We start from the raw sequence: 57,671 nt of genomic DNA, 5'->3' as shown, positions 1-57,671 counted from the left end.
GCCACGTTGGGGTCATACGGCTGACCCACGACAGTGACGCGCTCGATGCCCATCCCCTGGGCCTTGGCCAGGAGCGAGTCGCGGATCATCCGCACCCCCTGGGCCAACGCGGAGGAGTCCTGCGCGCTCATGGAGAGGGCGCGGTCCAGCTCGTCGATGGCCTCCAGCAGCGACACGGCCACGTTGCCGCGCTCCACGTCCATCATCCGCTCGCGCTCGCGGGTGAGCCGCTGCTTGAACTCCTCGCGGTCCTTGTTCACCGCCTGGTAGGCGCGCGCCAGTTCGTCCACTCGACGGCGGGAGGCTTCCAGGTCCGCGCGCAGGCGCTCCTTCTCCGCGTCGGCGGCCTCGGACACGACGTCATCGGCGGGGGCCCGAGCCTCGGCTTCCTCGGAGCGGGCAGCGGCCTCCCCGGCGTCTGGGCCCGGCGGACCTCCGCCGTTGGCGTGCTGGGCTTCCTGGGATGCGTCGGTGTGGGAATTGCCGGACATGTCGAACCTGAAGTCGAGGTGTGAAGGCGCTCGTGCGCGGGTAGGCTTTCCTGGCCGCAACCTAACCGCGCGCGAGGGCGTGTCAACGCGAGGGGGAGCTAGTGCTCCTGGGGCGCGGGCGTCTCGGCCATGAACCCATGGTCGATCTGCCCCGTCACCTCGTCGATGATCTCCACCTGAGCGGCCCGCAGCGAGTAGTAGAGGAGCCAGCGCTCCGCCGCCGTCAACGTCCCGGCTGGCAGTGCCTCCTCGATTTCCTGAACCGTGAGCCGCCCTTCCTTGAGCCCCTTCGCGAAGAGAGCCTTCCGGGCCACATAGCTCTTGCCGATCCTGTTCTCCACGGCGTCGCCTCCTTTAGGTCTCAAGATAATTTCGCCCCCCGGACACCGCAGGAATGTGCGGTGGCGGGGGGCGTGGGCCAGGCCGGAGGGCAGGCGCCCGGACGTCCGTTACGAGTCCAGGGGCTTCTCCGCGTGCTGCGTGGGCGGAGCCTCCTCGTTGGTGTTCACCGGGTGCGCGGAGATGACCTGGCGGGCCTCGGGGTGCAAGAGCCCTCGCTGGGCCAGCACCTTGGGGCCGAGGATGCCCGTCATCGTGTCCTCCTCCACCACCTCGACGGCGAGCAGCCGCGCGGCCAGGGCCTCCACCTTGTCCCGGTGATGGGTGAGCACCTCTCGGGCCCGGTCCAGGGCCTCGCTCACCAGCTTGCGGACCTCCTCGTCGATCATCCGCGCCGTCTGCTCGGAGTACGTGCGCGATTCGGGGATGCCCGCGGAGCGCAGGAAGTTGGGGCCATGGTCGGCGCTCAGGGCCACGGGGCCCAGCGTGCTCATGCCGTAGTCCCGCACCATCAGCCGGGCGACCTCCGTGGCCTGACGGATGTCATTGGAGGCGCCCGTGGAAATCTCTCCGATGAAGATCTCCTCCGAGGCGCGCCCCCCCATCATCCCCGCCATCTTGTCGCGCAGTTCGTCCAGCGACATCAGGTAACGGTCTTCCAAAGGCAGCGACATCGTGTAGCCGAGCGCCGCGAGCCCCCGTGGAATGATGGAGACCTTCGTCACCCGCTCGGCGTGCGGCAGCATCCAACCCACCACCGCGTGGCCCGCCTCGTGGTGCGCGACAATCTCCTTCTCGCGCTCGTTCATCCGGCGGTTCTTCTTCTCCAGGCCCGCGACGACGCGCTCAATCGCCTCCTCGAAGTCCGCCCGCATCACCGCGTCGCGGTTGCGTCGGGCCGCGAGCAGCGCCGCCTCGTTCACCACGTTGGCCAGGTCCGCGCCGGCGAAACCCGGCGTGCGCGAGGCGATGGTCCTCAGGTCCACGTCCGGGCCCAGCTTCACGCCGCGGGCGTGAATCTCCAGCACCATCTCCCGGCCGCGCTTGTCCGGACGGTCCACCAGCACCTGCCGGTCGAACCGGCCCGGCCGCATCAGCGCGCTGTCCAGGATCTCCGGACGGTTGGTCGCCGCCAGGATGATGAGGCCCGCGCGGCTGTCGAACCCGTCCATCTCCGCGAGCAACTGGTTGAGCGTCTGCTCGCGTTCGTCATGACCGCCCGCGACGCCCGAGTTGCGGCTCTTGCCGATGGCATCCAACTCGTCGATGAAGATGATGCAGGGCGCCTTGGCCGTGGCCTGGGCGAACAAGTCACGCACGCGGGCCGCGCCCACGCCCACGAACATCTCCACGAACTCCGAGCCGGAGAGGCTGAAGAACGGCACGCCCGCTTCACCCGCGACCGCTCGCGCCAGCAGCGTCTTGCCCGTGCCCGGAGGCCCCACCAGCAACACGCCCTTGGGGATGCGCCCGCCCAGGCGGCGGAACTTCTCCGGTGTCTTGAGGAACTCGACAATCTCCTTCAGCTCCTCCACCGCCTCGTCCACGCCGGCCACATCCTTGAAGCCCACGCCGGTGTCCGCCTCGGCCTGCACCTTGGCGCGTGTCTTCCCGAAGCTCATGACGCTCTGCGGGCCCTGACCGATGCCTCCGGCCACCCGCCGCATCATGAAGCTCCAGAAGAGGAAGAACAGGCCCAGGGGCAGGAGCCAGATCCACAGCGCTTCGCCCAGCCCCGACTGAGGCACGGCCTCGAACTGGACCCCCTTCTGCTCCAACAGCGGGACGAGCGACTCGTCACCCTGGACCCGGTACGCCATCCACGGCAGCGCGCTGGGCTCGCCTCGCAGCGGGCGCTCACCCTGCGCGGGCGGCGGCGGCTGCGCGGTGTCCTTGAGGAAACCCTTCACCCACTCGTTGGAAATCTGGACCCGGCTGAAGTTGCCGGACTCCACCGCGTCGCGAAACTGGCTGTAGCTCACCCGCCGGACGCCCGCGTCCTGGAAGACGTTCCGGAAGAGTAGGAAGCCCAGGACGAGCAGCAGGATGTAGCCCAGCGGTGAGCCGAACTTGAACCCCTTGCCCGGCGACCCTGGCTTCTCGGACTTCTTTCCCCGCGGGCCCATACCCGGCGGGAGCTCCTGTGGCTTCATCGTCGGCACGCTCGCCCTCCCCCTCCCCGCGCATTCGGGCCCCGTGCCCGGATGGCGTCACACTCAGCCGGGCAAAGATGTTCACCGCCGGCTGACCGTCAACCCGCTGGCTCGGCTTCACGCCACGTACCGACTCAGGAGTCGCGAGATCAGCGACACCCCACCCGCCACAAGGGTTGACCTGTGAACTCCGTGCCCAGGAAATACCCCTGGCCGTCCGGCAGATAGGCCACCGCCTCCGCCTGGGCCTGGCTCCCGGCCGGCACCTCGACGAGAGCGCCCTTCAACAGCGACTCGACATCCGTCGCCCCCGACTGTCGCAGCTCCCACACCCGCGAGTAGGTGCGCACCAACAGGCGCTGGCCGGAGGGATGCAACGACGCGGCCGTCGAAAGCCGATCCACGCCCCCGGGGACCTCCAGCGTGCCCAGCTTCGTCGCCTGGATGACGGAGCCGGGTGACAGGCCGTCCAACGCGAAGACGTCGCCCAGCGAGCGGCGCGTCTTGGTCAGGACGACCAAGCGCCCCGAGCGCGCGTCCATCACCAGCGCCTCCGCGTCATGCGAGCCGTCCGGATAGGTGAAGGGCAGCACCTCCACCGGCACGGTGGCGTCGCCGAGCGTCTCCGGCTCTGGCACCCGGAACAGTCGCACCTGCTCCCGCAGCTCGAAGTTGTCGCCGATGTCCGCCAGGAACACGCACGTGCGGGGCTCGCCCGGCGCGCACGGCCCCACCGCCACGTCCTCCACATCCCGAGGCTCGGCGCCGGTGAGCTTCAACCGGGCCCGCACACGGCCCGCCTCGTCGATGGCGAACACCTCGAAGTCGTTGCCGGAGTCGTTGTGCGCCCAGAACACGCCGGGGTGGCGGACGCTGGCGGCCAGTCCGGACAGCTCTGGCAACTCGTCCGGAACCACGCCCGCCTGCTGGGGGATGCCGTAGGCCCCGCAACCGGGAACACCGACCGCGGGCGCCTGGGTGCCGGCGTCCTCCTGGACGGCCACCTCGGAAGGAACGGGCTTGGGACGCGAGCAGGCGACCCACCCCACGCTCAGCAGCAGGGCCCAGGTCCAGCGGGGCGCCACGTCAGGTGTCCAGGTCCAGCAGCTTCGCCAGTGTCTTCGCGTCCGCGTCGGGGAAGCGGTAGTGCGACATCTCCTCCAACGTCACCCAGCGGTGGTCATGCACGCGCAGGTGGCGGATGTGGTGCTCCGACTCCGCCAACTGGCAGCGGAACACCCGGAAGTCGATGTCATAGGTGGGATACTCGTGGCGGGTGTGCATGACCTGGTCGAGCACCTCCACGGCCACGCCCATCTCCTCCTGGATTTCCCGCGCGAGGGCCGAGGAGTCGCTTTCGCCCTCCTCCACGCGGCCGCCGGGGAACTCCCACAGCAGGGGCAGCGATGCGGTGGGGGGACGCTGGGTGATGAGGTAGCGTCCCTCCTCGTTCTCGAGCATCGCGCCGACGACTCGGACGTGGCGACGGGCCATTCGCTTCTCCTGTCTCCTGGGCAGGCCAACGGGGAGGGGCGGCCTAACACAGGCCCCCGCCCGTCGCCAATGCCACTGGCCCCCCTCCGCCAGCGTGCGCATGGCCCAGGCAGGCGCCCACCCCCACCCCGGGGAGCCCCTGCGTTGGCGGTCGGCGCCAGGTCCCATCCCTCGGGGCCCCATCCAATGTTGGAGGCCATGCTTCGGACCTGGAGCATGTGGTGAATTGGGTGACGAGCGGGCCGGATGGCGTCATGCTCGCGTCCATGAAGACGAGTCGCGCGGAAAGGGCCGAGGTGCTCGGGGCGGCACTGAAGGCCGCCCGCCAGCAGGCGGGGCTCGGCATGGAAGAAGTCGCCGAGCGCCTGGAAATGCCCGTGGAGGTCCTCGCCAGGGTGGAGCGTGGAGTCATGGTACCGACCATCTCCACCCTGACCCGGTTGTGCGTCATCCTGAAGCTGGACCCGGACACCCTGCCGGACCTCCCCGAGATGAGCGACTGAGCCTCGCTCTGGGAGCGCGCCGGGAGGAGGCCTGATGGCCCCACCGACGTCCCCGGAAGCGGTGGCCGTCCCTCTGGGGGAGGCTTCCGTCCGCGCCGCCGAGAGGCGATGCTTCGAGGGGCCCGCACGCACCTCGGACTGAACTCCCCTCGCCGCCGCCATCGATGCGCTGTCCCACCTGCCATCGCCGTGTGGTGGATTGTTGTCCCCTCCACCCCTCCTCCGCGCTTGCGCCCCGAGCGCCTCCCGCCCCTGCGCCCGACGTGCCCGGCTACCAGTTGGGCGCCGCCCTGGGCCGGGGAGGCTTTGGCCGGGTCCACGCCGCGCGCCGCGACGCGGACGGCAGGCAGGTGGCCCTCAAGGTGCTGGAGCCGCTCGCCTCGGAGCGACTGACTCGCGAGTTGGAGGCCCTGCGCCGCATCGGCCCGCCTGTCACCCCGGAGCTGCTGGGGGAAACGCGCACCTCCGCTGGTGAGCACGTCGTCGCGATGGAGCTCATCGAAGGCGTCACCCTGGCCCGCCGCCTCGCGGAGCTTCCCGGTCAAGGCGCCCTGCCGTGGGACGAGGCGCGAGGGGTGATGGTGGCGCTGGCCCGGGCCCTCTCGGGCGTGCATGCCACGTCGGTGGTGCACCGGGACCTGAAGCCCGAGAACGTGATGCTCGCCGGCGAACGGCTGGTGCTCGTCGACTTCGGACTCGCCCGCGTGGGCGCCACCCGGGATGAGGCGCCTGCTCCCAGCGTGACGAGGACGGGCCAGCGGCTGGGCACCCACGAATACATGTCGCCCGAGCAGTGTCACGACGCTCGCATCATCGACGCGCGCGCCGACCTCTACAGCCTGGGTGTCGTGTACTTCGAAATGCTGTGCGGCCGGCCGCCCTTCGTTGGAGAGACGGCCTCCGTGCTCCAGGCCCACGTCTCTCGCCGTCCCCCATCGCTCGCACGGCTTTCGCCATCGCCCGTGCCGGACGCGGTGGAAGCGCTCGTGTCGCGCCTGTTGGCGAAGGCTCCCGAGGAGCGGTGGTCCACGGCCTCGGAGGTCGTCGAGGCACTCGAACGTCTGCCGAGGGGAGCACGGCCCTCCCCTTCCGACGCGGCGCCTCCGCTCCATGATGGCAGTCCCGAGGACAGCACGACGTCCGCGCCACGGTCCGTGGCCAGCGTGGGCCCACGGGACATCGCTCTACTGGGCGTCAGGACGTCATTGGATGTTCCCTCGCTGCGCGCGCAACTCTCCGGCGTCGGCGCGGAGCTGGCTCGCGTGGAGGTCGGGCTCGCGCTCTTCGCGTTTCCCCATGCCAGTGGCGTGGACGTGGGCTTGCGCACCGCGCACAAGGCCGCGGAGGCGCTCGCGAGTGTGCTGCCTGCCGGCTCGACGCGCGCGGTGCATCGGGCGTCCCTGCGCGTGCGAGAGCGTGGTGGGCGGTGGGTGCTGGGAGGCGCGGCGCTCGAACACGTGGAGCGGTGGTGGCCACCGTCGACCGCGCCATCCGACGCCCTGCTGCTGACTCCGGAGGCGCGGGAGTCGCTCCGGGAGCCCGAGTCCGGACGCACGCCACCACCCGAGCTGCCCCCTCCGCGCGCCGTCACCCTACGGGGTCGAGAAGGTGACCTGGGCTGGCTGCGAGAAGGCGTGGCGCGAGTCCGCGAGCACCGCGCGCCCCTGCTCTTGACGCTGCTGGGCGAAGAGGGACTCGGCAAGACGCGACTGCTGGCGGAGTTCCACCGGGAGCTGCTGGGCACGGGCGCGGTTTCCAGCGTGCTGGTGGAGGCGCACCGTGACGAGGCCAGCGCCACCGAGAGCGGCCTGGGCAACCTGCTCACCACCATCCTGGGACTTCCCCCCAACACTCCCTCCGAAGAGGCCGTGAAGCTCCTGCTCCAAGACGCGGGCCTCACGTTGGAATTCGCCACCCTGCACCCGGCGGCGCGGCGGCAGCACATCGCCCGAGCCCTCGCGTCGCGACTGCGGCGGCTCTCCGAGGCACGGCCCCTCGTGCTGCTCGTGGACGACGCGGAGACGTTGGACCCCACCGCGCTCGATGCGCTGGAACTGGCCACACTCGCGGGAGTCCAGGCGCCACTGTGCATCGTCCTCGCGGGGCGCCATCGCCTGCTGGAGATGCGGCCCTACCTGGGCGAGCGCTCCGCCGACACCGCGAGCAGGGAGTTGGAGCCGCTGGAGGACGATGCGGCGCTGGAGGTGCTGCGCGAGCTGCTTCATCTGGTGGATGTGCCCGCGGAGGCGACTTTGCGGGAGCTGGCGGAGCGGTGTGGCGGCTCGCCGCTGCGACTGGTGGAGCTGGTTCGAACGCTGAGGGCCGCGGGTGCCATCCGGGCACGCGTCGGGGGTGGCGGCTATCTGGCGGCGGAGGCCCTGGACGCGCGAGCCCTGGACAGTCCGAGTCCGGATGAACGGATGGCGGTGCGTGGTCTCGCGGCGCTTCCGTCGGGACTGCGCTCGCTGCTTCAAGTGGCGGCGGTGCTGGGCGACGACGTGCGCTGGGATGAGCTGTCCGCCACGCTCGCCCGGCTGGAGCACGACGCGGCGCTGGACCTCTCACTGGACCCGGGCGTGGGCCTGGAGCGGCTGGCGCGCATGGGGATGCTGGAGTCACGAGGGCCCCGGCGTTGGCGTTTCGAGCACACCACGCTGCGCGAGGCCTTCGCCGCGCAACTCCCGGGAGCGTTGCGGCGCCGCATCTGCGGTTCCGCGTTGAGCGCCCTTCCCGAAGCTCCCATGCCACGCAGGGCCCGCTGGGCGGAGGCCGCCGGGGAGACGCTCCTGGCGTTGGAGCTCCACCATGCGATGGCGGAGTCCAGTCGCCGAGGCTACCGGCTGCTGGAAGCCGAGCGTCACTACTCGGCCGCGCTGGCGCTGCTGCCTCGCGAGTACGACGTGCTCAGGCTGGAGCTGCTCTCGGGCCGAGGCCGCGTGCGCTATCGACTCCAGCGCATCGACGACGCACTGGAAGACCTGCGCGAGGCGCGACGTGTGGCCGTCGCCCGTGGGTCCGTGGTGCGAGAGGCGGACCTGCTCCTGGAGGAAGCCACCGCGCTGGACTGGCGGGACGAGACGGAGGACGCCATCGCATTGCAGGAGCAGGCCTTGCGGTTGCTGGGCGAGCCCGTGCCCTCGGACCTGGCGGCACGTCACGCCCTGGCGCGCGCGCGGGTCTTCGTGAGGCGTGAGGACATCGCGGGAGCCATCACTCCGTTGGAGGAAGCGGTGGCCATGGCCCGTTCCACGCGCGACGAGGAGACGGAGGCCATCGCGCTGGCGATGCTCGGCGCGATGCTGGGGTGGACCGGCCAGCTCGAGGACTCCGCGCGACGCTTCGACGAGGCCATCGCCCTGTGCGAGTCCACGGGAGACACGCTGCACCTGGGCGTCGCGCTCAACAATCGGATGGTGCTGCACGTCCAGCGGCGCGACGTGGCGGGCGCGCGAGGAGACCTGGAGCGCGCGGTGAGCCTGGGGCGCGAGCTGGGCAACGTGCAGATTGAGCGGACCTCCGCGTTCAACCTCGCGTTGCTCCTGGCGTACCAGGGGCGCGCGGCGGAAGCACTGCCACTGGCGCGACGCGCGGGCGTGCTCAGTCAGCGGTTCTTTCCGCGCTCCATGGCCCAGGATGCGCTGCTCGTGGCGCGCCTCTGCTGCGAGCTGAGTGACCTGGCGGAGGCGGCTCGACAGCTGACGTGGCTGGAGGAGTCGACTTCGCTCGCGAGCATGTCACCGGCGGACCAACTCATGAGCTCCGTGGTGCGACGTGTAGTGGATGAGTCGTCGGGTGAACGGCCCTATACCCGCGCCTTCTGGGAGGAGCGGGTGGACTCCGCCAGGACGCGGATGACACCGGACGAACGGATGGAAGTCCTCATCTGGGCGGCACGCGCGGCCCGGGCGGCAGGCGATGACGAGGCACTGCGCGCGCGCGTCACGGAGGTCGAGGACATCGCGCACGAGGCGCCGCTCTGGACGGAGCGCGTCCGGGGACTCGTGACGGATGGGCTCGGCGGCCGGGAGAAGCCTGGCGCGTGACGAATGACGTCCGGAGACAGGCGGAGCGGGCCCGTGTTCGCAGCGAACGCGCGGGCCACTGGCCGGATGGCTCTCGGCCGGTCGCTCGTGACAAGCAGGGACAGGAGGCGGGAGCAGCCCGGCCCGTGCTAGCAGGCATCGGGGAGCGTGGATGGCCGAGATGAACGAGCGAGACGGCGCGGGGAGCCACGCGCAGGTCTCCCTGTATGGTGACGAGTTGGAGCCGGGAGCCCTCGTCGGTCCGTGGGTGGTGGAGTCCCGGGCCCACTCGGGTGTCACCGCGTCGCTCTATCGCGCCACCCATGTGGACACTCGTGCTCCCGCCGCCGTGAAGGTCGTGCGGGCCCATTTCAACCACGTGAGCGAAGTCCTCAAGCGCTTCAAGCAAGAAGCCGACACGCTCCAGACACTTCAGCATCCACACATCGTGCGCGTGCTCGAATACGGGGAGCTGCGCGACGGACGCCCCTGGCTCGCCATGGAGTGGCTGGAAGGCGAGAGCCTGGACCGATGGCTCGCGCGTCGTGGACCCTTCTCGCTCGCGGAAGCCCACACGGTGATGGAGGAACTGGGGAGCGCGCTGGCACATGCCCACGGGCAGGACGTGCTGCACCGCGACCTGAAGGCCCAGAACGTCATGCTCCTGCCGCGCGCGGAGGGCTTCACCGTGAAGCTCGTCGACTTCGGCATCGCCAAGGTGGCACCCGCCGAAGGCAGCGCGGGCCTGACGAGCGCGGGCGCGGTGCTGGGAACCCCGGTGGCCATGGCTCCGGAGCAGATCCTCGGCCAGCCCGTGGACGTGCGCGCGGACCTGTATGCGCTCGGTGTGCTGCTCTATCAACTGCTCACGGGGAAGCTCCCCTTCACCGGAGAGAGCGCGGTCGAAATCGAGGAGCAGCACCTGCACGCGCCTCCACCTCGGCTGAGTGAGAGCGTGCGGGTTCCTCCGGCCCTGGAGGCTCTGGTCCGGCGCTGTCTCGCGAAGCGCCCCGACGAGCGTTGGCCGGATGTCGCGACGTTCCTCTCGGCGCTGCGCGCGGCGCTCACCCCCGTGGACGAAGCGACCTGGGCCGCCGGGCTCTACCTGGACCTTCGTTTCCCGGCGTCAGACGAAGACCCCACGGACGATGCGCTGGACGCGAGGGACACAGCCCTGGAGTCGAGCCGAGAGCTGCTGGAGTCCGCGGGTTGGACGTTGGCCGTGGAAGGCGGCAATGCCCTCCTCGCCTGGCGCGAGCTTCCCTCGGAGGCACCAGCGCGGACCGTCGAGCGCACCGCGTGTCGGATGCTGGCACAGCAGGTCCTCACGCGAGCGAGGGCCCTCGCTGGCGACGCGCTCGAGACACGGCTCTATCTCCACGCCGCGCCTGGCGAGCTTTCAACGAACTCGCAGGGCGGGCGACTCGTGAGCGGCCCCCTGTCCCGGTTGGAGGGCTGGGCCACCGGGGGCGCACCGGGTGTGGTGACGGAGCGAGACGCCGACTGATTCGGCTCAGGTCCGCAGGCCGCGTCGACGAAGCAGGCGGTACAGGTACACGCGGTCCATGTCCGCGGCGGTGGCGGCCTGCGACACCTTGCCGCCGTGGAGCTGCATCAGCGCATCCAGGTACTCACGCTCGAAGATTTCGAGCGCCCGGCGACGGGCCTCCGCATAGGGCTGCTTGGGGTCCACCATGCTCCCGAGGACACCCTGCGCACCAATCTGCTCCGTCGTCGGAGGCATGGCGTCCTGGAACACGAGGCAGCGCTCCAGGTGGTTTCGCAGCTCGCGCACGTTGCCGGGCCATGCCGCGTGCTGGAGCTGGTCGATGAATTCGGGCGTGCTCAGGGCCGCGACATGCTCGGGCTCCGCGCCGAACGCGGCCAGGATGCGCTCGGCGATGAGGGGGATGTCCTCGGGACGCTCCCGCAACGAAGGGATGAGGATGCGCACCACCGCGAGCCGGAAGAACAGGTCCGGACGGAAGCGACCCGCGTTCACCTCCGCGCGCAAGTCTCGATGGGTCGCCGCGATGACCCGCACGTTGACGGGCTGATACGTGTTCGAGCCCAGCCGACGAATCTCGCGCTGCTCCAGCACGCGCAGCAGCTTCGGCTGAAGCTCGGACGGCAGCTCGCCCACTTCGTCGAGGAAGATGGTGCCGCCATCGGCCTCCTCGAAGGCGCCGATGCGCCGCTGGAGCGCGCCCGTGAAGGAGCCCTTCTCGTGGCCAAACAGCTCGCTCTCCAGCAGGTTGCCGGGGATGGCGCCGCAGTCGACGGTGAGGAACGGGCCGGACGCACGGGCTCCCGCGCGATGGATGGCCAGGGCCGCGCGGCTCTTCCCCGTCCCTGTCTCTCCTTCGAGCAGCACCGTCGCGTCACTGGCGGACGCGCGCTCCATGAGCGCGAAGCTCGCGCGGGAGACGACGGAGGTGCCCACCAGTTCGCCGAAGAAGCTGCGCTCGGAAATCTGGAGGCGATTGCTCTCCGGGCTGAAGTCGAAGCGCACGCTGACGCGGCCCAGGCGAAGTACGCTGCCACCGCGCAGGTACGCCTCGCGCACGTGGACGCCGTCGAGCACCGTGCCGTTGAGACTGTCCAGGTCCCTCACGCGCGCGCCATCGCGGTCGACCCGCACCTCGCAGTGGAAGCGCGAGACGGTGGGCTCCTCGATGACGAAGTCATTGAGGGCGTGCGAGCCGATGGAGAAGGTGTCGGCGTTGGAGTCCTTGGACTGCCCGGGCTGCGGGCCCTCCAGGACGGTGAAGCGGAAGCGACGGACGGCACCGGTGAAACCAGGGCGACCGGAGCCGGTGGGCCGAGTCTGCTGGGCGTCCTCGCCCTTCGAGGGGGTGCGGTCCGCCCCGGGGGGCCGCTCGGAGATGCTCATGGGCGCCCCACGCTAGCACGGTAGGATGCGCCCATGGCCTCCCTCCATTTTCTCGGCGCCGCCGGAACCGTGACGGGCTCGAAGTTCCTCCTCGAGCATGATGGCAAGCAGGTCCTCGTCGACTGCGGGCTCTTCCAAGGCCAGAAGGAACTGCGTCAACGCAACTGGGAGCCACTGCCCCTGCCCGCGCGGGAGATCGACGCCATCGTCCTCACGCATGCCCACATCGACCACACCGGTGGGCTCCCCCGGGTGGTTCGAGAGGGCTACGACGGCCCCATCTACACCACGCCGGGCACGCGGGATTTGACGGCCCTCTTGCTGCCGGACTCCGCGCACCTGCACGAGGAGGAGGCCCGCTATGCGAACAAGGAGGGCTACTCCAAGCACCGCCCCGCCCTGCCCCTCTACACGGTGCCCGACGCCGAGCGCGCGGTGGAGATGATGGAGACCTTCGGCTACGAGCGGCCGAAGGAAATCCTCCCCGGTATCACCCTCACCTTCTACCGGGCGGGCCACATCCTGGGCTCGGCGGTGTGCGTGTTCGATTTGAAGAGCACGCGTCAGCGCGTGGTCTTCAGTGGGGACCTGGGGCGCTACAACGCGCCCATTCTCAGAGACCCGCAGAGCGTGGACTCGGCCACGACGCTGGTGGTCGAGAGCACCTATGGAGACAGGCAACACCGCGACACGAAGCCCGTGGATGCGCTGTGCGAAGCGGTGACGGGCGCCTTTGAGCGGGGTGGAGTGGTGGTGATTCCCGCGTTCGCGGTGGGACGCACGCAGGAGATACTCTTCCACCTGCGCAATCTGGAAGAGGCGAAGCGCATTCCAGAAGTGGATGTGTTCGTCGACTCGCCCATGGCGTGTGACGCGACGCCGCTGTACCTGATGCATCCCGAGGAACATGACTTGGTGATGAAGTCGATAGTGGAGCGCGGGGCGTCTCCGCTGGCGACTCGGAGGACTCGGTTCGTCACGTCCGCGAAGGAGAGCAAGCAACTGAACCAGCACCAGGGGCCCGCGGTCATCATCTCCGCGTCCGGCATGGCCACGGGTGGACGGGTGCTGCACCACCTGAAGCACCGGCTGCCGGACCCGCGCAACACGGTGCTCTTCGTGGGCTATCAGTCCGTGGGTTCGCGAGGTCGGCGGCTGCTCGATGGCGAGAAGGAGACCCTCATCCACGGGCAGCGTGTGCCGGTGGCCGCGGAGATCCACACGGTGAGCGGCTTCTCGGCGCATGCCGACTGGACGGAGACGATGCGCTGGATGGAGGGCTTCGATTCTCCGCCGCGCCAGACGCTGCTGGTCCACGGTGAGCCGGAGGCACTGGAGGCACTCCGGCGGCGTGTGCAGGCCAGGAGCTGGAACGCCTACGTGCCTGGGTACATGGAGAAGGTGGAGCTGGAGTTGGCGGTCTGAGCCGTCGGCTAGGACTTCTCGGTGCGGGCGCCTGTCCGCACCGACCAGCGGACGATGAAGGCCGGTCCGTCCTTGGCGTGACCGGATACGTGCGCCAGCAAAGCGGGCCGAGCGTCACCGGTCCAGAGGCTCACGAAGTCGCCCATCCACCAGTGGGCCAGGGAGCGCGCGGCGCGAGCCACCGTCTCCCGTGACACTTCGGACAGCGAGCGCTGGTCTTCCATCAGCTCGCGCACGAGACGAGCGGGCAGCAGCCAGCACTCGGCGCGAGGGATGGGTGGAACGAGGAAGAGACAGAAGGCGGCGTCGGTCCGCGAGAGCATTCCATCGAGTTGCTCACGTCCGAGTTTGAAGTGAGGCAGCCACTGCCCTTCACCACGTTGCTCCAGCTTCACCACCTGCACGAGCACCGCGCGTTCGGTGCGCACGAAGCCGTCGACGTCCGCATCGAGGACGAAGGCGACCTCGGGTCCGGAGGTGGGCCGAGAGGTGGCGCCCTTCGCGGCTCGCTTCCTCTTCGGCGCTCGTGGACGAGAGGGAGCCTCCGTCGGCGTTGCCTCCTCGACCCACCGTGATTCGGCGGCGGAGGTCGTCCCCGGAGCGAGCAACGGGGGCAGTGGTTCCGTGCCGTCGGGTGGATTCTCGGCGGGTGTCGCCGAATCTAGAGGAACGTCGTGTCCGGGCGAGACGAATACCTGAGCATCGTCGGCTCCTGAGACCTCCGTAAGTTCGCCGGAGTGCTCGCCAGGAGTCACCGCCTCGGAAGCAGTGGCCTCGGCGGGCTGTTCTCCCCACTGCGCTGCGTCCATTCCATCGACTTCGTGCTCACCGTGCGGCCTCTCGTCGGACACGAGCGCTGCGTTCTGGCCTGCGACAGAACGAGCCCCCAGAGCCCCTTCGTCCGAAGCAACCACATCGTCACGCGTATCCGCCGAATGCGCTTCAGCCAAGACACTCAACGCACGCCCAGCTGAAGTGGCTTCGTCGGAACCAACCCCGTAACCCTGCGTGTCCGCCACAGGAGATTCGGCCAAGACGCTCATCGCACGCCCAGCTGAAGCAGCTTCGTCGCCCTGCGTGTCCGCCAAAGGAGATTCGACCTCAGCCGTCGGCGTGAGCTCGATTGGCCCGGCTTCGTCAGAACCACCAACGTCAGCCAGCGTCTCTGACAGCGGTACTTCGGCCTGGAGAACCAAGGCGCTCACATCACCCGGTCTGCCATCAGCCTCAGAAACATCCGCGGGCGCATCGGTCAGAAATTCGGCGCGGTCATTGCTCTCCGGGCTCGCGCCCAGCGTCTCTTCGTCGGGAACAACAACATCCGGAGGCGCATCTAGCGCGCTCGAATCCTCCGGCCCTTCGCCGGCGAGAGCGCCATCCGCGAACGGTCGCACGGTCTCCGTCCTTGCCAGGTCCCCGCGATGAGCGTCCTCGTCGCTCGCGACATCGACCGCCACCTCTGTGACGGTTCCCTCAACCTCGGCAGTGGGGGCCTGCGCGTCCGCACTCGCCAACGCGCTGGCCTCACCGCCAACCTGTCCTTCCGTCGGAGGAAGCGGTTCCTCGGGCACGATGTCCGCCACGCGGCGAACCGTCAGCTCGAAGTCCAGCGGCGGCGGCTGGCCTTGCGCCAGCAAGGTCAACAGGTCCGCCTTCACGCGACCCATCTCCCCACTCAGGCCCTCCAGCAGCGAGGCAACCAGTTCCTCCGTGTCCTCACGGAACCGCTCCGGGTAACGCGTGGCGAAGTCCGTCTCCACCCGAGTCACCGCGCCCAGCAGCAACTCCTCCAAGTCGCGATCTCTCAGCCACGTCCGCCCAGCCAGCGGCACCGCGCGAGTCACATGCAGGTGCCGCAGTGCCTCCGTCAGCGAAGCCGGAGCGACCGCGCCCGTGGGCTTCACGCCGGGCCCTTCCTTGCCCGTGCCCTGAAGCCACCGCTGCAACGTGCGCACCCGCAACCGCACTCGCGACGACGGGTGGTCCTTCAGCTTTCGCACCTGCCGTCGGTCCGTCTCCGTGCGCAGGAGCGACAACACCGTCAGCTCCGCCTCGGACGACGCCGCATCCGGCGCGCACCACAGGAAGAACTCGATGGCCGCCTTGCGAAGCATGGGCTTGCGCCCCACCCGCTCCGCCACGTCCTCGCGCCACGCCGCCAGCTCATCCATGCCCGGACGCGCATCCACCGCCACCAGGCGAGGCCACAGGTCCGCGCACTCCTCCGCCAACCAACACAGCTGCACGAAGCCGGGCGCCAGGGGCTCGAGCTTCGCCCGCGTCCGCTTGCGCCGCTCGAACGCATCCGTCAGGCCCTTGCGTACCGACGCACGGAACAGCCGTTCCTCCAACCACACCAGGGCCAGCACGAGCCCGGGCTCACCCTTGCGCAGCGTGGCCTGACAGTGGTCCAGCACGAACCGGACGGGCTCCAGGCTCGCGGCCACCTCGAAGTCGCTCCCCACCAGCGCGCCCATCGCCCCGCGCAGCCCATCCACCGGCGGCGCATCGAAGCGCGCGAGCAGCTCGCACAGGTTCTCCACCACGGACGTCGGGCCGCCGACTTCCAAGGTCCGCGCCAGCAACAAGCCCGCGCGAGCACACCACTCCGGCTCCTTGCGGCCATTCGGATAACACGCCAGGAAGCCGCGCATCGCACCGCGGCCGTCAGGCGAAGTCGCCAGGGCGAACAGCCGCTCCGCCAGGACCTCCGACGCCTCCTGCCAGGGAATGCGCGAGGCCCGAGTCCGGATGAAGTCCGCGAGCCTGTCCCGTCCCGCCTCGGCGGTCGCCGGCAGGAGCGCGCGAAGCTGCTCCAACATCCCGATGGCCTTCGCTCCCGTGGCCATCACCCGCTTGAGGTCCACCTCCACGCTGTCCTGGAACCGCAACGCCCGCCCATCGAACGAGCACGAGACGTCTCCCACCAGGGTCGCCAGCGAGTCCGGGTGCCGCTTGAGGTAGCGCGTCAGCACCGTCGACACGGAGGCTTCGGTCTCCCGTCGCACCCGCCCCGTGATTTCCGCGTCTCCCGCCGCTCCAAGCACGTCCAGCATCTGGGCCTGTCGCGACAGCAGGCGCTCCAGCAATCCCGGTGGCGGCGCCGCATACGGCCACAGCAGTTCGCTGCACGAGCCCACCAGGAACAACAACTCCGCGAGCCCCCGCGCGCCCGAGGCCATGCGCTCCCACGCGGCGAGCTGCGCCTGGTTGCGCTCCTCCAGCGAGGCTCCACGCACCCACTGCGCGAAGGACTCCGTCCATTGCGCGGACGCCGACACCGCCTCGGCATCGGACGTGCGCGAGACTCCCTCATAAAGCGGCCGGAGCGACTCCGGCCACGCGGCCTCACCGGACGGCTGCATGCGCGCTCACGAACCTCATGAAGTCGAACCCTCGACCAGGGCCGGCGCGTCCACGGATGGCGCCACGGTGATGACCACGGACTTCGAAGCAGGCGTGCGACTCTTCTCAGCGAAGCTGTCCACCGGCACCAGCACATTCGTCTCGGGGAAGTACGTCGCCGCGCACCGACGCGGGATGTTGTACGGCACCACCACGAACCTCCGGGCCACGCGAGTCTCTCCCTGGAAGTGGCTCGTCAAGTCCACCACCTGGCCCTCGGCGAGGCTTCGCTCCTGGATATCCTTCGGGTTCATCAGCACCACGCGCCGACCTCCCCGAATGCCACGGTAGCGGTCATCCAATCCATACACCGTGGTGTTGAACTGGTCATGCGTCCGCAGCGTCATCATCAGCAACTGCCCGGGCTCCAGCTCCTCGCGAGGCATGGAGTGCACCGTGAAGTGCGCCTTGCCGCTCGCGGTGGTGAAGCGCCCCTCGCGAGGCCCATTCGGCAGGAAGAACCCTCCGGGCTCGCGCACGCGACGGTTGAAATCACCGAAGCCCGGGATGACTCGAGCGATCATGTCCCGGACACGGTCGTAGTCCTCCACCATCGACCGCCACGGCACCTTCGAGCGCGAGCCCAGCACCGCCTCGGCCAGCCGCGCGACGATGTCCGGCTCACTGAGCAGGTGCTCTGACGCCGGAGCCACCGCGCCGCGCGTGGCATGCACCACGCCCATCGAGTTCTCCACCGTGACGAACTGCGCCCCACCCGCCTGCACGTCCCGCTCGGTACGTCCGAGGCACGGGAGGATGAGCGCCCTGCGCCCATGCACCAGATGCGCACGGTTGAGCTTGGTGGAGACATGCACGGTGAGCCGGGTGCGCCGCAAGGCCCGCGCCGTGAGCTCCGTGTCCGGCGTGGCCGACAGGAAGTTGCCGCCCATCGCGAAGAACACCCGGACCCGGCCCTCGTGCATGCCGTGGATGGTGTCCACCACGTCCAGGCCATGGTGACGCGGAGGCTCGAAGTCGAGTTCCCGGGCGAGCGCATCCAGGAACTCGGCCTTCGGCCGCTCCCAGATGCCCATGGTGCGGTCCCCCTGCACGTTGCTGTGGCCGCGCACCGGGCAGACACCCGCGCCAGGCTTGCCGATGCTGCCCCGCAACAACGTGAGGTTGACGATCTCCTGGATGTTGGCGACCGCGTTGCGGTGCTGGGTGAGCCCCATGGCCCAGCAGAAGATGATGCGCTCGGAACGGGCGAGCAGCTCCGCCGCGTCGAGAATCCGCGCGCGCGGCACACCGCTGCGCTCCACCACGTCGTCCCAGCTCACTTCAGCGAGGTGGGCCGCGTACGCCTCGAACCCGAGCGTCTTGTCCTCGATGAACGAGCGCGCCACCACGGTGCCGGGCTTCAGCGCCTCCAAATCCAACAGCGCCTTGCCCAGTCCCTGAAGCAGCGCCACATCCCCGTTGATGCGGACCTGGAGGAACTGGGTGTTGAGCGCCGTACCCGGACCGAGGAGCTGGAACACCTCCTGCGGGTGCTTGAAGCGATTGAGCCCCGTCTCCGGCAGCGGGTTGATGCTGACGATTTCACAGCCCCGGCGCGCGGCGGCCTGGAGCGTGGTGAGCATGCGCGGGTGGTTGGTGCCCGGGTTCTGCCCGATGACGAAGATGGCCTGCGCCTGGTCGAAGTCCTCCAGCGTGACGGTGCCCTTGCCAATGCCGAGCGTCTCGCTGAGCGCCGTGCCACTGGACTCGTGACACATGTTCGAGCAGTCCGGCAGGTTGTTCGTGCCGAACTGCCTCACGAACAGCTGGTACAGGAACGCGGCCTCGTTGCTGGTGCGCCCCGACGTGTAGAAACACGCGGCGTCCGGCGTCTCCAGCGCGTGGAGCTCCTCGGCGACGAGCGCGAAGGCTTCCTCCCACGAGATGGGCGTGTAGTGCGTGGCCCCCTCGCGCAGCACCATCGGGTGCGTGAGTCGTCCCTGCTTGCCCAGCCAGAAATCGGACTGGGCACACAGCTCCGCCACGCTCCACTGACGGAAGAAGTCGGGCGTCACGCGCTCCGTCGTGCCCTCTTCCGCCACCGCCTTGGCGCCGTTCTCACAGAACTCCGCCACGGAGCGATGTCCCGGGTCCGGCCACGCGCATCCCGGACAGTCGAAGCCGTCCTTCTGGTTGACCTTGAGCAGCAGGCGCGTGCCACGCACGACCCCCATCTCCCCCCACGCATGCTTCATCGTGGAGATGACGGCGGGAATACCGCCCGCGACCCCAGACAAGGGGCCCACCAGGGGAGCCCGCGGCTCCTCGGGCGGCTGAACGGGAGGAAGCAGCGGCGTCAGCGCCGAGGCGGGTGCGCCCTGCGTCTCCTCGTCGTCCCGCTGTGCTTCGGCCATGCCCCGCCCTCCAGATGCCATGCGGACGATTGCCCGACCGTGGCGCGCGCGAGTCTACCCCTCCCGGGCCTCGCGGGTATGTCTGCTCGAAGCGTCCCCTCTCGTTGTCCTCATTCCCGCCCGGCCCGTGCCTGGACGGCCGACAGGGCGAGGCTGCGTTGCCAGCGATGCACACGGTCAAAACCCTCTGGAGACAGGGCCCGCGGGCGAGCCGATACGCAAGGAGACGCACGACATGAGCAGGCGCCATGAGGACTCCGGCAGGCGAGGCGGAGAGCGACACGGTCGGGGGGCCTCCCACGAGGACCATGAGGGGAGGCGCCATTCGGGCAGGGGGCCGGACGAGCACGGGACAAGGCACGCGGATGGGGCCGACCCACGAGGCCCACCCCGCCACGAACACCACGAGCACCACCCAAGAGCCAGCCGGGACTCCCACCGCTCGGACTGGGATGCGCGCCGAGACTACGAGCACCCGTCGAGGGACTTCGCTCGCGACAGCAGCTACCGCACGATGCGGGGCGACCGCGACACGCTCGACTACGAAATCGACCGGGACTTCGGTGACGCCGCGCGGGAGCTGGACAAGGCCCGGGAGTACGGCCGGGATTATGACCGCGAGCGCGAGCTGGACCGTCGTGCCCGACTTCTCGACCCGGAGCGGATCGCCCGGCGACCAGGGTACAGCCCCAGCGGCGTCTTCCGCGACCTTGGTGAAGGTGACCCTCGCATCGGGCGGGGCGACGAGCGCCTCCGACGAAGGGGCCCCTCCGAGGAAGGTGGCCGACAGGATCCGCGCGGCGCATCCGCTGGAGCACATCGCCAGGGCGCCGTGGGGCACGGACACTCGCGCCATGGCCTGCGCGGCTCCGATTCATGGGACGAGCCCGAGGCCTGGATGGATGAGCTGCGGGAGCTGGGGCCTCGCGACAGGCCGGCGGAAGCGGACGTGCGACAGGGCGGCACCCAGCCTTCGGGCCATGGGCCGGGCATCGAGAACATGGCCCCGCCCCAGCAGGGCTTCTCCACCAGCATGTCGCGCGGAGACGACCACGACATGGGCCACGGCGGCTTCCTCGGCGGTGGCTACCGACCTCGTGCCCCGTCACGCCCCACGGGGCGCGGCCCGCGCGGCTACCAACGCGGCGACGACCGCATCCGCGCGGACATCTGCGACCACCTGATGCGCGCATGGATGGACTCCGCCGACGTGGACGTCCAGGTGGAAGCCGGCGTGGTGACCCTGCTTGGCCGCGTGCGAGGTCGCGACGAGAAACGCGCCATCGAGGACGTCGCCGAAGCGGTACTCGGCGTGAAGGAGGTCCTCAACCACCTGCGCCTCCACCGAAGCGAGGGGGCATCGCACCCACCCGCGTCACGGGCGCCGCTCGACGCACCAGCGCAGGACCCGGACGAGGACGGTTCGTTGCACTCCTGAGACGAGTCTCGGCCCCGCGCGTCATGAATCTGGCCCCGTCCCACCTGGGGACGGGATTTTCCGGGCCTCCATCGGACACTGTGGCGTCGGGCCTCACGGTGCTGTCCCCGCGCCGCGCGGGTTCGGCTAGTGTGCCGGGCCTTTCCGCCAGCCACACCTCAGGAGCCTGTTCATGTCCCGCGTCATCCGCGCCCCCCGTGGTTCCACCCTCTCGTGCAAGGGTTGGGTCCAGGAGGCCGCGCTCCGGATGTTGATGAACAACCTCGACCCGGATGTCGCCGAGCGCCCCGAGGACCTCGTCGTCTACGGCGGCACCGGCAAGGCCGCCCGCGACTGGCCGTCCTTCGACCGCATCGTCTCCAGCCTGCAGAGCCTCTCCGATGAGGAGACGCTGCTCGTCCAGTCCGGCAAGCCCGTGGGCATCTTCCGCACGCACCCGGATGCGCCGCGCGTGCTCATCGCCAACTCCAACCTCGTGGGCCGCTGGGCCAACTGGGAGCACTTCCACGAGCTGGAGAAGAAGGGCCTGATGATGTACGGCCAGATGACGGCCGGCTCGTGGATCTACATTGGCACCCAGGGAATCCTCCAGGGCACCTACGAGACGTTCGCCGCAGCGGGCCGCTTCCACTACGGCACCGAGGACCTGGCCGGCCGCCTCATCCTCTCCGGCGGACTGGGAGGCATGGGAGGCGCGCAGCCGCTGGCCGCCACCATGAACAACGCCGTGTTCCTCGGCGTGGAGATCGACCCGTGGCGCGCCCAGCGTCGCGTGGAGACGCGCTACCTGGACGTGGTGGCCAGGGACATCGACGAGGCGCTGGCCCTCGCGAAGGACGCGCAGCAGAAGCGCGTGGGCCGCTCCATCGGCATCATCGGCAACGCGGCCTCGGTGTTCCGCGAGCTGTACCGCCGGGGCATCAAGCCGGACCTCGTCACGGACCAGACGAGCGCGCACGACCCGCTCCACGGCTACATCCCCACGGACCTGTCCCTGGAGGCCGCCGCCGAGCTGCGCACCCGGGACCCCGAGGGCTACGTGCGCCGCGCGCGCGAGTCGATGATTCAGCACGTGGAGGCGATGAACGACTTCCAGCGCGCTGGCAGCCACGTTTTCGACTACGGCAACAACCTGCGCGGACAGGCACAGCTGGGCGGCATGGAGAACGCCTTCGAGTTCCCCGGCTTCGTGCCCGCGTACATCCGCCCGCTGTTCTGCGAGGGCATGGGCCCGTTCCGCTGGGTGGCGCTGTCCGGCGACCCGGAGGACATCCGCCGCACGGACCGCGCGGTGCGCGAGCTGTTCCCGCAGAAGGCGTCGCTCCAGCGCTGGCTGACCATGGCGGAAGAGCGCGTGGCGTTCCAGGGCCTGCCGGCGCGCATCTGCTGGCTGGGCTACGGCGAGCGCGCGAAGGCGGGCCTCGCGTTCAACGAGCTGGTGCGCAAGGGCGAGGTGAAGGGGCCCATCGTCATCGGGAGAGACCATCTGGACTGCGGCTCGGTGGCGTCGCCCAATCGCGAGACGGAGGCGATGAAGGACGGCACGGACGCGGTGGCGGACTGGCCCATCCTCAACGCGCTGGTGAACGCGGTGAACGGCGCGTCGTGGGTGTCCTTCCACCATGGCGGCGGCGTGGGCATGGGGTATTCGATGCACGCCGGACAGGTCATCGTCGCGGACGGGACGGCGGAGGCCGCGCGCCGCATCGAGCGCGTGCTCACCAGCGACCCCGGCATGGGCGTGCTGCGCCACGCGGACGCCGGCTACCCGGAGGCCATCGAGGTGGCCAAGGAGCGCGGTGTGAAGATTCCGGGCATCACCGTGTAGCCTCCGGAGTCGCCATGCCCCACCCCGCGCGCCCGAGCGTCGTCCTTCCCCTGGCCCTTGCTCTCGGAGTGTTCGCGGGGTGTGCCCCGACGGCCGTCGGCCCCATGGTCATGCGCCTGGGTCCGGGGGCCGCGGAGCAGCGCATCCTCCAGGCAGGCATCCGCAGCGGCCCCCGGCTCAGCGCGCCCATCGCCGGCACGCAAGGAGTCGTCAGCGTCGACGAGCGCTTCCGGGGAGACGACGCGAGCTTCTCCACGCAGCAGTGGGGGCTCGCGTTCGATGCCGCGATGACGTGGCCCCTCACGGAACGGCTGCACCTGCACACCGGCATCCAGGGCGAGATGTTCCTGCCCCTGCCCGTGCCGGGCTACGGCGTCTACGCGGGCGCGTCGTATTACCTCGGCTCGGAGCAACTGGGCGTGGCGCCCTCGTTCGCGCTGCGAGGAGCGTCCGACTTCGGCATCACCTCCAGCAAGGGCGGACCGGGCAGCATGGCCGGCGCGGAGGCGACGTGTGCCTTCAGCTTCTCGCCGGAGCCGGGCGTGTCCGTGGGATTGGTGCCCTTCGTCGCGGTGCACACGCTCGCTTCGCATGGCACGAGCCAGGGCTCCTTGTATTACGGCGGAGTGGTCGCCGCCCGCTTCACGTGGAGGTGGTTGGACACGCTGGAGCTGTCCGGCGGTTTCGGCCGGGCGAAGGTTGGCAACAGCGCAAGCTGGAACGTCCCCATCGTGGGCGTACGCGGAGGTCGTTGACGCAATGGATGCGCTGGAGCTGCTGGTCCGCAACACGTCCGAGGTCCTCACCCTGGAAGGCACGCACCGCGAGCGCGCGGAGACAGCGCTCACGCCGAAGCCCGGCGCCTGCGTGGGCGTGCGCGAAGGCCGCATCGCCTTCGTGGGCGCGGAGTCGGAGCTGCCCTCGGGGGCCGTGAGTTCGAGCACGGTGGTGCTGGATGCCGAGGGAGGCTTCGTGGGCCCCGGCTTCGTGGACCCGCACACACACCTCGTCTTCGCCGGAGAGCGCTCCGCCGAGTTCGACCTGCGCAACCAGGGCGCCACGTACCTGGAAATCGCCAAGGCCGGCGGCGGCATCGTGAGCACCGTGCGCGCCACACGCGCCGCCAGCGAGGACGAGCTGGTGCGCCTGGCCCTGCCCCGCGTCCAGCGACTCCTGGAGCAGGGCGTAACGGTGGCCGAGGTGAAGAGCGGCTACGGGCTCGACTTGGAGAACGAGCTGAAGATGCTGCGCGCGGTGCGCAGGCTCGGCGCGCTGACGCCCGTGGAGCTGGTGCCCACGCTGCTGTGCGCGCACGCCATCCCCCAGGAATACCGCGAGCGCCGCGAGGACTACGTCCGCCTCTGCATCGAGGAGATTCTCCCGGCCGTCGCCCGAGAGGGCCTGGCGCGCTTCTGCGACGTCTTCGTGGAGGACAGCGCCTTCACCGTGGACGAGGCCCGCCGCATCCTCACCACCGGCCGCGCGCTGGGACTCGTGCCGCGCCTTCACGCCGACCAGCTCACCGCCCGAGGCGCCTCCGAACTCGCCGCGGAACTGGGCGCCGCCACCGCCGACCACCTGGAGCAGGTCACCGACGCCGGCATGCGCGCCCTCGCCGACGCCAACGTCACCGCCGTGCTCGTGCCCACCTCCACCCTCTTCCTGCGCATGCGCCCCTACGCGCCCGGACGCCGACTCCGCGACGCGGGCCTCAACATCGCTTTGGGCACCAACGTGAATCCGGGCTCGGCCATGAGTGAAAACACGGCCTTGGCGCTGGGACTGGCGTGTCTGGAGAACGGGCTGAGCGCGGCGGAGGCCTACTGGGCCGCCACGCGCGGCGCCGCGCTCTCATTGGGACTGCAACGACATGGTCGGCTGGCCGTGGGTGATGCAGGCGACCTGGTGCTGTTCAGTTGTGCGTCTTTCCGTCATCTGCCCTACCATTTAGGCGTAGGGCACGCGCGCACGGTCGTGAAGGCCGGGCGCGTCGTGGTGAGGCAGGAGCTGAATTCCTGCGGGTGAAGCGACGTCGTCTGGTGACACGTGCGTCGCACGGGAGGGCAAGAGAGCTTCCCGTCGGGGCCGGCCGTTATAAGTACCAATTGCAGCCATGTGCCGACTTTTTGGATTTCGTTCTTCAGTGCCTTCCGCCGTCCACCCTTCGTTGGTGACGGAGAAGAACTCGCTGCTCATCCAGTCGCGCGAGCACAAGGATGGGTGGGGAATCGCCGCGTACGGTGCGGAGGCGCTACCGCTTGTGGCCCACGGTGTGGGGCCCGCGCACAGTGACCCTGACTTCGAGCGGGTGAGCAGCCGTGTGTCCTCACACACGGTGGTGGCACACATCCGGCTCGCGTCGGTGGGCGCGGTGGAGCTGCGCAACTCCCACCCCTTCCAGCATGGCCGGTGGACCTTCGTCCACAACGGCACGGTGCGGGAGTTCGCGAAGCACAGCGCGGAAATCGAAGCCCTCATCTGTCCCACGCTGCGCGCGGGCATCCAGGGCACCACGGACAGCGAGCGCTGCTTCTACGTCTTCCTGACCCGACTGGCCGCCCGGCATCCCATCGCCCATCCCGTCCCCGTGGAGGGCGTCGCCCGGGCGCTCGCGGAGACGATGAGCCTGGTGTCCGCCATCACCGACGAGCCGCAGGTGCAGCCGCGCTCGGCGATGAACTTCCTCGTCACCGATGGCGAGGTGATGGTGGCTTCGCGGCGCAACCGGACGCTCTTCGTGTCCACCGGTGGGGCTCGCTGCACCACGGGCGCCCTGCCCGAGGTGGGCACGCGGCTGGAGCAGCTCATCGTCTCCAGCGAGTCGCTGTGCGGTGGGCCGTACTGGACGCCCGTGGGCGAGGAGGACGTCATCGGCGTGGACGCCGGCCTCGTCTTCCATCGATGGAGCGTGCCGGAGCTGGCGGGGGATTTTCAGCCCCCCACGCCGGGCCCCACGCGCCACGCGGCCTGAACGTCAGGGCACCACGGGAGGCTGAAGCTCGCGCAGCGCGGGCACCAGCTTCTCGCGGATGGCCACGACGCGCTCGAACAGCCAGAAGCCGAAGGGCTGGATTTTCCCAGGCGCCGTGGGCTCCTCGGGCAGCTCGGGCTCGTTCCCGTTGAAGCGGTGGATGCCGTACTCCCCTTCGGTTGTCTGGGAGCGCCGGTCGAAGAGGAAGCTCGCGCTGTCGTGCCAGCCCCCGTGGAAGACGAGGGCCTGCGCGAGTCCCGGCACCGGCTCGTCCAGGTTCTCCGCCAGCTCCTTCACGTTGTACTCATTGGCGTTGATTTCGAGCACGCACGACCCACCACCGCTGACGTTGCCGCTCAGGTGCGTCGTCACGTTGCTCGGTGCCATCGCCACCCACGTCGCGGTGCCGTAGCGGCGCGTGAAGTAGTCGAAGGAGGAACCCGCTGCTTCGACGGCCTCGGGCTTCGTCCATCGCCCGAAGCGCTTCTCGTGCATGGAGCGGAAGAACTCGCTGCCGTACCCCATGCGCTCGAGCCGAGCCCGGTCCTGGGTTGGGTCGATGAGTTCGACGACGAAGTGGCCCACCGGCAGTTTGTGGTGCAGTTCGGTGAGGAGGGCCACCGCGGCGTCCACGGCCTCGTGCGCCGTCGTGGGCCGGGCCACGGACGACAGCTCCACCCACGGCGATTGAGATGGGAGCGCGGGGTTCTCTTCCCGCGCGGGGGGCGTCGAGCACGTGAAGGCGGACAGGCCCTCCTGCTCCAGGTTGAAGAGCCGCTGCTCCGCCGCGACGAGCGCCTCTTCGCGCGTCGCGAACGGAGTGCGCTCCTCTTGAGAGGTCTTCTCCAGCCCCGCGACGCGCACGGAGACCGTGTGGAGCACCGCCCCGTCGACGCTCACCGTCTCGGAGCGAACCAGGCCCGGCTGCGTGACGCGCAGTTCGCGCCGCACCAGCCTGTTGGAGGACACGTTCCATCCCAGGCCGGAGTGGAAGCCGAGACGGCCATAGTGGAGCACCAGGGCGTCGACGTCGGACAAGCGCACGCGCGATTGAGTCACGCGTCCGCCCAGCATTCCTCGCGTACAGATGGCTCCGTCCTCGTAGAGCGCGACCTCCACGAAGAGTCCCTCGAGCCGCAACACGAGGAAGTGCCGCTGGCGCGCGACGGACGGCGCGGGCATCGCGTTGAACTCGAGCAGGGTCTCCCGAGTCCACACCTGGAGCCGGTTCTCGCTGTCGTAGAACCAGCACTCCTCGGGCACGTCCCACACTCGCACCCGGTCTCCGGGCGCGATGGGCCGGCCGCGATTGAGTTCACGTATCGCCGAGTAGCTGCGCGCCATGCTCCCACTCCTCCAACGTGAGGCCCTCGTGGGCCTGAAGTCGATGCGTCGCCCGGCGAGGGCTCAGGGCAACCACGCCGTCAGCAGCGCCACCGAGCGGACACCGTAAGCCTCCGCCTTGAGTGAGCGCGCGTCCCCGCCCGCGTGGGCCAGGGTGACACGCAGGTGCTCGGTGGGCGCCGCCTCCGGCACGCGGTCCAACCACTCCACCAGCACCGCGCCCTCCCCTCCGACCAGGTCCATGAAGCCCGTGGCGTAGAGGTCGTCGTAGCCCGTCAGGCGGTACAGGTCCGCGTGGTAGAGCGGAATCCTTCCCGAGTACGGATACACAATCGCGAACGTGGGGCTGGCCACCTCGGAGCGCGGCACATGCGCGCCCTCGGCGACTCCGCGCACCAGGTGCGTCTTGCCCGCGCCCAGCTCGCCAATCAGTCCCACGAAGTCGCCCGGCTCCAGGAGCCCGCCGAGTCGCACGCCGAGCCGATGCGTCTCCTCGGGTGAAGCCAGCGTCAGGGTCCGCGTCACCAACTCTCCGTCACTCATCGACCCCACCTCACCCACAGCTCGCAGAGGCCCTGCTCGATGAGGTCCCCCGCCACCAGGCCCAGCTGACCGCGCCGAGCCGCGGCCAGATCTCCCGCCAGTCCGTGCGCATACACCGCCGTCCAGATGGCATCGGGCAGTGAAATCGCCTGAGCCAGCAGGGCCCCACACACACCGGACAGCACATCACCGGAGCCACCCGTGGCCATGCCCGGGTTGCCCGTGGTGTTGATGAAGACGCGTCCATCCGAGTGCGCCGTCAGCGTCCGGTCACCCTTGAGCACCACCGTCACGCCGAGTCCCGAAGCGAGCCGACTCACGACCTCCATTCGGTGCGACTGGACCTCCCGGGTCGACTTGCCCGTCAGCCGGGCCATCTCCCCCGGATGCGGCGTGAGGACCACCGGCCCCTTCGCGCGGCGCAGCACGGACAGGTCATCCGCCACGGCGTTCAAGGCGTCCGCATCCAGGACCGCCGGAATCTCCAGGCGCGACAGGAGCTCGCCAATCAGCGCGCCCGTCCCGGGCCCGCGTGGAATGCCCGGCCCCATCACGAGCGCGTCCTTCCCCTCGGCGGCGGCGAGCAGCGCGTCCAGGTCTCCCATGCCCAGAGGCCCCGCGGCCTCCAGCGGGATGCCCATGATTTCAGCCGAGTGCGACTGCACGGCCTCCAGCGCATCGCTCCGCGTGGCCACGGTGACGAGTCCCGCGCCGCTGCGCAGCGCCGCCTTCGACACCAGGGCCGCGGCGCCCGTCTTGCCCCGACTGCCCGCGACGACCAGGACATGGCCGTACGTGCCCTTGTGCGTGTCCGCCTTGCGCACCGGCAGGGTGCCGCGCGCGTCGGACTCCTCGACCACGAAAAGCTCGGCGCCGGATACCTCGCGAGCGGACGCGCCGCCCATGCCGATGTCCACCCGCCGCACGCGTCCGCACAGCGTCGCGCCGGGCTCCAGCACCTGCCCTGGCTTGAGAAATCCGAAGGCCACCGTGGCATCCGCCTCCACGCAGGGAGAGAAGGACTCGCCCGTGTCGCTCTGGAGGCCGGACGGAACATCCGCCGCGACGACCCTCGCGCCCGCGCGCCGCCAGCGCTGGATGGCGGAGATGGCCTCCGCGAACGCCCCCGCGGGTGCCCGACTCAGTCCCGTTCCGAAGAGCGCGTCCACCACCACGTCCCCCGCGCCCGGCGGCTCCAGCGACTCCAGGGCGCGCGACACACCGCCGAAGCCTCGCAGCGCCTCCAGGTTGCGCTTCGCCTCGGGCGTCAGCTTCGCGGCGTCTCCCACCAGCGACACCGACACCTTCGCGCCCCCTTCCATCAGGAAGCGCGCCGCCACCAGGCCATCACCGCCGTTGTTGCCCGGCCCGCACACCACCACGAAGCGGCCAACAGGCCCGGCCAGCTCGCGAGCCACCTCCGCGAGCCCCCGCCCCGCGTTCTCCATCAGCAGCGCGGAGGGCATGCCGTGGCGCTGCTCGGCGGCCTCTTCGGCCTGACGCATCTGGGCGGCGGTGAGGACGCGCAACATGGGTTCAATCCCCTTTCGACTGGAGGACCACCGTGGCGGCGGCCACGTCGGCATCGTGGGTGAGCGCGAGGAACGCCTCCAACCCCCGCGCCTCCATCACTTCGAGCGCCACGCCAGAGAGGGCGAAATACGGCGCCCCTCCGTCGCGGCGCACTTCCATGTCCTTCCAGCGGATGCCCGGAGGCGCGCCCAGCGCCTTCACCAGCGCCTCCTTCGCCGCGAAGCGCGCGGCATAGGCACTGGCGGCGTCATGGCGCTGGCCACACAGGGCGCGCTCCGCCTCGGTGTAGACGCGGTTCAGGAACGGCTCCGCGCGAGGCCCGTCCATGATGCGCTGGATGCGGGAGATGGAGCAGATGTCCAGGCCCAGGCCCCGGATTCCCATGGCGCGCTATCCCGGGTTGCGCATCAGGTCGAGCATCTCCCGCACCGCGCGGTCGAAGCCCACCAGCACGGCGCGCGCGACGATGGCATGGCCGATGTTCAGCTCGTCGATTTCGGTGATGCGGGCGATGGGCTGCACGTTGTCGTAGTTGAGCCCGTGGCCCGCGGCCACGCCCATCCCCAGCTTCGTGCCCGCCTTGGCCGCATCGACGATGCGCGCCAGCTCCCGCGCGCGCTCCTTCTCGTTGCGCGCCTCGCAGTAGCGTCCCGTGTGCAGTTCGATGCGGTCCGCGTTCACCTTGTGCGACGCGCGCACCTGGTCCAGGTCCGGGTCGATGAACAGCGAGACAGTGATTTCGCCGTCCTTGAGGTTCTTGATGATCTTCGCGACGTGCTCGCGCTGACCGGCGACCTCCAGGCCGCCCTCCGTGGTGAGTTCCTCGCGGCGCTCCGGCACCAGCGTCACCACGTCCGGCTTGTGCTCGTAGGCGATCTTCACCATCTCCGTGGTGGCCGCCATCTCGAGGTTCAGCAGGGTCTGCGTCGTCTCACGCAGGATGCGCAAGTCGCGGTCCTGGATGTGGCGCCGGTCCTCACGCAGATGGATGGTGATTTGCTGCGCGCCGGCCAGCTCCGCCATGGCCGCGGCCGTCACGGGGTCCGGATAGGTGGTGCGCCGCGCCTGCCGCAGCGTCGCCACATGGTCCACGTTGACACCCAGTCGCTGTCCCATCGACCGCACCTCGCTTGATGCGCGGTCCCGGGATTGTCGGGGGCCCCGGCACGCGCTGGCCCCTCTAATCGCGGCCAGCGTCCGGAAGTCAACCGTCGTGAACGACGACTAGCGATTGCACGCCTTGGACAGGGCCTCGGCGATGTCCTTCGCGTAGGCCTCGTTGCGCGTGGCGTCCTCGCCTTCGATAAGGACCCGGACCTTGGGCTCGGTGCCGGAGAAGCGGACGAGCACGCGGCCGGAGTTGCCGAGCTTCTGCTCCACGGATTTGATGATTTTCATCACCTCCGGCATCTCGCCCAGCTCCTTCTTCTGCTTCACCACCACGTTGACCAGTGTCTGCGGCACCGGCTCGAAGATGGAGGCCAGCTCGCTCAGGGGCTTGCCCGCGCGGCACATCACCGCGAGAAGCTGGAGCGCCGCCAGCGTGCCGTCACCCGTCGTCGTGTGGTCCAGGAAGATGAGGTGGCCGCTCTGCTCGCCGCCCAGGTTGTAGCCGTTGCGGCGCATCTCCTCGACGACGTAGCGGTCACCCACGCGCGTGCGAGCCACCTTCACGCCCCAGCGCGCCACCGCCCGCTCCAGGCCGATGTTGCTCATCACCGTGGAGACCAGGACCTTCTTCTTGAGCTGCTTGCGAGCCATCAGCTCGCCGGTGCAGATGGCCATGATGGCGTCGCCATCCACGACCTTGCCCTTCTCATCCACGACGATGAGCCGGTCTGCGTCGCCGTCCAGCGCGATGCCCAGGTGGGCGCCGTGCTTGATGACCGAGCGCGCCAGGTTCTCCGGGAACAGCGCGCCACACTTGTGGTTGATGTTCTTGCCGTCCGGCGACACGCCCAGGGTGATGACCTTGGCGCCCAGCTCCTCCAGCACCGCGGGCGCCGTCTTGTAGGCCGCGCCGTTGGCGCAGTCGACGACAATGGTCAGCCCCTCCAGCGTCAGCTCGCGGGGGAAGGTCGCCTTGAGGAACACGATGTAGCGGCCCCGCGCGTCCTCCATGCGGAACGCCCGGCCAATCTTCGTCGCGGTGGGGCGGATGGAGTCGATGGCGCCCGTGGAGAGCAGCTCTTCAATCTTGCCCTCCGTCTCGTCCGGCAGCTTGAAGCCGTCGCGCCAGAAGAACTTGATGCCGTTGTCCTCGTACGGATTGTGGGACGCGGAGATGACGGCGCCGGCGTCGGCGCGCATGGACGTGGTGAGGTTGGAGATGCCCGGCGTCGGCAGCGGACCGACAAGCTCCACGTCGACGCCCATGGACGTCAGGCCCGCGGCGAGCGCCTGCTCCAGCATGTAACCGGACAACCGCGTGTCCTTGCCCACGATGACGCGGTGCCGATGCGGCCCGTTGCGGATGAGGAACGCGAGTGCCCGCCCGAGCTGCATCGCCACTTCCGCTGTCATCGGGTAGACGTTCGCCTTTCCGCGAACCCCGTCCGTACCGAACAGCTTCTGTGTCGTGCGCTCCTCCTTCGGAGGCATGTTCATCCTGTACGCCATGGTGCCGCTCCACCTTTCCCACGCCGGGCCTGTGCCGGTCGCTCGACGTCGGGGCTTATACCCCGCCCACCGCCGGGGCTCGAAGGTAGGGCCCCAACGCCTCCCTGGCAACGGCCCGGCCTTGCAGGCTCTATCACCCCTGAACAACGGTGCGAAAACGATACCAGGACCCACCCGCGGGGCCCACACCACGAGGGCCACGCCGCGTGGCCCCTCGTCCACGCACGCTCACCGTCCGAGCAGGGTGCCTCCATCACGGGCGGACCGGATGGCATCGGCGACGACGAGCGCATCACGCGCCTCGGCCACGTCGTGGACGCGGACGACATCCGCGCCACCCAACACTGCCATCGCCGCCACGGAGCCCAGTGTCGCCGCGAGCCGCTCGCCCGCCGGCTTGCCACCCGTCAGCGCCCCCAGGAAGCCCTTGCGACTGGTGCCCACCAGCAGGGGCAGTCCCGACACGCGCAGCTCCCCCAGACGCCGCAGCAGGTAGAGGTTGTGGTCGAACGTCTTGCCGAAGCCAATGCCAGGGTCCAGCAGGATGCGCTCGCGAGCGACGCCCGCCGAGGTCGCCAGCCGCACGGAGTCGTCGAGGAAGTCGAGCACCTCGTCCACCAGGTCCTCGTAGCGCGGAGCCTGCTGCATGGTGTCGGGGGTCCCCTGGATGTGCATCAGGCAACAGGCGGCGTTGGACTCGGCCACCGCGCGGGCCAGCTCCGGGTCCGAGCGAAAGCCGGTGATGTCGTTGACCAGATGCACGCCCGCCTTCAGCGCCGCGCGCGCCACCGCGGCCTTCGTGGTGTCCACCGAGAGGGGCACGGAGGTGCGAGCGCGAAGTCCCTCGATGACCGGAAGCACGCGGGCCACCTCCTGCTCGGCGGTGACGGCCTGGGAGCCGGGGCGCGTGGACTCACCGCCCACGTCCAGCAGGTCCGCGCCCGCCTCCGCCAGGGCGAGTCCATGCGCGATGGCCGCCTCCGCGCTCAGGTAGCGGCCCCCATCCGAGAAGCTGTCCGGCGTCACGTTGACCACGCCCATGACGTAGGTGCGCGAGCCCCACTCGAACGCGCGCTCCCCCAGCACCATCGACCCGGGCGACTTCCCAGCATCCAGGCCGCGCTCCAGCGCGCTCGCCAGCTCCGCGAGCACGCCGCCCTCGCCGCGCGCCAGGGCCATGAGCCGCTCGAACTGCTCGCGACGGCCCGACAGCAGCCCCACGCCCGGGCGTGAGCGCACGTCACCGGAGACCCACGAAGGATGCTCCTCGCGTCCAGGCACGAGGGCCCGCTCGGGGAGCGCGTGGAGGAAGGCGCCCACGTCCTTCGTCAGGCCGGTGAGCAGGAGCTGAGCGTGCGGCAGCTTCTCCAGCAGGTACTCGCGCGCGGGCGTGGGCAGGCCCATGCGCCGGAAGGCCAGCGTCAGGTCCTCTGCGCGGTCGGTGCTGATGGGGCGGGCACGAATCATGGGAAGTGACTCCAGGGCACCGCGCCACCCTACCCCGTGAGCCACGCGCCTGGCCGCTGGAAGCAAACCCGAGCGCGAGGCCCGCAAAGCAGAAGGCCCTCCCCGACAGCGGGAAGGGCCTTCGTCACTTCGGACAGCGGCGAGACTACGCCTTGTTCGGCTCCATCTTCGGCAGCCCATCCAGGGCGTCGAGGATCTTCCGCTTGTCCTTCTTCTCCGTCGCCTTCGGGGGCGCATTCACGCGCGGGGGCGGGCGCTCACGGGTGAGCTGACCACCCTGCAGGAGGATGTTCACGTCCTCGGCGTCCAGCGTCTCGTACTCCACCAGGGCGTCGGAGACGCGGTGGAGCGCGTCCAGGTTCGCCGTCAGCAGGCCCTTGCCGCGCTCGTAGCAGCCCACCACGATGGCGCGAACCTCGGAGTCGATCTCCCGCGCGGTGTCCTCGGAGTAGTCCTTGGACGAGTTGAAGTCGCGGCCCAGGAACACCTCGCCGTCGCTCTTGCCGAACGCCAGGGGCCCCAGCTTCTCGCTCATGCCCCAGCGGCACACCATGGCGCGCGCCGTCTCGGTGGCCCGCTCGATGTCGTTCGCCGCGCCGCTGCTCATCTCGTTGAAGAGCAGCTCCTCGGCGATGCGGCCACCCATGGCCATGGCGATCTGGTCCAGCATCTGCTTCTTGTACCCGTTGACCTTGTCCTCGGTGGGAAGGCTCCAGGTGACGCCGAGGGCCTGACCGCGCGGGATGATGGTGACCTTGTGGAGCGGGTCGCACCCCGGCAGCAGCTTGGCGAGCAGCGCGTGCCCCGCCTCATGCACCGCGGTGTTCTTCTTCTCCTTCTCGGTCATGATCATCGACCGGCGCTCCGGGCCCATGAAGACCTTGTCCTTGGCGGCCTCGAAGTCGCTCAGGTCCACGCGCTCCTTGTTCTGCCGCGCGGCCATCAGCGCCGACTCGTTCACCAGGTTCTCCAGGTCCGCGCCCGTCATGCCCGGCGTACCGCGAGCGATGACCTCCAGGTCCACTTCCGGAGCCAGCGGCACGCGGCGGGTGTGCACCTTCAGCACGCCCAGGCGGCCCTTCAGGTCGGGACGCGGAACCACGATGCGGCGGTCGAAGCGACCCGGACGCTGCAGCGCGGGATCCAACACGTCCGGACGGTTCGTCGCGGCAATCAGGATGACGCCGTCGTTGGACTCGAAGCCATCCATCTCCACGAGGAGCTGGTTGAGCGTCTGCTCACGCTCGTCGTGCCCACCGCCCAGACCGGCGCCACGGTGACGACCCACGGCATCGATTTCGTCGATGAAGATGATGCAGGGGGCGTTCTTCTTGCCCTGCTCGAACAAGTCGCGGACTCGGCTGGCGCCGACGCCCACGAACATCTCCACGAAGTCCGAGCCGGAGATGGAGAAGAACGGCACGCCCGCCTCGCCGGCCACGGCCCGCGCGAGCAGCGTCTTGCCCGTTCCCGGGGGGCCCATCATCAGCACGCCCTTCGGGATGCGACCGCCCAGCTTGGTGAACTTCTTGGGGTCCTTCAGGAAGGCGACGATCTCCTCCAGCTCTTCCTTGCACTCGTCCACACCGGCCACATCCGCGAAGGTGACCTTGTTGTGGCTCTCGCTCAGGAGCTTGGCCTTCGACTTCCCGAAGGTCATCGCCTTGCCGCTGCCCCCCTGGAGCTGGCGCATGAAGAAGATGAAGAAGAGGAACAGGAAGACGACAGGCATCCACTGACCAAGGATGGTCAGCCAGAGGCTGTTCTGCTCCTCCCGCTCATACTTGACGTCCACTCCGTTGTTGCGGAGCTGGTTCAGCATGGCCGCGTCCGGCGCGGGGCCCGTCGTGCGGAACTTCTCGCTCGTGTCGACGAACTTGCCGGAGTAGGTGTTGCCCTTGACCGCCACTTCCTTGACCTTCTTCTCCTCCACCTTCGTCAGAAGCTGGGTGAAGGAGGGCTCCTGGACCTGGTCGTTGCCCTGGGAGAAGAAGTTGTAGAAGGCGACGAAGAGGACGATCAGGATGACCCAGAGCCCGATGGTCTTGTAAGTCGAACGCACGTGTCAGCTGCCCTTTCGGTACTCGGCGGGATGAGGGCCGCGCCGGGAGAAACCCAGCCTTTTCAGTCGTTTGCCCGACACCAGGCGAGCTCCCCTGTCGTCGGACCGTATCAGCAACAGCAAAACGCCCTCAACTATTTAGGGGCCGCGACCAACCCCCGACAACTCTCATTCCACTCTATAACGAAGGGGTCCGCTGAATGCTCGGACCCGGGGGTGTCGCCCACAGGTAGTGTCCGGAAACATCCGCCCTGCCGGGCGGAGGCATCCAGAGTCCCGGAAGCCACACCACCGTGCCCGAGGCGTCCAGCACCACCGGCCGCGAATCTCTCGACTCCGCGGGCACTCGAAGATCCACCAACACATCTTGAAGCCGGCGTTGTCCCGCGCTCATCCGGACCTTGTCCCCCGGCTTGCGTGTCCGCACGGTGAGCGGCCAGTTCACGTCCCCCGCCAGCGCCAGCCCATGCACTCCCTCGGGAGGCGCGTGGACCGCCACGCGGAACGCCCACCCCGTCCCCTCCAGCATGCCCGTGGCACCCGCCCCCTCCAGACACAGCGTCGGCGAGGCTCGCGCGCCGGCGACCTGAGGCACGCAGCGCACCCGCCCTCCCGTCGCTCGCACCCTCGAGCCGCGCCCCACCGTCGCGGAGCCGCCCTGCTCCACCGCGCGCAGCACGCGCTCCACCGTCCCCGCATCCGTCACCACGTCATGCTCGGCCAGCAGTCGGGCGAGCACCCTGCGCCGCAGAGGAGGTTCCAGCGCGCGCACCGCCACCGCATCCAATCCTCCCTCCGACAGCCGCACGCGGCGCCAGGCCGCGTCCGCCAGCTCGCTCAGCAGCGCATCGTCCTCCGCGGCCAGCCGCGCGAACGAGGCCAGCCGCGCGTCCACCCGGAAGCCGGCCGCCCGGCTGAGCGCGGGCAAGGCGTCCGTTCGGACCCGCACCCGGAAGAAGGCCGGGTCGGCGTTCATCGCATCTGTCCAATACTCGACGCCCTGCTCGGCCAGAAAGTTCACCAACTCCTCGCGCGTGCGCTCCAAGAGCGGCCGGACGAGCCCGGGACGTGCTTCGTGGATGCCCACCGCGCCTCGCGAGGAGGTCCCCCGGGCCAGCCGCATCAGCAGCGTCTCCGCCTGGTCGGTGGCCGAGTGGGCTGTCGCCACCACTGACAATCCGCGCGCGAGCCGCACCTCTTCCAGCGCCGCGTACCGCGCATGCCTCGCGCGCGCCTCCACTCCCGCTCCAGACTTCAGCGCCAGTTCGCGGACATGACACTCCAGCCCCAGCCTCGCGGCGAGCGACGCCACGGCCCGCGTCTCCGCTCGGGACTCTGGGCGCAGGCCATGGTCCACCGTGGCGACTTCCACGCGCAGCCCCAGGCGCTCTCGCACGCTCGCCGTGCCGACGAGCAGGGCCACCGAGTCCGCGCCGCCAGAGACGGCGCACAGCACGGAGCGGCCCTCCAACCCGAGGCGCGAGTACGCATCGAGCAGCGTCGTCGTCAGCAAACGTGTCGTGGGTCCAGTGCGTGACATCTGACAGGGGGAATGGAGTGTCGGGTAACAGGGTTACAGAGGCGCGTACGGTTGAAGGCAGGGGGGCTGGTTCTTATGATCGTCACACCGGATGGGCGCGGACTCGGAAGAGGAAATATGCGCGGCCCCCGGAGTTGTTGAGGGGACGGTCGAATTTTCAAGGTGTTGGGCCTAGGGGTCCCCCCCCTCCCCCTCTGGGCCCACGGGTCCGCTGGGAGATCCACTCCCGGCGGTCCCTCTTTCCGAGACGCCCCGGTCCTCCTATCGCGAGGGCCGGGGCGTTTCCTTTTTCGCGCACAGTTGGATACGTCAGGCTTGACTGAACGTGCCCGGGCGAGGACCCAGCGAGCGCGGAATGAGTCCTCCGAAACCGTTGACCCTCTTGGGCGTCTGTCGGATAACGGCCCCGGTGTGTTCAGGTCGTCACCTCGAATCCGCCCCGGAGACTCAAGTATGGCAGGCACCGACAAGCGCAAGCAGTCGCTGTACTTCCCCGAGGAGATGCTGAAGGAGATTCAGGAGGAAGCGAATCGACAGGACCGCTCCCTCTCCTGGGTTGTCCAGCAGGCGTGGAAGATCGCCCGCGAGCGCATCAAGTCGTTCCCCGCCGTCAACGACGTGACTGGCGACGAGCGCCAGGACCCGCGCGAGGAGTAGCGCAGGCATGGCCACCACCGACCACCGCAAACAAAGCCTCTACTTCCCCGAGGACATGCTGGAGGAAATCCAGCGCGAGGCGACGAGGCAGGACCGCTCGCTCTCCTGGATTGTCCAGCAGGCGTGGAAGGTCGCGCGTGCGGAGATTCGGAGAATGCCGTCGGTCAACGACGTGCTCAGCTCGCCTCCTCCACCGCGTCCCGCCACTGTCGTGGCGAGCCCGGCGGCGGCGGCGCCCGCGACCCCACCGAGCATGGTGGCGGCCGCTCCGAACCCGGACGAGCCCAAGTCCTGAAGGGCCCCGCGAGCGGCCCACCGGCACTCACCCGCCGGCGGGCCTCGCGGGCAGCGCGCAGTTCTCGAAGACGACGCGAGGCTCCTCGGAGAGCGCCTGGACGGGCGTGGGGTACTTCTCCCGCATGTACGCCGAGGCGATGTTCGCGTCGGTGCCGCCCAGCTTTCGCGCCTGCACCGGGTTCCGGTCAGGGTCCTGACCGGCATTGCCGAACACCGTGCCGTAGCCGTCGCCCCCCTCGAGCAGGAAGCTGGGCATGGCCACGCGGTAGCGGATGCTCGCGTCGTCGCGAGGCGGCAGCGGAATCTGCTGCCCCCCCACTGTCAGCGCCCGCACCCGCTCGCCCTTGGGGCGTGAGCAGTCCACGCGCACCGACGTCCCCGCGGACACGTGGAGGAAGGCGCCGGAGGGCGAGGCGATGAGCTGTCCCTCCACGTACAGGGCGCCCACGCTGTTCTCCATCATCCCCACGACCTCGCGCTCGGTGAGGTCCACCGTGACGATGAGGTTCTCGAAGAGGATGACCTCGTGGAGCACGCCGTCGGTGAGCGGTCCCTTCCGCAGCGCCATGCGCGTGTAGCAGAGGCCCTCCGCGCGCAGCGAGCCACCGTTGACGACGCCCAGCACGGCGGGCCGCACCGAGCCGTCCTCGGCATGAAGGAACGCGTCGGCGACCAACTGCGCCAGCGCGTTGTTGTCATGTCGGGTGAAGGGCTTGTCGAGCTGGACGTCCTGGCCCAGGTAGCCGACGACGGCATCCGGGTCCGCGACGAGCGGCTGGCACGAGTCGTTGTAGGAGATGCACCCGGCGAGAGGCGACGCCAGGGCGCACGCGAGCGCGGCGATGATGGACTTGGGGAGCGGCATCAGAAGTGGGCCCTCACGGTGAGGTAGCCGGACATGCCCTCGCGCGGGAGGCTCCCGGTGACGCGGTCCGGGCGGGGAACATCGTCGCGAAGGTCATGGTCGAAGACGTTGTGCGCCACCAGCGACACCTCCCAGATGTCGGCGATGGGCTCGCTGCGAATCTGCGCGGTGATGAGGCTGTAGGCGGGAATCTTGTAGCGGCGGACCAGCTCCAGCACGGAGCGGCTGTTGTTGCGTCGCTCCGCGCCCGTGCGCACCACCACGTCGAAGTTCACCCACGCGCCAATGGGCATGGACACGCCCGCGTTGAAGCGGGCCTGCGGCGTATCCGTGAGCAGGCGGGACTGTGAGGGCAGCTCCATGTCCTGCGCGCGGGAGATGCTCGCGTTGAACCAGGCGTTGGCGCGCTTGGAGGCCTCCAGGCGGGCCTCACCCTCGATGCCGTACACGCGCACGCCCAGCTCGCGGTTGCGCAGCGGGACGATGTTGCCGGACGTGTCCACCGGGATGATGGGCGAGTCGAAGAGCTCCAGGTACGCGTTGGCGCGCAGCCGCACGCGGGCCTCTCCGGCGGACTGGATGAGGTCGGCGCCCAGCTCGAAGGTGTCCACCGTGGAGGGCTGCAGGCGCGGGTTTCCCTCGAAGCGGCCCTGGTTGTAGGTCGTGTCCGGGATGCGCTCCACGAGTTCCTGGAGCGTGGGCGCGCGGAACGCTCGGCCGTACAGGGCCTTGAGCACCAGGGCGTCCGTGGCGGAGAACACCAGGCCCACGCGGGGGTTGATGCTGGGCACGAAGCTGGTGCCGGTGATGGTGCCGGAGCCGTCCACGGTGGGCAGTTGCGTGGCGTCCACGCGCACGCCGAACGTGAGCGTCAGGGGGGCGATGACGGTCCACTGGTCCTGCGCGAAGAAGCCCACGATGAGCCGGCGTGACGCGGCGCCATCCGCGAGGCCCAGCAGGTCCGTGAGGCCCTCGGGCGCGGTGAAGCCTTCCGGGCGCACGCGCGCGTCCAGCGTGTAGTTGGTCTCGTAGTCGTAGTCGCCCAGCGACTGCTGCTCCACCACCGCGCCCAGCGACAGCCGGTTGTTCGCCGACAGGGAGATGTCCGCGTCCACTCCGCCGGTGATCGAACGCACGGAGATGCGCGTGCGCTCCCTCAGGCCCTTGTCGAAGAGCTGGTTGGCGTCCGGGCCCGTGCGGAAGTTCAGGGGGGTGATCTGGAAGAGGCGGTCGGTGGACTGCTGGTCGAACCCGGCCCGCGCGCGCAGCAGCACCGAGGACCCGATGGCGCGCTCCCACTGGAGGTCCGCCATGAGGACGTTCCACTTCAGCTCGGAGTCCTCGCCCACGGTGTCGAAGAGGCCCATCAGGGCCGTGCGGTTCTCGGTGAGGAAGCGCACCGAGGCCCCCAGGCGTCCCGCGTCTCCCATGGCGTAGGTGGCGCCACCGCCCAGGTTGAGGAGGAAGCGGTCATCCCGCGTCTTGCCCGCGGGGTCTTCCACCGCGCGAAGGCCCTGGGAGGTGGACTCGTCATCCAGGCCGTCGTGCTCGATGACGTTCGAGTCACCCGTCTGGTTCCACACGTCCGCGTCCGCGAAGAGGCGCAGGTCGCCGAAGGTCTCTCCCGCCGACGCGTGCCCGTTGACGGTGATGGCCAGGCGGTCGTCCTTCTCCGGGAAGCCTCCGGCGGAGACGGCCGTGCGCACACCATCCGAGGTGTCGGTGACGATGTTCACCACGCCCAGGAAGGCTCCCGCGCCGTAGAGGGCGGAGCCCGGACCGCGGATGACCTCGATGCGCTCCAGGTTCTCCACCGGCAGGTTCATCAGCGCCTTGCCGTCGAAGAAGTTGTTGAGGCGATGGCCGTTGAGCAGGAACAGCACCTCGGCGTCATTGCGCAGGCCGCGCACCGCCGTGCGATGGAAGCCCTGCACGTCCCGGCTGATGGTGAGCCCGGGCACCACGTCCAGCACGTCGGCGACGGTGCGGGCACCCAGCGCGCTGATCTGCTCGCGGCCGAACGAGGCGGCGATGGCGGGCACCTTGCGGACCTTCTCCTCGTGGCGCGTGGCCAGGGCCAGGGTGTCCTCGGCGCTGTAGAGGGCCATGTCCTCTTCCAGCTCCGAGCGCGGCGGCGCGACGACCGCGCTCTCGCGCGGCGAGGAGGACTCTCGCGAGGATGACGTGTCGCGCGTCGAGGACTCCCGGGAGGAGTCACGCGAGGCCACGGGCTCGCGAATGGGTGCGTCGCGTGAAGTGCCAGCCTCTCGCGTGGGCGCGTCACGTGAGGTTCCAGCCTCACGGGCGGTCGCGTCGCGGGAGGTTCCAGTCTCGCGGGCGGTCGCGTCGCGGGAGGTCCCCGACTCACGCGGGGGCGCTTCTCGCGTCCCTCGAGTGGGCTCGCGTGAGGTGGTCGCGCTTCCTCGCGTCGGAGGCGGAGGCTCGCGCGACGTCGAGGGGGTGCGGGTGTCCCGCGACGACACCTTCGGCGGAGGAACATCGGAGGGCAGATCCGCGGTGAGGGCCGCCATCGAATCGTCGTCGGAGGTGCTGCTCGTGGGCGGCGGCGTCCGGGTGCGCTCGGGAGGTGGCGTCCGGGTGGACGGTCGCTCGTCGGCGGAGTTGGAAGACGCCGGCTCCGGCGTCGCGGGCCGGCTCGCGGTCGCGGACACGTCGCCGGCCACGAACACGCGTGCGGGCCGCGCGGCCGTCTGGAAGATGGGGATGCGCTCACCGTCGGCGGTGAGGCCCTCGACGTAGTACTCGACGCCCGGCGGCACCATGTGCTCGGCGGGGATGACGCCGCGATAGAGGTCGCCGTACTGGCGCTCCATCAGCACACGGGCGAACGGCTCGCCCGGGCCGCGGTAGCGGACGTACATCTCCAGGATGCGACCGCCTTCCACGAGCGTGCCGTCCAGCCGAAGAGGCAGCTTGGGCTCGGCGCGGGTCGGTGCGGAGTGAAGAAGAGAAGGCTCCTCGGCACGGACAGGTACCGCCAGGAAGAGCACGAAGCTGAGGAGGGTCGCGCGCGCGAGTGTGTTCTTCAAGCTGAGGGGGATGGTCCATTGCCCCGATCCCCGAGTCAAGGAAGGGAGCCCCCGGGCCACTCGCCGCTGATTTTTTGCCGGGCCTTCAGGGCCGTGCGAGGGATCGCCGCACTCCATGCGCGACTCGCTCGCCCTGCACCTTGCCCTCTTCCGTCGTCAGCGGGCACAAATCGCCCGCGTGGTGGACGGGCAGACAGATGCCTTCCGCTCCTACGAGGCCCGCTACCGGCGGCGTACCGCCAGCTATCGGCGCGTCCTGCCGCTGACCGAGGTGCACCAGCGCGTGCGCGCCTCGGACGTGGTGTACGTGGGCGACTACCACACGCTGCCGTTGGCGCAGCAGACCTACCTGGAGCTCGTCGAACGCGCGCTCACCTCGGGTCGCCGCGTCGTCCTGGCCCTCGAGTGCATCGAGGGCCGGCACCAGGCCTCGCTCGATGCCTGGCGCACGGGACGCCTCTCGGAGCGCTCCCTCCTGGCGCGACTGGGCGGTGACACGGAGGGTGCGGGCTTCGGCCCTGGCACCACGCTGCGCACCCTGCTCGCCTTCGCCCGGCGCCACCGCCTGGAAGTCGTGGGCATCGACCGGCGCGCCCAGGGTGAACGCTCGCTCGCGCTGAGGGATGCCTACGCCGCGGAGCGCATCGCGCGGGTCGCCCGAGCCGAGGACCGTCCGCTCGTCCTCGTCCTGGTGGGCCAGTACCACGTGGCGCCGTGTCACCTGCCCACGCAGGTGGAGCGCGCGCTCGGTGACGACACGCGACGAGGCCTCGTCGTCTACCAGAACGCGGAAGGCGTCTGGTGGCGGCTGGCCCGCGACGGGCGCATGGGCGTGGCCGAGGCGGTGGAGCTGGCGGACGACACCGTGTGCCTGCTCAACGCCTCCCCTGTCGTCTGCCAGCAGAGCTTCCTGGATTACCTGGAAGCAGAGGCCGGAGACTCACCGTTGATGGACCGGGGCGCCTCGGAGCGCTTCCGGGAGATGGCGGCGCTCATCGGCCGTCTCGCGGGTGTGCCGGTGGTGCGCGCGCTGGAGTCGGTGGAAGTCGCCACGGTGGCGGACGGGGACGTGCTGGCGCGCATCCAGCGGCGCGGGCGATTCACGCAGGCGGAGCTGTCCCAGCTGCGCCGCCACATCCTGTCTCGGGAGAGCAGCTACATCCCTCGAGCGCGGACGGCCTATCTGGCCTCGCTGTCCTTGAACCACGCGGCGGAAGAAGCCGCGCACTTCGTGCGGCACTGCGCGGTGGGCAGCGCGATGGAGGCGCCTCGCACGGCGTCCGACGCGTTCTACGCGCGGTGCATGGAAGAGGCGCTGGGCTTCTTCGGCTCCCGACTGGTGAACCCGCGACGCACGTGTCTGGGGCTGGCCGAGTGGGCGAAGCGTTTCGGCGAGAGCCGAGGCGTCGAGCGGCAGGTCTCCGCCTTCGTGCTGGCGCACAAGGCCGCGGAGCTGGAGGCGCCCGAGGAGGCGGTGAAGCTGCTGCCCCTGCGCAAGGACCGCCTGTTCCACGGCGTCAGCCACGCACTGGGCTACCTGCTCGGGGACAGGCTCTACCGCGCGTTCGACGAAGGACGACTGGCGAAGGCGGAAGTCCGCGCCTTGTTCAGGGACCCCTTCGTGGAGGCGCGGACCGTGTACTTCACGTGGGCCGAGCGCCTGCGCGACTGAGGCTCACGGCGCCTGCTCGTGGGAAGCCTCCGGCTCCGGAGGCTTCGCCGCATCGGGCGCGGGCGCGAAGGTGCCATCCGACAGCAGGTCTCGCCTCGTCGCGGGATTGTCCTCGGTGACGACGCTGATGCTGCCATCCGGGAACAGGACGTAGGTCACCGCCGTATCGACGTGGCCCACCGCCAGCGAGGTCAGCTCCGGATAGAGCATCAGCAGGGCCAGCTCCGTCTCCAGCGGCCCCTTGAAGTGCTGGTGCAGGTGGGCATCCATCCGCGAGGCGTCCTCGGTGATGGGCGCGACGTCGACCGCGATGACGCTCGGGTGCAGCTTCACCTGCTCGCGCAGCGTCCTGCCATCCGGAGCGAAGCGGAACCGGAAGTCACCCCCGTAGAAGAAGCGCTTCGGATCTCGCGTCCCCTGCAACGTGTACACGGTGATGTCGCCCGACGCCTCCCTGACGACCACCGGGTTGACGCTGGTTCGCCCGAAGGTCTCCACGGTGATCTGCTTCGCCGTCTTCACGGCCCGAGCCACGGGACTGAAGTCGACGGGAAGAGTGTCCACGGGGATGAGTTCCATCCATTCGGGCTCCTCGTGCGGCGCCTTCAACGCGTAGGCCGGGATGAAGGTCCCCGCGTCGTCCACCCGGCCGAAGAGGCCGTACCACGCGCCCTCGTGAGGCAGGGTGACGTGCATCTGCATCCGGGCGGGACTCAGGTCCACGTCCTTGCTCTCCATCAGCACGTCCGTGGCGCGAATGGCGGCACGCTCCGCCTCGACGATGTAGCGGGCGCGGGCCTGGACCCGGAGCAACTCCGCGTCGTCCACGGGAGTTCGAGAGGGAGCAGGAGCCGCGGCGTCGCCGAGGAACGCGCCCGACGAGTGCGCACCGCATCCGACGAGCGACACGAACACCACCAGGGACACCACCAGTCGCATGCGAAACCTCGTGCCACGAGTCTGCGCGATTCCCCAAGGTCCGTCACGCCGCGCGTGCGCGTCGTCGGCGAGGCCGCTTGCTTCCAGGGCCCCTCTGCGCTCGTCGAGAATCTTCAGGCGGCCTCCGCCACGATCTCCATCTTGGAACCGCGGGTTCCGTGATGACGGCGGGAGGCGGGTGCGGCACGGCCCGCCGGGGTCAGCGTCTGGCCTGTCTTGGGAAGGCCTCACGCTCCATGGGAACCCGCTGTCTTTCTGACTCAGGTCTTCGTGGGCGCGGTGGCCTGCACGGCGGCCTTCACCTTCTCGCGCAGGGCACGGACGCGCTCACGCGCCTGGAGGCGCTGGTCCTCGGAGAGCTGACCGCCGGCCGCGTCACGCTGGGCCTTCAGCTCCTCTCGCAGTTGGCGGGCCTCCGTCTTGAACTGGTCCGCCTGCGACTGGGCGAGGCGACCTTCGGACACCGCGCGGTCCAGGCGGTGCTCCATCCGGGCGAGCTTCCGCTCTCCCTTCATGCCCTTGTGGCCGTGCCGCCCGTGGTGGCCCTCCTTGCATTGCGGCGCGGGCGCGGTGTCCTCCGCGAGCACCGGAACGGAGAACAGGAGCGAAGCCGTGACAAGGGAACGCAGCAGGAAACTCTGACGCATGGTGAGGCTCTCCAGTCGGTTGAACTGGACGCGAGCGGCACTCCCGCTCGCGTCCTCGTTGCCTGGAAGAACCCCGCGCGGAGGAGAAGGTTAAATCCACGCCCCTGCACCGGCCCGGAGCAACTCCCCTCCCCCTTCGTGCTCGCTAGCCCGCCGTGCAGTCGTCGAGCGCGTAGGAGAAGTCGCGCCGCGACGTCTGGCCCGGGTCCTGGTTGACGACGCCGATATCCAGGAGCTGGTCCGACACCTCCTGGGTGGGTCCACCGATGACGAGCGACTGCCGCGTCACCTTCGTGGAGAACATGCCCATCTTCCCAATCGTCCCATTGGGCTCGCGGCGCCAGCAGCTCACGATGCGCGGGTCCGACGGGGCGAACTGGCAGGACGTGTACTGCCCCACCACCTCGCGCTTCAGGTAGATGCAGCGGCAGTCCCACGGGTCATAGACCTGCGTCGCCACCACGCCCTCGTAGCCCGTCGCCGTCTGCTTCAGCTCGAAGTAGCTGCCGTCCTGCGGGATTTCGCAGAACAACTTCACGTCACCCACCGCGCGGTCCTTCTTCTGCTCCAACACCGCGCCTGACTCGGACGACACCGGCGACGGCGCCGGCTCACAACCCGCGCCCAGCAGCGCGAGGCTCACGAAACAGAACGAGGAGATACGCCAGGGTGTACGCATTTGCGCTCCTTGCGGGAAGTCCTGGGTATTCCAGGACAACCCGCATGGGAGTCTTTTCAGACCCTCAGCGCAACACACATTTGAGTCGCGAAGCCCTGGGAGCTCAGGGCGCGCTGGGCCTCACCGCGCGGGTGGCGATGAAACCCTCGAAGTATTCGGAGAGCTTGTCGCCCGCGACGTGCCGGTCCTCGAAGAAGCCAGCGAGGAGGAAGCCCGCGTCGAGCTGTCCGCCCACCTGGTCCTGGAGCGAGTGCCCCACGCAGAGGGGCTCACCCTTGTCGGTGTACCTGCTGCGCTCGGCGTCCGTGAGGCTGGTGAAGTCCGAGTACGGCATCTTGTACTTGAGTTGCATCACCCCCTGCTCCTGGAGGTCCGGGTCGAACAGGAAGATGACCGGGTTGCTGAAGCCCGACAGGAGCGCGCCGCCCGGACGCAGCACACGGAAGGCCTCGCGCCAGACGGGCCGCACGTCGTCCACGAAGGCGTTGGAGCACGGGTGGAAGATGAGGTCGAAGCTTCCGTCCTCGAATGCGGACAGGTCCTTCATGTCCCCCTCCACCAGCCGCAGCTCCAGGCCCTCCCGCTCCGCCACCTTGCGGTCCTGACCGAGCTGAGCGGGCGAGTTGTCCAACACCGTCACCCGCGCGCCCGCCGCCGCGAGCACGGGCGCTTGTTGTCCGCCCGCGCCCGCCAGACACAGCACCCGCTTGCCGGTGACATCACCGAACCACTCGCGCGGCACGGGCTTTGTCGGGGTGAGGACGATGCTCCACTCCCCTCGCTTCGCCGCGGCGATGACCTCTGGCGTCACCGGCACCGTCCACCGGTCTCCCGCGGCCACCTGCCGGTCCCACGCCTCGCGATTGTACTTCCGCACGTCCACGGACTCAGTCGTCATGCAGCACCCTTCCTTCCATGCCTCCCGCCACGGTGATGACTTCACCCGTCACATGGCCGGAGATGCGATCCGATGCGAGCGTCACCACGACGCGCGCGACATCCTCGGGCTGGCCCACCTTGCGCAACGGCATGGTGCGCGTCACCCGCTTCACGAAACCCTCTGCCTCCAGCTTGGCGCGGTTGCGGTCCACCTCCGTCCAGCCGGGGCAGACCACGTTGACGCGCCCCAGCGGGGCGATGCGGCCCAGCTCGTTCTTCAGGCTGCGCACGAAGCCGCTCGCGAGCGCGCCCTTCGCCGCCGCATAGTCGGCGTGCCCCGCTTCGCCGAACAGACCCGCCGTGGAGCTGACGATGACGATGTTGCCTGCGCCCGTGGTGGACACGTGCCGGAGGAACGCACGGCAGCACAGGAAGACGCTGTCCAGGTTCTCCGCCAGCGTGCGGCGCCAGCGCGCCAGCGACATCTCCCAGACGGGCTCATCCGGGGCGGGCCACACACCCGCGTTGCACACCAGCACGTCCAGCCGGCCCAGCGCGGCCACCGACGCGGGCACGAGGGCATCCACCTCCGCCTCCACCGTCAGGTCCGCGCCCACCGCCGCGCCGCCCACCTCACTGGCGAGCTTTCGCGCCTGCGCCTCGCGAGAGCGGTAGTGCACCGCCACCTTCGCGCCTTCGTCGGAGAACGCTCGGACCAGCGCGGTGCCAATACCGCCCGCGCCGCCCGTCACCAGGACGCCTTTGCCCCTCAGCTCCGTGTCCATTCAGATGGTTCCTCGGAAGACATGGGGCCCTGTCGCGCCGGAATCCGGACAGACGGGTGGCGTCCGGCTGCTGCCGACGCGAAAGGCCCGCGGTTGCTGACATGGAAAAGAAAACCGCCGACGCGAGGAAGGCGCGTCGGCGGGAGTTCATCAGCTCAGGCGCAGAAGCTTGCGCGCCTGCTCTGGCGTCGCGGGCTCGCGGCCATGGGCACGGGCGCGTTTGGCGGCCTCGGCCACCAGCTCCCAGTTGCCCTTCGCGAGCACGCCCTTGGACACGTAGATGTTGTCCTCCAGGCCCACCCGCGCGTTGCCGCCTCGCTTCGCCGCCTCGTCCACGAAGGGAAGCTGGTGACGGCCCACCGCGGCCACCGTCCAGGTGCTCCCCTCCGGCAGCGAGGCAATCATGAAGTCCAGCACCTCCGGCCGCGCCTGCAGCGTGCCCGGCACGCCGAGCACGAAGTCGAAGTGCGCCGGCAGGTCCACCAGGCCCTCCTTCGCCAGATAGCGGGCCTCGTCGAGCATGCCCACGTCGAAGCACTCCAGCTCCGGCCGGAGGCCCAGCGCCTTGATTCTCTTGGCGATGTCCCGCACCAGCGGGCGCGGGTTCCAGAACACCTCTTCGCCGAAGTTCACCGTGCCCGTGGTGAGCGTGGCCATGTCCGGCCTGTCCTCTCCCGTGAGCGTCAGCGGGCCACAGCGCTGGTCCACCGTCATGCCCACCGCGCCTCCGGTGGACGTCTGGATGAGCACGTCGGTGCGCTTGCGGATGGCCCGGATGGCGGCCCGGAACAGCTCCGCGTCCTGGGACGGTTTGCCGTCCGCGGTGCGCACGTGCAGGTGCACCATCGCCGCGCCGGCCTCGCGACAGCGCACGGCGTCCTCGGCGATCTCCTCGGCGGTGATGGGCAGGTGCGGCGTCTGCTCGCGCGTCGTCTCCGCGCCCACCATCGCCGCGGTGATGACCATGGGAGTGCTCATCGCTGGCCTCGCTGCTTGTCCTTGGGAACCACGCAGGTGCCCGAAGCACGGCACACCACGACAGGCTCCGGCAACAGGTCCGCCGCCGAATCATTCACATCCGTGCGAGGCCGGATGACCTTGCGGGCCTCGAAGCGCATCTTCCGCGACGTGTTGCCCGCACTGATGATTTCGCCCTCCGCCTCGATGAAGTCTCCCGCGTACACCGGCGCCAGGAACTCCACCGAGTCGTATGCGCGGAACAGGCCCTCGTCGCCGTCCGCCCGGATGCACAGCTCCGTGGCCACGTCGCCGAACAGGCCCAGCATGCGCGCGCCGTCCACCAGGTTGCCGCCGTAGTGCGCGTCGTGGCTGCTCATGCGCAGGCGGATGATGGCCTTCGTCCCAATGCTCACGTCGGCTCTCCCTGGTAGTGCGCGTCCTTGGGCTCCTTGCCTTCCTTCTTCAGGAGCGCATGGACGATGTAGTTGGCCACGTCGGACGGCTTGGTGCCCGGCCCGAAGCCGGCGTCGAAGCCCAGCTCCAGCGCCAGCTTGTGGTCCACGCGCGGGCCGCCCAGGAGCAACTGCACCTTGCCGTGGATGCCCGCCGCCTTCGCCGCGTCGATGAACTGCCGCGAGTTGTCCTTGTGCACGTCGCGCTGCGTGACGACCTGGCTCACCAGGATGGCATCGGCCTTCTTCGCCACCGCCTTCTTGATGAGGTCCTCGTTGGGCACCTGGCTGCCCAGGTTGAACGCCTCGAACCCGGGGTAGCGCTCCAGGCCGTAGTCGCCCGCGTAGCCCTTCATGTTCAGGATGGCGTCGATTCCCACCGTGTGCGTGTCCGTGCCGGTGCACGCGCCGAACACGACGATGCGACGGCCGACCTTCTCCTTGATGAAGGCGTTGAGGTCGTCGAAGGACATCTTCTTCACGACGACTTCCGGCACGTCGATTTCGGCGTAGTCCAGGTACATGCCCGAGCGGGCGTACACGATGAAGAACGTGTAGTTGTCGGCGGCGCGCTCGGCGGCGGCGACCTTGACGTCGGAGAACCCCATCTTCTTCGTGAAGACGGCGGCGGCCTCCTTGGCCTTCTCCGACAGGGGCACCGGCAGGGTGAACGACAGCTGCACCACGCCGTCGTCCCGACGGTCTCCATAGGGACGGATGATCTGCTTGCTGGGCTTCACCATCGGATCATTTCCCCCCGGCCCGCTGAATCTTCACGCTGGTGCCCACCTTGTCGGCCAGCGCGGCGAAGCGCTCCTTCTTGCGCTGCTCCAGGTGGAAGACGACCGACCACGTCGTGCGCCCATCGCACCCGACGTACGTCACCGTGTCCACCACCCCGCCGTTCGTCGAATTGTCCGAGTCCAGCCGCTTGGCCGCCGGCTGCCCGCCCACCTTGAGGCGCTCCCAGTTGGCCCCGCCGATGCCAGCGACAATCTTGTCCACGCAGACCTGGGCCTTCATGCCCGCGGTCTGCACCGAGCCCACGTCCACCAGGAAGTACGCGTCGCCGCTGGGCGCGGTGAATTTGGTCGTCCCGTCCTCGACGGAGCGGTTCCACGCGGCGGGCACCTGCACGCCCACGTTCTTCACCTGGAACTGCGCCAGCGAGTCCGCCGAGCCGCCCGCGGCCATCACCACGGTCAGGATGGTACCGAGCATCATGTTGCCTCCAGGATTTCCAGGAACGGGTTGAAGTAATCGGGAGCCTTCTCCATCACGCCATCCAACCCCTTGCCGCCGGTCTCCTCGCGCTTCACGTCGCCGAAGTGACCCTTGCCAATGGCCGCCACCATGCCCTCGTCGCGGCACTCCTGGAGCAGCTTCATCGCCTGGCCGAACACCTCGCGGGCCCGGTTGGCGATCTTCCCGTCCTCGCGAACGGTGAACTCCTCGTCGATGCCCCGCGCGGCGCGGTGGATGTAGTTGGCGGACTTGAGCGCCACGAAGCGGTCCGCGAGCAGCGGCGTGTGCATGGCCTCCGTCATCATGCCGAGCAGCTGGATGCCCTGCTTCGTCCAGATGGCCACCAGGTCCGCCATCACGTCGTACGCGTGGCTGAAGAAGATGTCCGTCTCCTTGTGCTTGGTGGGCGGCATGTACTTCAGCGGCGCGTCCGGGAAGCAGCGGCGCACCAGCATCGCCTGCGACAGCTCCAACAGGAGCGTGTCGTCCCGGTAGGGGTCGATCTCGTACGAGTGACCGATGCCCAGCTGCCAGTCCTTGAGGCCCGCGCGCTTGGCGAAGCACTCGTTGATGAACTGGCTGGCGATGACGGTGTGGGCCGCGTCGTACGCATCCGCGGTGGTGATGTAGTTGTCCTCGCCGGTGTTGATGATGATGCCGGCGAGCGCGCAGATGCGGCGGCTGAAGTACTGGTCGATGAAGGTGCGCCGCATGTTGATGTCGCGGAAGAGGATTCCGTACATCGCGTCGTTGAGCAGCATGTCCAGCTTCTCGTAGGCCGCGCAGAAGGCGATCTCCGACATGCACAGGCCGGACGAGTAGTTGGTGAGCTGGATGTAGCGCTTGAGCTTGCGGCTCTCCTCATCCAGGGCCTCGCGCATGATGCGGAAGTTCTCCTGGGTGGCGTACGTGCCGCCGTAGCCCTCCGTCGTCGCGCCGTGAGGCACGTAGTCCAGCAGGGACTGCGCGGTGGAGCGGATGACGGCGATGACGTCCGCGCCGGCCTGGGCCGCGGCCCGAGCCTGGTCCACGTCGTCGTAGATGTTGCCCGTGGCCACGATGACGTACTTGTGCGGCGCCGGCGACATGGGGAACTGCTGGCGGAGCGCGTCGCGCGCGGCGAGGCGGGACTTCATGTCCTCCAGGGCGGAGCGGGCTTCCGCGCGCACCTCGGCGCGGAGGTTCTGTTCGACTTCCGGAGACAGCGGACCCAGCTTGTCCGTCGGCAGCGCCGTCAGCCGCTCCACGGCCTCCAGCGGGCTCTTGGCGCCCAACTGGAGCGCCCGGCCATACCAATAGGCGGCGCCCCGGTTGAGCACCCCGGCGGCCTTGAGCTTGTCGACCATCAGGTTGGCGAGCGGAACCCCCCGCGCGCCGGCCCCGGAAATGCCGAAGAAGCGCAACACGGTGCGCTCGATGGATACAGTGGTGTTACGGCGGATGAGGTCGAAGATCGGGTTGACGATCTCTTCCGCCAGAGTGCGCGCGTGCGCAATCTGCGCGTCGTCAATGAACGGGCCAGGCATCCGCGCACCTTACCCGCCCAAACGCCTACAGGAAGCGCCGAAGCAGACCCCGAACGCGCTGCCGCACCGCATTATCGGTTCTGGAGCCAACGCACCGAAAAAGCGATGATCCCCTGCACCGAGCAGGCGGTGTTTCCACCGACATGCCGGTGAGTGGCGTTGTTGGCTTCGTGACAAGCCTTTGGATTTATTGGAATCCAGGAATCGGCACGGCGCGTGCTTTGGAGCGGTCCGCCTCATCCCCCGAGAGGAGACTTCGAATGAAAACCCGCTCCCTGTTGCTGTCGGCTGTGTTGCTCAGTGGTCCTGCCTTCGCGGCCAATCCACCGCCCCTCACCACGGACACCGGTGCCGCCGTGGGCACCAATCAAAGCTCCAAGACGGCCGGCCCGCGCGGCGGCATCTTGCTGGAGGACTTCCACCTCATCGAGAAGCTGGCCCGGTTCGACCGTGAGCGCATCCCGGAGCGCGTCGTCCACGCGCGCGGCACGGGCGCCTACGGCGTCTTCGAGAGCTACGGCAACTTCTCCAACCTGACGCGCGCGTCCGTCTTCTCCAGCAAGGGGAAGAAGACGCCCCTGTTCGTGCGCTTCTCCACCGTCATCCATCCGTCCGGCTCGCCGGAGACGCTGCGAGACCCACGCGGCTTCGCGCTCAAGTTCTACACGGACGAGGGCAACTGGGACCTGGTGGGCAACAACCTGCCCATCTTCTTCATCCGCGACGCCATCAAGTTCCCGGACATGGTGCACTCGCTCAAGCCGTCGCCCATCAACAACAAGCAGGACCCGAACCGCTTCTTCGACTTCTTCTCCCACATCCCCGAGTCCACGCACATGCTGACGCAGGTGTACTCGGACATCGGAATCCCGGCGAACTACCGCCAGATGAACGGGCACGGCGTCCACGCGTTCAAGTTCGTCAACGCCAAGGGTGAGTACCGCTACGTCAAGTTCAACTGGGCCTCGCAGCAGGGCGTCAAGAGCCTGACCTCCGAGGAGGCCGCGCGCACCGCGGGCGAGGACCACCAGCACGCGACGACGGACCTGTATGCGTCCATTGGCGCGGGCAAGTTCCCCGCATGGGAGCTGTCCGCGCAGGTGTTGGACCCCAAGGACCTGGACAGCTTCAGCTTCAACCCGCTGGACCCGACGAAGATCTGGCCGGAGGACAAGGTGCCCTCCGTCAAGCTGGGCAAGTTCGTCCTCAACAAGATGCCGGACAACTTCTTCGAGGAGACCGAGCAGGCCGCGTTCTCCCCCGGCGTACAGCCCTCCGGCATCGAGCCGTCCGAGGACCGCCTCCTCCAGGGCCGGCTCTTCTCCTACGCGGACACGCAGCGCTACCGCGTGGGTGCCAACTACCAGTCCCTCGCCGTCAACCGCTCGCGCGCCTCGGTGAACAGCAACAACCAGGCGGGCAGCATGAACATCGCCAACACGAAGTCGGACGTGAACTACGAGCCGAGCATCGCCCGTGAGTCGCAGGAGTCCCCCGCCGACCTCTTCTCGCGCGCCGCGCTGTCCGGCACCACGCAGCAGCAGCCCATCGAGAAGACGGACAACTTCTCGCAGGCGGGCGCCTTCTACACGGCGCTCGACGCGGCCGCGAAGGACCGGCTGGTGAAGAACCTGGCCGCGGACCTGGGCCAGGTGCGTGACGCCCGCGTGAAGGCGCGCATGGTCGGCCACTTCTACGTCGCCAACGCGGAGTACGGCACCAAGCTGGCCAACGCGGTGGGCGTGAAGGTGGATGACGCTCGCGCCGCCGTGGCCCCGCTCGCCACGCGCTGAAGCTCGCGGTGATTCACACGGGGCCCGGCGCCAAGGTGCGCCGGGCCCCCTTGAGAGACGGCCGGGGCGTGGCCAGGGAAGGCGCGCTCCCGGCGAGGTGGCCTCCCCCGCCCCGGCCTTCTCATCCGACTTCGTCTGGAGGACGACCATGTTTCGCAAGGTGCTGCTCGGAGCCCTCGGTCTCCTGGTGCTGGTGTGCGCGGTGCTGACGGCCGCCTGGTGGTCCCTGCGCGCGGAGCCCGCGCCCCAGGGGCGGATGCTGGCCACGAGCGAGGCGGAGAACTACCTGCTCGCCGCCGCGCGCATCGGTGACACGGAGATTGTCACGGGGTTGCTGAAGGCCGGAACCCCCGTGGAGGCTCGCGACTCGCGGGGCTTCTCGCCGCTCATCCTCGCGGCGTACCACGGCCATCTAGACACCGTGCGCGCGCTGCTCGCGGCGGGTGCGGATGCATGCGCGGGCGACAAGCGCGGGAACACGGCGCTGATGGGCGCGGCCTTCAAGGGCTACGGCGACGTCGTCGCGCTGCTGAACCAACAGCCATGTGCCGTGGACCAGGCCAACAGCCTGGGCCAGACGGCGCTGATGTTCGCCTCCCTCTTCGGGCGGCGGGAAGTCGTGGACCAGCTCCGCGAGAAGGGCGCCTCTCCCGAGGCTCGCGATGCCAGCGGCCGGAGTGTCGGCGACTGGGCGCGGACGCAGACCGAGCCCCAGGCACCCGTGGCGCCCGAGACCGATGGCGCTTCCTCCGCCGCGAGGTAGTGCGACACGACGCTCACGTCGCGACCGATGGCCTCGCGGAGGATGCGGCGACAGGGGCCTGACGCGCGGGGAGCAAGCCTCTCTGGACGGGCTTACGCCCCGCTGCCTCGCTCAGACGTAGCGCGTGGCGAAGAGCTGGAGCAGCGCCGGCTCCGTGCGCAGCAGCGCCAACGTCAGCGAGGCATGACCGGGCACGTAGCCGTTGCCCACCAGCATGGTGACGTCCTTGCCCACGCCCTCGGCGCCGAGCGCCGCCGTGGTGAAGCTGGTGGCCATGGAGAAGAAGATGGCGGTGCCGCCATCCTTCACCGAGAGGATGGTGGCCATCTCCGTGTTGCCCACGCTGGCGCAGTTCACCACCAGGTCACAGAGCTGCCCATCCGTGGCCTGGCTCACCGCCTCCATCACGTCCACGCCCTGGGTGGCATCCACCTTCAGCGCCACGTCACACAGGCCGATGGACGACAGCATGTCGAGCGCCGCCTGGGACACGTCCAGCGCGATGAGCTTGCCCCGGCTCTCCAGGTTGCGCCGCGCCTGCGCCAGACACAGCGCCCCGCTCTTGCCCGCGCCCAGCACCGCCACCGTCATGCCCGGCCGCACGTAGCGCGCAACCAGCGCGGGCGCACCGCACACGTCCAGCGCCGCCAGCGCCAGCGTGTCCGGGATGTCCGACGGGAGCTTCGCGTAGATGCCGCTGGCGAAGAGCACCGCGTGTCCTCGGATGTCCAGCCGGTCGATGTCCACCTGGACGGCCTTCACCTCTTCAATCACCAGCGGAGTCAGCGTCAGGCTCACCAGCGTGGCGATGCGGTCTCCAATCTGGAGCTGCCCCTTCGCCGGGTGCTTGGCGCCAATCTCCTTCACGCGGCCAATCAACATGCCGCCCGAGCCCGTGACGGGGTTCTGCATCTTCCCCCGCTCCCGGACGATCTCCTGGATGCGCTCGCCGATGCGCGCGGGGGCGCCGCCCACCTCGCCCTTGATCTGCTTGAAGGAGGCCGCGTCGATGTTGAGGCTCTCCACGTCGATGAGCACCTCCGAGTCGCGGCACGGCAGCGAGGGGTCCAGCTTCCGCGCACGCTGCGGCAGCACACCCTTCTCACCGACGACGCGAGACAGCCCGTAGAGGTCGTTGCTCATGTTCCCATCTCCCTGAAGGTCTTCCCGCACCTGCCACCGAGCCACCGTGGCGCGCGGGCGCTCTGCCTCTACCCGCTCCCCTGGGGCAATGGCCAGCGCAACGTCACGCTTCCGAGGGATGACGTCACGCGGCAATCAGTCCCGGGGCCCCACGTCCCATGGGGCCCGTCCAGGACCGACGCCGCGCCCGGTCCGCTACTCCCGCGCGAGCTTCGGCAGGAGGACCGACAGCGACCGCTCGAAGCGATAGCTCACGCCGGAGTGGCCGTCCTCGAACTCCTCGTGCACCAGCTCCACGCCGGCGTTCTTGAGGTCGTCCGCCAGCATCCGCGTGCCCCAGCGCATGTTGAACTCGTCTCGGGTGCCGCAGTCCAGGAAGACGGTCTTCATCTTCCGGTAGGCGTCCAGGAACTTGGGCACGAAGCGCACCGGGTCATGCACCAGCCACCGGTTCCACACGTCGATCTTCAACCGGCCCGTCTGCGCATCGAAGGGCAGCTCCAGGTTGAGCGGCTCCCCCTTCTTCGGCGAGTACGCCGCCGCCATCGCCAGCGTGTTCACCACCGGAAAGTCATCGCCGCGCATCTTCGTCTCGCGCACGCGCTGGCGGAACTCGCCCTGCCAGGCCTCGATGCCTCCGGCCTTGAGGAGCACGCCCGCCGCCTTCGGCAGGTCCGGCAGGTAGCAGTACTCGAAATACGAGTCCGCCGAGTGCGCGCCCAGGTGCGAGAAAATCTCGGGGTGGTAGCGCCCCATCACCAGCGCGCCATACCCGCCCGAGCTGTGTCCCAGCACGGCTCGCGACGCCGCCTTGGGCAACGTGCGGAAGGTGCGGTCCACGAAGCCGACGATGTCCTTGGCCAGGTAGTCCCGGTAACGGCCGATGGCGTCGCTGTTGATCCACTGGCTGCCGCCCAGGGACGTCCAGCCATCCGGGAACACGCCCACCACCGGCGGCACCGCGCCAGACTCGATGAGCGCGTCCAGCCGCTCGGGCACGCTGGGCGCGAAGCCCGAGGCATTCGTCCAGCTTCCGCCGCCGCTGCCGAACGCGTGCAGGAAGTACACGGCCGGATAGCGTCGGTCTCCCTCGCCATACCCTGGCGGCAGGTACACGGTGAGCCGCCGCCGAGACGGGTCGCCCAACGGATTGGACTCCAACGCGGGCGACTGCACCTCGCGCGTTTCCAACAATCCCCTCATCTGAGTCTCCCCCCCGAGGCCCCGCTATGCGCGCGAGCCCGGGTTCTTGCCGAAGATCTTCATCACGGCTTGCAGGTCCTCCCACGCCTTGCGCTTCTCCGCTGGATTGCGGAGCAGGTACGCGGGGTGGAAGGTGGGCATGAGCTGAATGCCCTCATAAACGCGCCAGGCACCACGCATTCGGGTGATGGGCGTCGAATCGCGCAGCAACGTCTGCGCCGCGAACTTGCCCAGGGCCACGACGACCTTGGGCTGGATGGCCGCGAGCTGCGCCCGGAGGAACGGCTCACACGCGGCGATCTCGTCCGGCTCCGGATTGCGGTTGCCTGGAGGCCGGCACTTCACCACGTTGCAGATGTAGATGTCGTCGCGACGGAAGCCCATCGCCTCGATCATCTTCGTCAGGAGATCTCCCGCGGCGCCCACGAAGGGAACGCCCTGCAGGTCCTCGTTCTCGCCCGGCCCCTCGCCGACGAACACCAGCTCCGCGCGAGGGTTGCCCGTACCGAACACGATGTTCTTGCGGCCCGAGCACAGCTTGCAGCGCTGGCAGTCCCCCAGCTCGCGACGCACCTGGTCCAACGTCGGCCGCTCACCGTCGACACTCCCCGGCAACGCGGTGGTTCCGCCTGGAGACGACCGGGGAACGTCAAGCAGCATTCCGGCGCTCGCGGGAGCGGAGGGACGAGACAGCGGCGCGCGTGCCGCCACGGGCGCCTCCGCACGAGGAGGCGGGGGCGCATCGACGAGCGGACGCGACACGGGCGCCGCGCGGCTCGAATCCGGGGGGCTCGCCGGAGGGCCGGGTCGACGCTCGGCCATGGGGGGCGCGCTGGGAGGCGTCGCACCGGGCGGCACCTGCGCGGGGCCGGGTCGGCGCTCGGCCATCGGGGGAGCGACGGGGGGCGTCGCACCGGGCGAGCCCTGCACGGGGCCAGGTCGGCGCTCGGGCGCGGCAGCCGTGGGCTCGGCCGCACCACCGGGCCGAGCAAATCGCGAACGCATGGAGGGGGCGAGGCGCTGAAGCTCGGCCGCCGCCTTCGCGTCGATCATCAGCAACCGGCCAGCACCGTCCTCCTGCCAGAGCAGGTGACGGCGCACGTCCTCGAGCACGGCGCTCAGTTCCTGCGAGGCATCGGGCGAGTCGTCGTTCACGGTGGTGGATCGGTATCGGACGACGGGACCGAGCGCAAGGAAGCGGTCATCCTTCGCGACCGTACGCCTCTCGCCACGGCGGGCCCACCGGCACCCACCGGGTCAAGTCCTCGTTGGGCCCACACATCGCGTCACAGACCTGTCGCTCGGACGTCCTGGAGCGGCATTCAGCCCTGTCCGCCGATTCCGGGGCCCGCCGCTCAGCCGTTCGCCGGGCGTTGCTCCACCAGCAGCAGTTCGAGGATTCCCCGGGCCACCGCGTCCTTGGTGCCCTGGAGCTCTCGTGGCGAGCCGGCGCGCGTCAACACCGTCACCCGGTTGGTGTCGGTGCCGAAGCCCGCGCCGGGCGCCGTCACGTCGTTGGCGACAATCGCGTCCAGCCCCTTGCGCTCCAGCTTCTCGCGTGCGTGCTCCAGCACCCGCTCTGTCTCCGCGGCGAAGCCCACCAGCACCGGACGACGCGCCTGCCCCGCCACCTTCCGCGAGGCCTCCGCCAGCACATCCGGCGTGCGCACCAGCTTCAACGTCTCCGGCCCG

Annotated in this window: 47 protein-coding genes (2 of these 47 cut by a window edge); 14 read left to right on the top strand and 33 right to left on the bottom strand. The window is 69.4% G+C overall.

Annotated features, from left to right (window positions below):
* The 5 genes from HUA75_RS09760 to HUA75_RS09740 all read right to left on the bottom strand — a co-directional run.
* Positions 1-491, bottom strand: partial view of a nucleotide exchange factor GrpE gene (locus HUA75_RS09760; RefSeq protein WP_141643203.1) — the 5' portion only. 148 nt of this gene lie to the left of the window's left edge; 491 of the gene's 639 nt are visible here — the first part of the coding sequence; it begins with the start codon at positions 489-491; its stop codon lies beyond the left edge, outside the window.
* Positions 492-589: 98 nt separating this feature from the next.
* Positions 590-832 carry an RNA polymerase sigma factor region1.1 domain-containing protein gene (locus tag HUA75_RS09755; protein WP_141643202.1) on the bottom strand — a complete coding sequence of 81 codons (243 nt, stop codon included), beginning with the start codon at positions 830-832 and terminating at the stop codon, positions 590-592.
* Between the two features lie 108 nt (positions 833-940).
* Positions 941-2,956: an ATP-dependent zinc metalloprotease FtsH gene (gene ftsH, locus HUA75_RS09750; RefSeq protein ID WP_141643201.1), complete on the bottom strand. Its 2,016-nt coding sequence runs from the start codon at positions 2,954-2,956 to the stop codon at positions 941-943.
* Positions 2,957-3,132: 176 nt separating this feature from the next.
* Positions 3,133-4,068 carry a hypothetical protein gene (locus HUA75_RS09745; RefSeq protein ID WP_174486206.1) on the bottom strand — a complete coding sequence of 312 codons (936 nt, stop codon included), beginning with the start codon at positions 4,066-4,068 and terminating at the stop codon, positions 3,133-3,135.
* A gap of 1 nt (position 4,069) precedes the next feature.
* Positions 4,070-4,477 (bottom strand): (deoxy)nucleoside triphosphate pyrophosphohydrolase, encoded by a 408-nt coding sequence (locus HUA75_RS09740; protein WP_141643200.1) that lies wholly within the window; start codon positions 4,475-4,477, stop codon positions 4,070-4,072.
* Positions 4,478-4,698: 221 nt separating this feature from the next.
* On the opposite strand from HUA75_RS09740, the gene HUA75_RS09735 reads away from it, so the two are divergent.
* The 3 genes from HUA75_RS09735 to HUA75_RS09725 all read left to right on the top strand — a co-directional run bounded on the left by HUA75_RS09735 (position 4,699) and on the right by HUA75_RS09725 (position 10,509).
* Positions 4,699-4,980 carry a helix-turn-helix transcriptional regulator gene (locus HUA75_RS09735; RefSeq protein ID WP_246137916.1) on the top strand — a complete coding sequence of 94 codons (282 nt, stop codon included), beginning with the start codon at positions 4,699-4,701 and terminating at the stop codon, positions 4,978-4,980.
* A 263-nt stretch (positions 4,981-5,243) separates the two neighbouring features.
* Positions 5,244-9,023: a protein kinase gene (locus HUA75_RS47700; protein ID WP_371746084.1), complete on the top strand. Its 3,780-nt coding sequence runs from the start codon at positions 5,244-5,246 to the stop codon at positions 9,021-9,023.
* Between the two features lie 151 nt (positions 9,024-9,174).
* Complete coding sequence (locus HUA75_RS09725; RefSeq protein WP_254627478.1) at positions 9,175-10,509, top strand: serine/threonine-protein kinase; 1,335 nt, start codon at positions 9,175-9,177, stop codon at positions 10,507-10,509.
* 6 nt (positions 10,510-10,515) lie between these two features.
* Here the strand turns inward: HUA75_RS09725 and HUA75_RS09720 are convergent, their stop codons facing one another.
* On the bottom strand, positions 10,516-11,895 hold the full coding sequence (locus tag HUA75_RS09720) for a sigma 54-interacting transcriptional regulator (RefSeq protein ID WP_141646185.1): 1,380 nt from the start codon (positions 11,893-11,895) through the stop codon (positions 10,516-10,518).
* Between the two features lie 33 nt (positions 11,896-11,928).
* Between HUA75_RS09720 and HUA75_RS09715 the strand changes: the two genes are divergently transcribed.
* Entirely contained in the window at positions 11,929-13,320 is a 1,392-nt protein-coding gene (locus tag HUA75_RS09715; RefSeq protein WP_174486204.1) for an MBL fold metallo-hydrolase RNA specificity domain-containing protein, read from the top strand.
* 8 nt (positions 13,321-13,328) lie between these two features.
* Here the strand turns inward: HUA75_RS09715 and HUA75_RS46580 are convergent, their stop codons facing one another.
* Positions 13,329-16,685 carry a hypothetical protein gene (locus HUA75_RS46580; protein ID WP_254627477.1) on the bottom strand — a complete coding sequence of 1,119 codons (3,357 nt, stop codon included), beginning with the start codon at positions 16,683-16,685 and terminating at the stop codon, positions 13,329-13,331.
* A 15-nt stretch (positions 16,686-16,700) separates the two neighbouring features.
* Positions 16,701-19,079, bottom strand: a complete 2,379-nt coding sequence (locus tag HUA75_RS09705) for an FdhF/YdeP family oxidoreductase (RefSeq protein WP_174486203.1) — start codon at positions 19,077-19,079, stop codon at positions 16,701-16,703.
* Positions 19,080-19,593: 514 nt separating this feature from the next.
* Here HUA75_RS09705 and HUA75_RS09700 point away from each other — a divergent pair.
* The 5 genes from HUA75_RS09700 to HUA75_RS09680 all read left to right on the top strand — a co-directional run bounded on the left by HUA75_RS09700 (position 19,594) and on the right by HUA75_RS09680 (position 25,316).
* Positions 19,594-20,517, top strand: coding sequence for a BON domain-containing protein (locus tag HUA75_RS09700; RefSeq protein WP_174486202.1), 924 nt, complete (start codon positions 19,594-19,596; stop codon positions 20,515-20,517).
* A 172-nt stretch (positions 20,518-20,689) separates the two neighbouring features.
* On the top strand, positions 20,690-22,345 hold the full coding sequence (gene hutU, locus HUA75_RS09695; RefSeq protein ID WP_141646188.1) for a urocanate hydratase: 1,656 nt from the start codon (positions 20,690-20,692) through the stop codon (positions 22,343-22,345).
* Positions 22,346-22,359: 14 nt separating this feature from the next.
* Positions 22,360-23,100: a hypothetical protein gene (locus HUA75_RS09690; protein WP_174486201.1), complete on the top strand. Its 741-nt coding sequence runs from the start codon at positions 22,360-22,362 to the stop codon at positions 23,098-23,100.
* 4 nt (positions 23,101-23,104) lie between these two features.
* The gene (gene hutI / locus HUA75_RS09685; RefSeq protein ID WP_141646190.1) at positions 23,105-24,370 is read left to right on the top strand and encodes an imidazolonepropionase; all 1,266 of its coding nucleotides are present in this window, start codon (positions 23,105-23,107) and stop codon (positions 24,368-24,370) included.
* A gap of 88 nt (positions 24,371-24,458) precedes the next feature.
* Positions 24,459-25,316, top strand: a complete 858-nt coding sequence (locus tag HUA75_RS09680; RefSeq protein WP_174456797.1) for a class II glutamine amidotransferase — start codon at positions 24,459-24,461, stop codon at positions 25,314-25,316.
* A 3-nt stretch (positions 25,317-25,319) separates the two neighbouring features.
* Here HUA75_RS09680 and HUA75_RS09675 read toward each other — a convergent pair whose 3' ends face one another.
* From HUA75_RS09675 to tilS, 9 genes are all read right to left on the bottom strand, one after another.
* The gene (locus HUA75_RS09675; protein ID WP_174486200.1) at positions 25,320-26,660 is read right to left on the bottom strand and encodes a hypothetical protein; all 1,341 of its coding nucleotides are present in this window, start codon (positions 26,658-26,660) and stop codon (positions 25,320-25,322) included.
* Between the two features lie 63 nt (positions 26,661-26,723).
* Positions 26,724-27,203 (bottom strand): tRNA (adenosine(37)-N6)-threonylcarbamoyltransferase complex ATPase subunit type 1 TsaE, encoded by a 480-nt coding sequence (gene tsaE / locus HUA75_RS09670; RefSeq protein ID WP_174486199.1) that lies wholly within the window; start codon positions 27,201-27,203, stop codon positions 26,724-26,726.
* Positions 27,200-28,735, bottom strand: coding sequence for an NAD(P)H-hydrate dehydratase (locus HUA75_RS09665; protein WP_174486198.1), 1,536 nt, complete (start codon positions 28,733-28,735; stop codon positions 27,200-27,202). The genes tsaE and HUA75_RS09665 overlap by 4 nt, the downstream gene beginning before the upstream one ends.
* Before the next feature lie 4 nt (positions 28,736-28,739).
* Complete coding sequence (acpS, locus tag HUA75_RS09660) at positions 28,740-29,120, bottom strand: holo-ACP synthase (protein ID WP_174456801.1); 381 nt, start codon at positions 29,118-29,120, stop codon at positions 28,740-28,742.
* A gap of 6 nt (positions 29,121-29,126) precedes the next feature.
* A complete protein-coding gene (locus tag HUA75_RS09655; RefSeq protein ID WP_141646196.1) occupies positions 29,127-29,852 on the bottom strand; it encodes a pyridoxine 5'-phosphate synthase in 726 nt (241 codons plus the stop codon).
* A gap of 108 nt (positions 29,853-29,960) precedes the next feature.
* Complete coding sequence (gene glmM / locus HUA75_RS09650) at positions 29,961-31,355, bottom strand: phosphoglucosamine mutase (protein WP_141646197.1); 1,395 nt, start codon at positions 31,353-31,355, stop codon at positions 29,961-29,963.
* A 228-nt stretch (positions 31,356-31,583) separates the two neighbouring features.
* Positions 31,584-32,822, bottom strand: coding sequence for a dihydropteroate synthase (gene folP / locus HUA75_RS09645; RefSeq protein ID WP_174486197.1), 1,239 nt, complete (start codon positions 32,820-32,822; stop codon positions 31,584-31,586).
* Between the two features lie 145 nt (positions 32,823-32,967).
* Positions 32,968-34,884 (bottom strand): ATP-dependent zinc metalloprotease FtsH, encoded by a 1,917-nt coding sequence (gene ftsH, locus HUA75_RS09640; RefSeq protein ID WP_141646199.1) that lies wholly within the window; start codon positions 34,882-34,884, stop codon positions 32,968-32,970.
* A gap of 178 nt (positions 34,885-35,062) precedes the next feature.
* On the bottom strand, positions 35,063-36,424 hold the full coding sequence (tilS, locus tag HUA75_RS09635) for a tRNA lysidine(34) synthetase TilS (protein ID WP_174486196.1): 1,362 nt from the start codon (positions 36,422-36,424) through the stop codon (positions 35,063-35,065).
* A gap of 453 nt (positions 36,425-36,877) precedes the next feature.
* Here tilS and HUA75_RS09630 point away from each other — a divergent pair, with 453 nt between their 5' ends.
* Positions 36,878-37,081 (top strand): TIGR04563 family protein, encoded by a 204-nt coding sequence (locus HUA75_RS09630; RefSeq protein WP_015350409.1) that lies wholly within the window; start codon positions 36,878-36,880, stop codon positions 37,079-37,081.
* Between the two features lie 7 nt (positions 37,082-37,088).
* Entirely contained in the window at positions 37,089-37,376 is a 288-nt protein-coding gene (locus tag HUA75_RS09625; RefSeq protein ID WP_174486195.1) for a TIGR04563 family protein, read from the top strand.
* A gap of 27 nt (positions 37,377-37,403) precedes the next feature.
* On the opposite strand, the gene HUA75_RS09620 is transcribed toward HUA75_RS09625, so the two are convergent.
* Together HUA75_RS09620 and HUA75_RS09615 are read right to left on the bottom strand one after the other, a co-directional pair.
* Positions 37,404-38,243, bottom strand: coding sequence for a 5'-nucleotidase C-terminal domain-containing protein (locus tag HUA75_RS09620; protein ID WP_141646611.1), 840 nt, complete (start codon positions 38,241-38,243; stop codon positions 37,404-37,406).
* Positions 38,243-41,293: a TonB-dependent siderophore receptor gene (locus HUA75_RS09615; protein WP_141646612.1), complete on the bottom strand. Its 3,051-nt coding sequence runs from the start codon at positions 41,291-41,293 to the stop codon at positions 38,243-38,245. Before HUA75_RS09615 ends, HUA75_RS09620 begins: the two co-directional genes overlap by 1 nt.
* Before the next feature lie 115 nt (positions 41,294-41,408).
* On the opposite strand from HUA75_RS09615, the gene HUA75_RS09610 reads away from it, so the two are divergent.
* Positions 41,409-42,965 carry a ChaN family lipoprotein gene (locus HUA75_RS09610; protein WP_174486194.1) on the top strand — a complete coding sequence of 519 codons (1,557 nt, stop codon included), beginning with the start codon at positions 41,409-41,411 and terminating at the stop codon, positions 42,963-42,965.
* 3 nt (positions 42,966-42,968) lie between these two features.
* On the opposite strand, the gene HUA75_RS09605 is transcribed toward HUA75_RS09610, so the two are convergent.
* The 10 genes from HUA75_RS09605 to HUA75_RS09560 form a co-directional block, all read right to left on the bottom strand.
* Positions 42,969-43,904, bottom strand: a complete 936-nt coding sequence (locus HUA75_RS09605; RefSeq protein ID WP_174486193.1) for a hypothetical protein — start codon at positions 43,902-43,904, stop codon at positions 42,969-42,971.
* 260 nt (positions 43,905-44,164) lie between these two features.
* Positions 44,165-44,551, bottom strand: coding sequence for a hypothetical protein (locus tag HUA75_RS09600; RefSeq protein WP_141646615.1), 387 nt, complete (start codon positions 44,549-44,551; stop codon positions 44,165-44,167).
* Between the two features lie 145 nt (positions 44,552-44,696).
* The gene (locus tag HUA75_RS09595) at positions 44,697-45,230 is read right to left on the bottom strand and encodes a hypothetical protein (RefSeq protein ID WP_141646616.1); all 534 of its coding nucleotides are present in this window, start codon (positions 45,228-45,230) and stop codon (positions 44,697-44,699) included.
* Positions 45,231-45,333: 103 nt separating this feature from the next.
* Positions 45,334-46,128 carry a class I SAM-dependent methyltransferase gene (locus HUA75_RS09590; RefSeq protein ID WP_174486192.1) on the bottom strand — a complete coding sequence of 265 codons (795 nt, stop codon included), beginning with the start codon at positions 46,126-46,128 and terminating at the stop codon, positions 45,334-45,336.
* A complete protein-coding gene (locus HUA75_RS09585; RefSeq protein WP_174462489.1) occupies positions 46,118-46,894 on the bottom strand; it encodes an SDR family NAD(P)-dependent oxidoreductase in 777 nt (258 codons plus the stop codon). Before HUA75_RS09585 ends, HUA75_RS09590 begins: the two co-directional genes overlap by 11 nt.
* 150 nt (positions 46,895-47,044) lie before the next feature.
* The gene (locus tag HUA75_RS09580; protein WP_141646619.1) at positions 47,045-47,872 is read right to left on the bottom strand and encodes a 3-keto-5-aminohexanoate cleavage protein; all 828 of its coding nucleotides are present in this window, start codon (positions 47,870-47,872) and stop codon (positions 47,045-47,047) included.
* Positions 47,869-48,267, bottom strand: a complete 399-nt coding sequence (locus HUA75_RS09575) for a hotdog fold domain-containing protein (RefSeq protein ID WP_220137917.1) — start codon at positions 48,265-48,267, stop codon at positions 47,869-47,871. Before HUA75_RS09575 ends, HUA75_RS09580 begins: the two co-directional genes overlap by 4 nt.
* Positions 48,264-49,049, bottom strand: a complete 786-nt coding sequence (locus HUA75_RS09570) for an OAM dimerization domain-containing protein (RefSeq protein WP_141646620.1) — start codon at positions 49,047-49,049, stop codon at positions 48,264-48,266. Before HUA75_RS09570 ends, HUA75_RS09575 begins: the two co-directional genes overlap by 4 nt.
* A gap of 4 nt (positions 49,050-49,053) precedes the next feature.
* On the bottom strand, positions 49,054-49,530 hold the full coding sequence (locus HUA75_RS09565; RefSeq protein WP_141646621.1) for a hypothetical protein: 477 nt from the start codon (positions 49,528-49,530) through the stop codon (positions 49,054-49,056).
* The gene (locus tag HUA75_RS09560) at positions 49,527-51,077 is read right to left on the bottom strand and encodes a lysine 5,6-aminomutase subunit alpha (protein ID WP_141646622.1); all 1,551 of its coding nucleotides are present in this window, start codon (positions 51,075-51,077) and stop codon (positions 49,527-49,529) included. Before HUA75_RS09560 ends, HUA75_RS09565 begins: the two co-directional genes overlap by 4 nt.
* Positions 51,078-51,337: 260 nt before the next feature.
* Here HUA75_RS09560 and HUA75_RS09555 point away from each other — a divergent pair, with 260 nt between their 5' ends.
* Both HUA75_RS09555 and HUA75_RS09550 read left to right on the top strand, forming a co-directional pair.
* A complete protein-coding gene (locus HUA75_RS09555; protein ID WP_141646623.1) occupies positions 51,338-52,870 on the top strand; it encodes a catalase in 1,533 nt (510 codons plus the stop codon).
* Between the two features lie 148 nt (positions 52,871-53,018).
* Positions 53,019-53,633 (top strand): ankyrin repeat domain-containing protein, encoded by a 615-nt coding sequence (locus HUA75_RS09550; RefSeq protein ID WP_174486191.1) that lies wholly within the window; start codon positions 53,019-53,021, stop codon positions 53,631-53,633.
* Positions 53,634-53,744: 111 nt separating this feature from the next.
* On the opposite strand, the gene HUA75_RS09545 is transcribed toward HUA75_RS09550, so the two are convergent.
* The 4 genes from HUA75_RS09545 to coaBC form a co-directional block, all read right to left on the bottom strand.
* Positions 53,745-54,776: an L-erythro-3,5-diaminohexanoate dehydrogenase gene (locus HUA75_RS09545; RefSeq protein ID WP_174486190.1), complete on the bottom strand. Its 1,032-nt coding sequence runs from the start codon at positions 54,774-54,776 to the stop codon at positions 53,745-53,747.
* Positions 54,777-54,971: 195 nt separating this feature from the next.
* Positions 54,972-55,979 carry an esterase family protein gene (locus tag HUA75_RS09540; RefSeq protein ID WP_174486189.1) on the bottom strand — a complete coding sequence of 336 codons (1,008 nt, stop codon included), beginning with the start codon at positions 55,977-55,979 and terminating at the stop codon, positions 54,972-54,974.
* A 24-nt stretch (positions 55,980-56,003) separates the two neighbouring features.
* Positions 56,004-57,134 carry a uracil-DNA glycosylase family protein gene (locus HUA75_RS46575; protein ID WP_174486188.1) on the bottom strand — a complete coding sequence of 377 codons (1,131 nt, stop codon included), beginning with the start codon at positions 57,132-57,134 and terminating at the stop codon, positions 56,004-56,006.
* A 200-nt stretch (positions 57,135-57,334) separates the two neighbouring features.
* Positions 57,335-57,671, bottom strand: the final stretch of a protein-coding gene (gene coaBC, locus HUA75_RS09530; protein ID WP_174486187.1) for a bifunctional phosphopantothenoylcysteine decarboxylase/phosphopantothenate--cysteine ligase CoaBC. 896 nt of this gene lie beyond the right edge of the window; only the last 337 of its 1,233 coding nucleotides appear in the window; its start codon lies off the right edge, out of view; the stop codon is at positions 57,335-57,337.

Origin of the sequence: Myxococcus sp. CA040A (assembly GCF_013336725.1) — a bacterium.
Classification (GTDB): Bacteria; Myxococcota; Myxococcia; order Myxococcales; family Myxococcaceae; genus Myxococcus; species Myxococcus llanfairpwllgwyngyllgogerychwyrndrobwllllantysiliogogogochensis.
The sequence above is the reverse complement of the archived record's forward strand: the minus strand, read 5'-3'. Positions and strand labels throughout refer to the sequence as shown.

Bases quoted from the DNA above. Each gene is read 5' to 3' on its own strand.
- ftsH (WP_141643201.1), bottom strand. From the start codon at position 2,956: ATGGGCCCGCGGGGAAAGAAGTCCGAGAAGCCAGGGTCGCCGGGCAAG.
- HUA75_RS09740 (WP_141643200.1), bottom strand. From the start codon at position 4,477: ATGGCCCGTCGCCACGTCCGAGTCGTCGGCGCGATGCTCGAGAACGAG.
- HUA75_RS09725 (WP_254627478.1), top strand. From the start codon at position 9,175: ATGGCCGAGATGAACGAGCGAGACGGCGCGGGGAGCCACGCGCAGGTC.
- HUA75_RS09720 (WP_141646185.1), bottom strand. From the start codon at position 11,895: ATGAGCATCTCCGAGCGGCCCCCCGGGGCGGACCGCACCCCCTCGAAG.
- HUA75_RS09715 (WP_174486204.1), top strand. From the start codon at position 11,929: ATGGCCTCCCTCCATTTTCTCGGCGCCGCCGGAACCGTGACGGGCTCG.
- HUA75_RS46580 (WP_254627477.1), bottom strand. From the start codon at position 16,685: ATGCAGCCGTCCGGTGAGGCCGCGTGGCCGGAGTCGCTCCGGCCGCTT.
- HUA75_RS09705 (WP_174486203.1), bottom strand. From the start codon at position 19,079: ATGGCCGAAGCACAGCGGGACGACGAGGAGACGCAGGGCGCACCCGCC.
- HUA75_RS09700 (WP_174486202.1), top strand. From the start codon at position 19,594: ATGCGGGGCGACCGCGACACGCTCGACTACGAAATCGACCGGGACTTC.
- hutU (WP_141646188.1), top strand. From the start codon at position 20,690: ATGTCCCGCGTCATCCGCGCCCCCCGTGGTTCCACCCTCTCGTGCAAG.
- HUA75_RS09690 (WP_174486201.1), top strand. From the start codon at position 22,360: ATGCCCCACCCCGCGCGCCCGAGCGTCGTCCTTCCCCTGGCCCTTGCT.
- hutI (WP_141646190.1), top strand. From the start codon at position 23,105: ATGGATGCGCTGGAGCTGCTGGTCCGCAACACGTCCGAGGTCCTCACC.
- HUA75_RS09680 (WP_174456797.1), top strand. From the start codon at position 24,459: ATGTGCCGACTTTTTGGATTTCGTTCTTCAGTGCCTTCCGCCGTCCAC.
- HUA75_RS09675 (WP_174486200.1), bottom strand. From the start codon at position 26,660: ATGGCGCGCAGCTACTCGGCGATACGTGAACTCAATCGCGGCCGGCCC.
- tsaE (WP_174486199.1), bottom strand. From the start codon at position 27,203: ATGAGTGACGGAGAGTTGGTGACGCGGACCCTGACGCTGGCTTCACCC.
- HUA75_RS09665 (WP_174486198.1), bottom strand. From the start codon at position 28,735: ATGTTGCGCGTCCTCACCGCCGCCCAGATGCGTCAGGCCGAAGAGGCC.
- acpS (WP_174456801.1), bottom strand. From the start codon at position 29,120: ATGGGAATCCGGGGCCTGGGCCTGGACATCTGCTCCATCTCCCGCATC.
- HUA75_RS09655 (WP_141646196.1), bottom strand. From the start codon at position 29,852: ATGGGACAGCGACTGGGTGTCAACGTGGACCATGTGGCGACGCTGCGG.
- glmM (WP_141646197.1), bottom strand. From the start codon at position 31,355: ATGGCGTACAGGATGAACATGCCTCCGAAGGAGGAGCGCACGACACAG.
- folP (WP_174486197.1), bottom strand. From the start codon at position 32,822: ATGATTCGTGCCCGCCCCATCAGCACCGACCGCGCAGAGGACCTGACG.
- tilS (WP_174486196.1), bottom strand. From the start codon at position 36,424: ATGTCACGCACTGGACCCACGACACGTTTGCTGACGACGACGCTGCTC.
- HUA75_RS09630 (WP_015350409.1), top strand. From the start codon at position 36,878: ATGGCAGGCACCGACAAGCGCAAGCAGTCGCTGTACTTCCCCGAGGAG.
- HUA75_RS09625 (WP_174486195.1), top strand. From the start codon at position 37,089: ATGGCCACCACCGACCACCGCAAACAAAGCCTCTACTTCCCCGAGGAC.
- HUA75_RS09620 (WP_141646611.1), bottom strand. From the start codon at position 38,243: ATGCCGCTCCCCAAGTCCATCATCGCCGCGCTCGCGTGCGCCCTGGCG.
- HUA75_RS09610 (WP_174486194.1), top strand. From the start codon at position 41,409: ATGCGCGACTCGCTCGCCCTGCACCTTGCCCTCTTCCGTCGTCAGCGG.
- HUA75_RS09605 (WP_174486193.1), bottom strand. From the start codon at position 43,904: ATGCGACTGGTGGTGTCCCTGGTGGTGTTCGTGTCGCTCGTCGGATGC.
- HUA75_RS09600 (WP_141646615.1), bottom strand. From the start codon at position 44,551: ATGCGTCAGAGTTTCCTGCTGCGTTCCCTTGTCACGGCTTCGCTCCTG.
- HUA75_RS09595 (WP_141646616.1), bottom strand. From the start codon at position 45,230: ATGCGTACACCCTGGCGTATCTCCTCGTTCTGTTTCGTGAGCCTCGCG.
- HUA75_RS09590 (WP_174486192.1), bottom strand. From the start codon at position 46,128: ATGACGACTGAGTCCGTGGACGTGCGGAAGTACAATCGCGAGGCGTGG.
- HUA75_RS09585 (WP_174462489.1), bottom strand. From the start codon at position 46,894: ATGGACACGGAGCTGAGGGGCAAAGGCGTCCTGGTGACGGGCGGCGCG.
- HUA75_RS09580 (WP_141646619.1), bottom strand. From the start codon at position 47,872: ATGAGCACTCCCATGGTCATCACCGCGGCGATGGTGGGCGCGGAGACG.
- HUA75_RS09570 (WP_141646620.1), bottom strand. From the start codon at position 49,049: ATGGTGAAGCCCAGCAAGCAGATCATCCGTCCCTATGGAGACCGTCGG.
- HUA75_RS09565 (WP_141646621.1), bottom strand. From the start codon at position 49,530: ATGATGCTCGGTACCATCCTGACCGTGGTGATGGCCGCGGGCGGCTCG.
- HUA75_RS09560 (WP_141646622.1), bottom strand. From the start codon at position 51,077: ATGCCTGGCCCGTTCATTGACGACGCGCAGATTGCGCACGCGCGCACT.
- HUA75_RS09555 (WP_141646623.1), top strand. From the start codon at position 51,338: ATGAAAACCCGCTCCCTGTTGCTGTCGGCTGTGTTGCTCAGTGGTCCT.
- HUA75_RS09550 (WP_174486191.1), top strand. From the start codon at position 53,019: ATGTTTCGCAAGGTGCTGCTCGGAGCCCTCGGTCTCCTGGTGCTGGTG.
- HUA75_RS09545 (WP_174486190.1), bottom strand. From the start codon at position 54,776: ATGAGCAACGACCTCTACGGGCTGTCTCGCGTCGTCGGTGAGAAGGGT.
- HUA75_RS09540 (WP_174486189.1), bottom strand. From the start codon at position 55,979: ATGAGGGGATTGTTGGAAACGCGCGAGGTGCAGTCGCCCGCGTTGGAG.